55 protein-coding genes are annotated in these 57,086 nt (G+C 68.2%); 34 read left to right on the top strand and 21 right to left on the bottom strand.

The features are described from left to right. Window positions 1-45 precede the first annotated feature (45 nt). The 3 genes from M1M07_RS14490 to M1M07_RS14480 are packed head-to-tail and all read right to left on the bottom strand — an operon-like array spanning window position 46 to window position 4,933. Entirely contained in the window at window positions 46-2,748 is a 2,703-nt protein-coding gene (locus M1M07_RS14490) for a molybdopterin-dependent oxidoreductase (protein WP_248674713.1), read from the bottom strand. Then, window positions 2,745-3,554, bottom strand: coding sequence for a xanthine dehydrogenase family protein subunit M (locus tag M1M07_RS14485; protein ID WP_248674728.1), 810 nt, complete (start codon window positions 3,552-3,554; stop codon window positions 2,745-2,747). Before M1M07_RS14485 ends, M1M07_RS14490 begins: the two co-directional genes overlap by 4 nt. A gap of 5 nt (window positions 3,555-3,559) precedes the next feature. Continuing rightward, window positions 3,560-4,933 carry an 8-oxoguanine deaminase gene (locus tag M1M07_RS14480; protein ID WP_248674712.1) on the bottom strand — a complete coding sequence of 458 codons (1,374 nt, stop codon included), beginning with the start codon at window positions 4,931-4,933 and terminating at the stop codon, window positions 3,560-3,562. A gap of 164 nt (window positions 4,934-5,097) precedes the next feature. Between M1M07_RS14480 and M1M07_RS14475 the strand changes: the two genes are divergently transcribed. Next, complete coding sequence (locus tag M1M07_RS14475; RefSeq protein ID WP_248674711.1) at window positions 5,098-6,591, top strand: PucR family transcriptional regulator; 1,494 nt, start codon at window positions 5,098-5,100, stop codon at window positions 6,589-6,591. Between the two features lie 21 nt (window positions 6,592-6,612). On the opposite strand, the gene pucL is transcribed toward M1M07_RS14475, so the two are convergent. The 4 genes from pucL to M1M07_RS14455 all read right to left on the bottom strand — a co-directional run bounded on the left by pucL (window position 6,613) and on the right by M1M07_RS14455 (window position 9,454). Then, on the bottom strand, window positions 6,613-7,521 hold the full coding sequence (gene pucL, locus M1M07_RS14470; protein WP_248674710.1) for a factor-independent urate hydroxylase: 909 nt from the start codon (window positions 7,519-7,521) through the stop codon (window positions 6,613-6,615). A 3-nt stretch (window positions 7,522-7,524) separates the two neighbouring features. Continuing rightward, entirely contained in the window at window positions 7,525-7,848 is a 324-nt protein-coding gene (gene uraH / locus M1M07_RS14465; RefSeq protein WP_248674709.1) for a hydroxyisourate hydrolase, read from the bottom strand. Continuing rightward, on the bottom strand, window positions 7,845-8,387 hold the full coding sequence (gene uraD, locus M1M07_RS14460; RefSeq protein WP_248674708.1) for a 2-oxo-4-hydroxy-4-carboxy-5-ureidoimidazoline decarboxylase: 543 nt from the start codon (window positions 8,385-8,387) through the stop codon (window positions 7,845-7,847). The genes uraH and uraD overlap by 4 nt, the downstream gene beginning before the upstream one ends. A 140-nt stretch (window positions 8,388-8,527) precedes the next feature. Next, complete coding sequence (locus M1M07_RS14455) at window positions 8,528-9,454, bottom strand: LysR family transcriptional regulator (RefSeq protein ID WP_248674707.1); 927 nt, start codon at window positions 9,452-9,454, stop codon at window positions 8,528-8,530. A gap of 251 nt (window positions 9,455-9,705) precedes the next feature. On the opposite strand from M1M07_RS14455, the gene M1M07_RS14450 reads away from it, so the two are divergent. The 9 genes from M1M07_RS14450 (at window position 9,706) to M1M07_RS14410 (ending at window position 18,922) form a co-directional block, all read left to right on the top strand. Next, complete coding sequence (locus tag M1M07_RS14450; RefSeq protein WP_197252712.1) at window positions 9,706-11,811, top strand: ATP-binding protein; 2,106 nt, start codon at window positions 9,706-9,708, stop codon at window positions 11,809-11,811. A 72-nt stretch (window positions 11,812-11,883) separates the two neighbouring features. Beyond that, window positions 11,884-12,780, top strand: a complete 897-nt coding sequence (locus M1M07_RS14445; RefSeq protein WP_231610717.1) for an amidohydrolase family protein — start codon at window positions 11,884-11,886, stop codon at window positions 12,778-12,780. 194 nt (window positions 12,781-12,974) lie between these two features. Further along, window positions 12,975-13,472: a cysteine dioxygenase family protein gene (locus tag M1M07_RS14440; protein WP_248674706.1), complete on the top strand. Its 498-nt coding sequence runs from the start codon at window positions 12,975-12,977 to the stop codon at window positions 13,470-13,472. Window positions 13,473-13,540: 68 nt separating this feature from the next. After that, window positions 13,541-14,449: an ABC transporter substrate-binding protein gene (locus M1M07_RS14435; RefSeq protein ID WP_248674705.1), complete on the top strand. Its 909-nt coding sequence runs from the start codon at window positions 13,541-13,543 to the stop codon at window positions 14,447-14,449. A 9-nt stretch (window positions 14,450-14,458) separates the two neighbouring features. After that, window positions 14,459-15,550, top strand: a complete 1,092-nt coding sequence (locus M1M07_RS14430) for an ABC transporter ATP-binding protein (protein ID WP_248674704.1) — start codon at window positions 14,459-14,461, stop codon at window positions 15,548-15,550. Beyond that, window positions 15,547-16,227 carry an ABC transporter permease gene (locus M1M07_RS14425; RefSeq protein WP_248674703.1) on the top strand — a complete coding sequence of 227 codons (681 nt, stop codon included), beginning with the start codon at window positions 15,547-15,549 and terminating at the stop codon, window positions 16,225-16,227. The genes M1M07_RS14430 and M1M07_RS14425 overlap by 4 nt, the downstream gene beginning before the upstream one ends. A 65-nt stretch (window positions 16,228-16,292) precedes the next feature. Beyond that, window positions 16,293-16,955: an ABC transporter permease gene (locus M1M07_RS14420; protein WP_248674702.1), complete on the top strand. Its 663-nt coding sequence runs from the start codon at window positions 16,293-16,295 to the stop codon at window positions 16,953-16,955. A 174-nt stretch (window positions 16,956-17,129) separates the two neighbouring features. Further along, window positions 17,130-17,501, top strand: a complete 372-nt coding sequence (locus M1M07_RS14415) for a hypothetical protein (protein ID WP_248674701.1) — start codon at window positions 17,130-17,132, stop codon at window positions 17,499-17,501. Between the two features lie 263 nt (window positions 17,502-17,764). Next, window positions 17,765-18,922: an FAD-binding oxidoreductase gene (locus tag M1M07_RS14410; RefSeq protein WP_248674727.1), complete on the top strand. Its 1,158-nt coding sequence runs from the start codon at window positions 17,765-17,767 to the stop codon at window positions 18,920-18,922. Between the two features lie 7 nt (window positions 18,923-18,929). On the opposite strand, the gene M1M07_RS14405 is transcribed toward M1M07_RS14410, so the two are convergent. After that, the gene (locus M1M07_RS14405; RefSeq protein WP_248674700.1) at window positions 18,930-19,340 is read right to left on the bottom strand and encodes a hypothetical protein; all 411 of its coding nucleotides are present in this window, start codon (window positions 19,338-19,340) and stop codon (window positions 18,930-18,932) included. A gap of 79 nt (window positions 19,341-19,419) precedes the next feature. Further along, complete coding sequence (locus tag M1M07_RS14400; RefSeq protein WP_248674698.1) at window positions 19,420-19,869, bottom strand: DoxX family protein; 450 nt, start codon at window positions 19,867-19,869, stop codon at window positions 19,420-19,422. Window positions 19,870-20,043: 174 nt separating this feature from the next. Here M1M07_RS14400 and M1M07_RS14395 point away from each other — a divergent pair, with 174 nt between their 5' ends. From M1M07_RS14395 to dmpG, 3 genes are read left to right on the top strand one after another with little or no spacing between them, the layout of a single operon-like run. Next, the gene (locus tag M1M07_RS14395; RefSeq protein WP_197252704.1) at window positions 20,044-20,856 is read left to right on the top strand and encodes a 2-keto-4-pentenoate hydratase; all 813 of its coding nucleotides are present in this window, start codon (window positions 20,044-20,046) and stop codon (window positions 20,854-20,856) included. Continuing rightward, entirely contained in the window at window positions 20,853-21,827 is a 975-nt protein-coding gene (locus M1M07_RS14390) for an acetaldehyde dehydrogenase (acetylating) (RefSeq protein WP_197252703.1), read from the top strand. Before M1M07_RS14395 ends, M1M07_RS14390 begins: the two co-directional genes overlap by 4 nt. Beyond that, window positions 21,824-22,858 carry a 4-hydroxy-2-oxovalerate aldolase gene (dmpG, locus tag M1M07_RS14385; protein WP_197252702.1) on the top strand — a complete coding sequence of 345 codons (1,035 nt, stop codon included), beginning with the start codon at window positions 21,824-21,826 and terminating at the stop codon, window positions 22,856-22,858. The genes M1M07_RS14390 and dmpG overlap by 4 nt, the downstream gene beginning before the upstream one ends. A 78-nt stretch (window positions 22,859-22,936) precedes the next feature. On the opposite strand, the gene M1M07_RS14380 is transcribed toward dmpG, so the two are convergent. Both M1M07_RS14380 and M1M07_RS14375 read right to left on the bottom strand, forming a co-directional pair. Continuing rightward, window positions 22,937-23,995: an alpha/beta fold hydrolase gene (locus M1M07_RS14380; protein WP_248674696.1), complete on the bottom strand. Its 1,059-nt coding sequence runs from the start codon at window positions 23,993-23,995 to the stop codon at window positions 22,937-22,939. Between the two features lie 65 nt (window positions 23,996-24,060). Next, window positions 24,061-24,414, bottom strand: a complete 354-nt coding sequence (locus M1M07_RS14375; RefSeq protein WP_197252701.1) for a hypothetical protein — start codon at window positions 24,412-24,414, stop codon at window positions 24,061-24,063. Window positions 24,415-24,480: 66 nt separating this feature from the next. Between M1M07_RS14375 and M1M07_RS14370 the strand changes: the two genes are divergently transcribed. From M1M07_RS14370 to M1M07_RS14320, 11 genes are all read left to right on the top strand, one after another. Beyond that, window positions 24,481-25,047 carry a helix-turn-helix domain-containing protein gene (locus M1M07_RS14370; protein WP_197252700.1) on the top strand — a complete coding sequence of 189 codons (567 nt, stop codon included), beginning with the start codon at window positions 24,481-24,483 and terminating at the stop codon, window positions 25,045-25,047. A gap of 103 nt (window positions 25,048-25,150) precedes the next feature. After that, window positions 25,151-26,230, top strand: a complete 1,080-nt coding sequence (locus M1M07_RS14365; protein WP_248674694.1) for an NAD-dependent epimerase/dehydratase family protein — start codon at window positions 25,151-25,153, stop codon at window positions 26,228-26,230. Window positions 26,231-26,264: 34 nt separating this feature from the next. Continuing rightward, window positions 26,265-26,732 carry an SRPBCC family protein gene (locus M1M07_RS14360; RefSeq protein WP_248674693.1) on the top strand — a complete coding sequence of 156 codons (468 nt, stop codon included), beginning with the start codon at window positions 26,265-26,267 and terminating at the stop codon, window positions 26,730-26,732. Further along, window positions 26,729-28,324, top strand: coding sequence for an NAD(P)/FAD-dependent oxidoreductase (locus tag M1M07_RS14355; protein WP_248674691.1), 1,596 nt, complete (start codon window positions 26,729-26,731; stop codon window positions 28,322-28,324). The genes M1M07_RS14360 and M1M07_RS14355 overlap by 4 nt, the downstream gene beginning before the upstream one ends. Window positions 28,325-28,408: 84 nt before the next feature. After that, window positions 28,409-28,696 carry a hypothetical protein gene (locus M1M07_RS14350; RefSeq protein WP_248674689.1) on the top strand — a complete coding sequence of 96 codons (288 nt, stop codon included), beginning with the start codon at window positions 28,409-28,411 and terminating at the stop codon, window positions 28,694-28,696. Window positions 28,697-28,940: 244 nt separating this feature from the next. Then, window positions 28,941-29,039: a K(+)-transporting ATPase subunit F gene (kdpF, locus tag M1M07_RS14345; protein ID WP_248674688.1), complete on the top strand. Its 99-nt coding sequence runs from the start codon at window positions 28,941-28,943 to the stop codon at window positions 29,037-29,039. A 7-nt stretch (window positions 29,040-29,046) separates the two neighbouring features. Next, entirely contained in the window at window positions 29,047-30,747 is a 1,701-nt protein-coding gene (kdpA, locus tag M1M07_RS14340; RefSeq protein ID WP_248674687.1) for a potassium-transporting ATPase subunit KdpA, read from the top strand. A 50-nt stretch (window positions 30,748-30,797) separates the two neighbouring features. Further along, window positions 30,798-32,843, top strand: coding sequence for a potassium-transporting ATPase subunit KdpB (gene kdpB, locus M1M07_RS14335; RefSeq protein ID WP_248674726.1), 2,046 nt, complete (start codon window positions 30,798-30,800; stop codon window positions 32,841-32,843). 6 nt (window positions 32,844-32,849) lie between these two features. After that, window positions 32,850-33,506 carry a potassium-transporting ATPase subunit C gene (locus M1M07_RS14330; protein ID WP_248674686.1) on the top strand — a complete coding sequence of 219 codons (657 nt, stop codon included), beginning with the start codon at window positions 32,850-32,852 and terminating at the stop codon, window positions 33,504-33,506. An 8-nt stretch (window positions 33,507-33,514) separates the two neighbouring features. After that, window positions 33,515-36,040: a sensor histidine kinase KdpD gene (locus M1M07_RS14325; RefSeq protein WP_248674684.1), complete on the top strand. Its 2,526-nt coding sequence runs from the start codon at window positions 33,515-33,517 to the stop codon at window positions 36,038-36,040. Then, window positions 36,037-36,717: a response regulator gene (locus tag M1M07_RS14320; RefSeq protein WP_248674682.1), complete on the top strand. Its 681-nt coding sequence runs from the start codon at window positions 36,037-36,039 to the stop codon at window positions 36,715-36,717. Before M1M07_RS14325 ends, M1M07_RS14320 begins: the two co-directional genes overlap by 4 nt. Before the next feature lie 27 nt (window positions 36,718-36,744). On the opposite strand, the gene M1M07_RS14315 is transcribed toward M1M07_RS14320, so the two are convergent. After that, window positions 36,745-37,386 carry a (2Fe-2S)-binding protein gene (locus M1M07_RS14315; RefSeq protein ID WP_248674681.1) on the bottom strand — a complete coding sequence of 214 codons (642 nt, stop codon included), beginning with the start codon at window positions 37,384-37,386 and terminating at the stop codon, window positions 36,745-36,747. Between the two features lie 73 nt (window positions 37,387-37,459). After that, window positions 37,460-37,642 carry a hypothetical protein gene (locus tag M1M07_RS14310; protein ID WP_197252695.1) on the bottom strand — a complete coding sequence of 61 codons (183 nt, stop codon included), beginning with the start codon at window positions 37,640-37,642 and terminating at the stop codon, window positions 37,460-37,462. Between the two features lie 174 nt (window positions 37,643-37,816). Here M1M07_RS14310 and M1M07_RS14305 point away from each other — a divergent pair, with 174 nt between their 5' ends. Then, entirely contained in the window at window positions 37,817-38,323 is a 507-nt protein-coding gene (locus M1M07_RS14305) for a hypothetical protein (protein ID WP_197252694.1), read from the top strand. 9 nt (window positions 38,324-38,332) lie between these two features. Here the strand turns inward: M1M07_RS14305 and M1M07_RS14300 are convergent, their stop codons facing one another. Both M1M07_RS14300 and M1M07_RS14295 read right to left on the bottom strand, forming a co-directional pair. Beyond that, window positions 38,333-39,901, bottom strand: coding sequence for a YfcC family protein (locus M1M07_RS14300; protein ID WP_248674679.1), 1,569 nt, complete (start codon window positions 39,899-39,901; stop codon window positions 38,333-38,335). Further along, on the bottom strand, window positions 39,898-41,271 hold the full coding sequence (locus M1M07_RS14295) for a M20/M25/M40 family metallo-hydrolase (RefSeq protein ID WP_248674676.1): 1,374 nt from the start codon (window positions 41,269-41,271) through the stop codon (window positions 39,898-39,900). Before M1M07_RS14295 ends, M1M07_RS14300 begins: the two co-directional genes overlap by 4 nt. A gap of 169 nt (window positions 41,272-41,440) precedes the next feature. On the opposite strand from M1M07_RS14295, the gene M1M07_RS14290 reads away from it, so the two are divergent. Both M1M07_RS14290 and M1M07_RS14285 read left to right on the top strand, forming a co-directional pair. Next, a complete protein-coding gene (locus M1M07_RS14290) occupies window positions 41,441-42,052 on the top strand; it encodes a maleylpyruvate isomerase family mycothiol-dependent enzyme (protein WP_248674674.1) in 612 nt (203 codons plus the stop codon). A gap of 68 nt (window positions 42,053-42,120) precedes the next feature. Further along, the gene (locus tag M1M07_RS14285; protein ID WP_248674672.1) at window positions 42,121-43,659 is read left to right on the top strand and encodes an acyl-CoA carboxylase subunit beta; all 1,539 of its coding nucleotides are present in this window, start codon (window positions 42,121-42,123) and stop codon (window positions 43,657-43,659) included. 63 nt (window positions 43,660-43,722) lie between these two features. On the opposite strand, the gene M1M07_RS14280 is transcribed toward M1M07_RS14285, so the two are convergent. Continuing rightward, window positions 43,723-44,949: an oxygenase MpaB family protein gene (locus M1M07_RS14280; RefSeq protein WP_197252690.1), complete on the bottom strand. Its 1,227-nt coding sequence runs from the start codon at window positions 44,947-44,949 to the stop codon at window positions 43,723-43,725. 176 nt (window positions 44,950-45,125) lie between these two features. On the opposite strand from M1M07_RS14280, the gene M1M07_RS14275 reads away from it, so the two are divergent. The 4 genes from M1M07_RS14275 (at window position 45,126) to M1M07_RS14260 (ending at window position 48,774) form a co-directional block, all read left to right on the top strand. After that, entirely contained in the window at window positions 45,126-45,779 is a 654-nt protein-coding gene (locus tag M1M07_RS14275; RefSeq protein WP_248674670.1) for a TetR/AcrR family transcriptional regulator, read from the top strand. Between the two features lie 54 nt (window positions 45,780-45,833). Continuing rightward, entirely contained in the window at window positions 45,834-46,871 is a 1,038-nt protein-coding gene (locus M1M07_RS14270; RefSeq protein WP_248674669.1) for a TIGR03857 family LLM class F420-dependent oxidoreductase, read from the top strand. 82 nt (window positions 46,872-46,953) lie between these two features. Next, complete coding sequence (locus M1M07_RS14265; protein WP_248674668.1) at window positions 46,954-47,712, top strand: cutinase family protein; 759 nt, start codon at window positions 46,954-46,956, stop codon at window positions 47,710-47,712. A gap of 105 nt (window positions 47,713-47,817) precedes the next feature. Continuing rightward, window positions 47,818-48,774, top strand: coding sequence for a DUF808 domain-containing protein (locus M1M07_RS14260; protein WP_248674666.1), 957 nt, complete (start codon window positions 47,818-47,820; stop codon window positions 48,772-48,774). 65 nt (window positions 48,775-48,839) lie between these two features. Here M1M07_RS14260 and M1M07_RS14255 read toward each other — a convergent pair whose 3' ends face one another. Continuing rightward, window positions 48,840-49,451 (bottom strand): phosphoribosylanthranilate isomerase, encoded by a 612-nt coding sequence (locus M1M07_RS14255; protein ID WP_248674664.1) that lies wholly within the window; start codon window positions 49,449-49,451, stop codon window positions 48,840-48,842. Window positions 49,452-49,630: 179 nt separating this feature from the next. On the opposite strand from M1M07_RS14255, the gene M1M07_RS14250 reads away from it, so the two are divergent. Next, window positions 49,631-50,104 carry a hypothetical protein gene (locus tag M1M07_RS14250; protein ID WP_248674663.1) on the top strand — a complete coding sequence of 158 codons (474 nt, stop codon included), beginning with the start codon at window positions 49,631-49,633 and terminating at the stop codon, window positions 50,102-50,104. Window positions 50,105-50,149: 45 nt separating this feature from the next. On the opposite strand, the gene M1M07_RS14245 is transcribed toward M1M07_RS14250, so the two are convergent. Then, a complete protein-coding gene (locus M1M07_RS14245; RefSeq protein WP_197252684.1) occupies window positions 50,150-50,599 on the bottom strand; it encodes an iron chaperone in 450 nt (149 codons plus the stop codon). Between the two features lie 286 nt (window positions 50,600-50,885). Here M1M07_RS14245 and M1M07_RS14240 point away from each other — a divergent pair, with 286 nt between their 5' ends. Both M1M07_RS14240 and M1M07_RS14235 read left to right on the top strand, forming a co-directional pair. Then, a complete protein-coding gene (locus M1M07_RS14240; RefSeq protein WP_248674662.1) occupies window positions 50,886-51,551 on the top strand; it encodes a PadR family transcriptional regulator in 666 nt (221 codons plus the stop codon). 84 nt (window positions 51,552-51,635) lie between these two features. Beyond that, window positions 51,636-53,120 carry a DHA2 family efflux MFS transporter permease subunit gene (locus M1M07_RS14235; protein WP_248674661.1) on the top strand — a complete coding sequence of 495 codons (1,485 nt, stop codon included), beginning with the start codon at window positions 51,636-51,638 and terminating at the stop codon, window positions 53,118-53,120. Window positions 53,121-53,149: 29 nt separating this feature from the next. Here the strand turns inward: M1M07_RS14235 and M1M07_RS14230 are convergent, their stop codons facing one another. The 3 genes from M1M07_RS14230 to M1M07_RS14220 form a co-directional block, all read right to left on the bottom strand. Next, window positions 53,150-53,635: a hypothetical protein gene (locus M1M07_RS14230; protein WP_248674660.1), complete on the bottom strand. Its 486-nt coding sequence runs from the start codon at window positions 53,633-53,635 to the stop codon at window positions 53,150-53,152. Window positions 53,636-53,828: 193 nt separating this feature from the next. Further along, complete coding sequence (locus tag M1M07_RS14225; protein WP_197252680.1) at window positions 53,829-54,584, bottom strand: alpha/beta hydrolase; 756 nt, start codon at window positions 54,582-54,584, stop codon at window positions 53,829-53,831. Between the two features lie 311 nt (window positions 54,585-54,895). Next, window positions 54,896-56,374, bottom strand: a complete 1,479-nt coding sequence (locus M1M07_RS14220; protein WP_197252679.1) for a glyceraldehyde-3-phosphate dehydrogenase — start codon at window positions 56,372-56,374, stop codon at window positions 54,896-54,898. Between the last annotated feature and the right edge of the window lie 712 nt (window positions 56,375-57,086).

Genomic DNA, 57,086 nt, shown 5'->3' with positions numbered 1-57,086 from the left:
GTGCCTTTGTGGCGGTCCCAGCCGCCACAAAGGCACACGGGCGCGTCAGCGCCCGAGCGCCCTCCAGACCCGGTCGCGGGAGATCGGCAGTTCGTACGGCCGCACCCCGATCGCGCGACGCACCGCGTTCGCCAGTGCGGGCGCGACGGGGTTGTACGGTGCCTCGCTCATCGACTTCGCGCCCATCGGACCGATGGTGTCGAACGTTTCGACGAAGTGCACCTCCGTGCGCGGCACGTCCGCGTACTGCGGAATGTGGTAGTTGCGCAGCACATTCGTCGTCACCCGGCCGAGGTTGTCGGTGATCAGTTCCTCGTAGAGGGCCGTGCCGATGGCCTGTGCGACGCCGCCTTCCACCTGGCCACGGCACTGTTCGGGGTTGACGACCGTGCCGGCGTCGGCGGCCTGCACCGACTGCAGAATCCGGACCTCACCGGTCCGCACGTCCACCGCGACCCGGAAGCCGTGCACGTTGAACGACAGCGACCGTGGCAGACCGCCGTGGTTGCCCTCGGCGCGCAGCGGCTCACCGGCCGCCTCGAGCAGTTCCGCGGGGGTGACCAGCACATCCCCGGCCCGGGCACCGTCCGGTTCGAGGACGACCGCGTCGGCGTCGGTGCCGGTCAGTTCGGCGGCGAGTTTGCGGATGCGGCCGTGCAGTTCCCGCGCCGCCGCCAGCAGGGCCTTGGCCGCGACCACCGTGCCGGAGGATCCGTAGGCACCGGTGTCGTGGGTGGTGACGTCGGTGTCGGATTGCCGGACCTGGATCCGGTCGGGGCTGGTGCCCAGTTCGGTCGCGGCGATCTGGGTGTGCACCGTGGTGGTGCCGTTCCCGAACTCGGCGGTGCCGACCCGGGCGAGATACGTTCCGTCGGGCTGCAATTCGATCGACGTGTCGGCGTAGTGGCCGCCGGGCGGGTTGGACGCGATCATCGACAGCGCCATGCCCTCGCCGATCCGCCACTGCTCCCCCACCGGCGCCACCACATCGTTGCCCCGCGACAGGGCCTCCTGCACGACGTCGAGACACTGGTCCAGCCCGTAACTGCCGAACACCAGGTCCGCGCCCTCCGGGTGCGCTCCGATCAGATCGTCGCCCGGCACCACCACGTTGCGCCGACGCAGCTCGAAGGGGTCGATCCCGAGTTCCAAAGCCAGCTCGTCCATCGCGGATTCGACGGCGAAGATCACCTGCCCGAGGCCGTAGCCGCGGAACGCCCCGGACGGCCGGTTGTTCGTGTACACCGACTGGGCGTCGACGCGCTTGTTCGGGCAGCGGTACACCTCGATCGATTCGCCGCATCCGTGGAACATGACGCTCGCCGAATGGTTTCCGTACGCGCCACCGTCGTTGAGCACGTCGATCGCCAGCGTGGTGAGGATCCCGTCGGCGTCCGCGGCGACGGTGACGTCGACCCGCATCGGATGCCGGCACGGTGCGACCGTCAACTGGTCGCTGCGGGTGAACTCCCACTGCACCGGACGTCCGGTCCGCAGCACGGCCGCGGCGACGACGTCCTCGACCAGCATCTCCTGCTTCCCGCCGAACCCGCCGCCGAGCCGCGCCGTGAACACCCGCACCCGGTCGCACTCGAGCCCGAACACGTGGCACAGTTCGTCGCGGACGAGGAACGGCACCTGCGTGGAACTGCGGATCACCAGGCGTCCGTCGTCGTCGATCCAGCCGATGGCCCCGTGGGTTTCGAGGTGCGTGTGCTGCACGCGCTGGGTCTGCCACCGGCCACGCACGACGGCGGTAGCCGCGGCGATTCCGGCGTCGATGTCGCCGACCCCGCCGTGCACCTCGCCGATGATGTTGCGGGACGGATCGCCGATGCGCGACTCGGATCCCTTGCCGGCGTGCAACAGCGGCGCCCCGGGTGACCGTGCCTCGTCCGGGTCGAGGACGAACGGCAGCACCTCGTACTCGACCTCGATCAGGCGGCACCCCTCCTGCGCGATCGCCGGGGACTCGGCGACGACCGCGGCGACGCGCTGCCCGTGGAAGCGCAGCACCCGGTCGAACAGGAGGGTGTCGTCGGGATCTTCCTCCCGGTTCTCGTGGCGGGCAGTAGAATACGCGATGTCCGGGGCGTCCCGGTAGCACAGCACCGCGTGCACTCCCGGCAGCGCTTCGGCCGCCGAGGTGTCGATCGCCGTGATGCGGGCGTGCGCGTGCGGGCTGCCGAGCACCGCGATATGCAGGGCCCCTTCCACGACGGTGTCGAACGTGTACGGCTCGGTTCCGGTGACCACGCGCGGACCGGCCGGTGCGGCCTGCGACCGCCCCAACGACGGCTCGGCCCCGGCATATTCGACGTTGGTGACGCCACGCAGGGAATCGTCGATGGACCGGTACCCGGTGCACCGGCACAGGTTGCCCTTGAGCCGGTTCGGCAGGTCGTCGAGGTCGACGTCGGTGAATGTCGAGGCGGTGACGATCATTCCGGCGGTGCAGAACCCGCACTGGAATCCCGCGGCGTCGACGAACCGACGCTGCAGCGGGTGCAGGTTCTCGGGGGTGCCGAGCCCGGAGACGGTGGTGACCTCGTGGCCTTCGATTCGCTGTGCGGGGTAGATGCACGAGTGCACCGCTTCCCCGTCGACGAGGACCGAACAGGCGCCGCAGTCGCCGGCGTCGCATCCCTTCTTCACCTCGAAGTGGGTGTTCTCGCGCAGCAGGGTGCGCAGGCACTGCCCGGGCCGTGCCGGGGTGTCGATCTCGCGGCCGTTCACGGTGAACTTCACGACAGCTCCTCACAGATCTCCCCGGCGAGCACGGCGGTGACCGCGCGCCGCCAGTCCGCGGCCCCGTGGGCATCGGTGTAGTAGGCGGAATCGGGAATACGCTCTGCCAGAGCTTCTTCCAGCTCGCGCGAATCCGGGGCCCAGTCGAAGGTCAGCACGTACGGCCGGTCGGTGGCTGCGGTCACGGACAGCGCGACCGCCCCGTCCGGGTCCCGCCGTCCGATCACGACCGCACCCGAGCGACCGAGCGGGGACAATGCGATCTTCCGGAACGCGGTGCGCGCCTGCAACATCGGTGCAGGGATGTGGATACTTCGCACCACGTCTCCGGCGCCGAGGACATTGGTGGCGATTCCGGTCACGAAGTCCACCACCGGGATCCGTCGATCGGAGCCGTCCGCCGACCAGATCAGCACCGTCCCGTCCAGGGCGGAGACGAGGGAGATCATCGCGCCCGCGGGGAACGACAGGCACAGGTTGCCGCCGACGGTCGCGCGTTTCCAGATCTTCCACGACGCCAGCAGCGCGGAGGCGCACTGCCGGAACAGTGGTGCAGCAGGCCATGTTTCGGATCCGGACAGGTTCGCGATCCGTTCCACCGTGCAGGTCGCGGCGATCTCGAGGCCGTCCTCGGTGACGGTGAGCGCCGGCCATTCCAGTCCGGTGAGGTCCACCAGCCGGTTCAGGTGCGGCTGCGGCTCGGAGAACAACCACGTGCCGCCGCCGACGTAGGCGGTGGCCGGTCCTGCCGCGAGATCGTGGCGATCGCGGGCCACCCGGTAGTCGGTGACGGTGTGCAGATCCACGGTACTCACCCCGCCTTCGCGACGAGCGCCCGGTGGGCGGCGGCAACCTCACACGCGACGGTGTCCTCGTCCACGGTGAGGACCTCGTCGCGGCGCACCACCTCACGGCCGTTGACGAGCAACAGTTCGAGAGGCGGCTGCGAGCCGAGCACGATCGCCGCGACCGGATCGGTGATCCCGGAATGGGCGAGGGTGTCGATCCGCCACAGCGCGAGATCGGCGAGCTTGCCGATCTCGACGGACCCGATCTCGTCCTCGCGACCCAGCACCCGGGCACCGCCGATCGTGGCGAGTTCGAGGCTCTGGCGCACCGTCATCGCGCGGGGACCGCTGCGGGCCCGCGCGAACAGGGCCGCGTGGTGGGCTTCCTCGAGCATGCAGCACGATTCGTTGCTCGCGGCCCCGTCGACCCCGAGGCCGAGCGGAACCCCGGCGGCATACAGGTCGGCGGCGCGCGCGATGCCCGCGCCGAGCCGGCCGTTCGACGTCGGGCAGTGCGCGGCGCCGGTGCCGGACGCGGCGAGCACCCCGATGTCGCGGTCGTCGAGGTGCACCGCGTGCGCGTACCAGACGTCCGGGCCGGTCCAGCCGAGCGACTCCATGTACTGCACGGGATTGCATCCGAATCGCTCGAGGCAGAAGTCCTGCTCGTCGAGGGTCTCGGCGAGGTGCGTGTGCAGCCGCACCCCGAGGTCGCGGGCGAGCACCGCGGACTGCCGCAGCAGCTCGGTGGTGACGGAGAACGGAGAGCACGGCGCCAGCGCGATCCTCAGCATCGAATCGAACGACGGATCGTGCCACTGCTCGACCGCGCGCCGGCTGCCCTCGAGGATCGCATCGAGATCCTCGACGATGTGATCCGGCGGAAGCCCACCGGCGCTGGTGCCCAGGTCCATCGAGCCGCGGCACGGATGGAACCGGATGCCCACCTCGGCGGCCGCGGCGATCTCCGCCCCGAACACGTCACCGCCCTCGCGCGGCACGACGTAGTGGTGGTCGGTGCTGGTGGTGCACCCGGTCTTCGCAAGATGCGCGAGCGCGCCCTTCGCGGCGACGTGCACGGCGTCGGCGTCGATCCCCGCCCACACGGGATAGAGCGTGGTGAGCCATTCGAACAGGGTGTGGTCCACGGCGAGCCCGCGGGTGATCCACTGGTACAGGTGGTGGTGGGTGTTGATCAGCCCCGGCGTCAGCACGCATCCGCTGCCGTCGACGATCGTGGCGTGGTCGTATCCGGCCGGTTCACCCGCACCGATCCGGGTGATGCGGTTGCCTTCCACGACGACATAGCCGCGCGGGTGCTCGGTGCGGGCGGAATCCATCGTGACCAGGTAGGCATCGCGGATCACGATCGGTGCCGTCGGCTGTTGCGGATCCATGGGCGCTGCTCCTCACCTCGTGAACAGTTCCAGTGAACTCCCGATTCGTCGCAATATCCCGGGCACCATCGACGAAACCGAATCGAAACGGCGGTTTCCTATTGTGCGATCGTCCAAACCCGTGGATCCGGCGGCGGTGACCCGCCGGACCTCGCCCGGAAGGGGTGACGATCGTGCTGCTGCAGGACGTCCTCGACACACCCGGACTCGGCATCCGGCTGCTGCACGGCGACGCGGCCGCGCTCGCCCGCCCGGTGCACCGCGCGTGCACCACCGACATGCCCGACCCGACGCGCTACGTCAGCGCCGGATCGCTGGTGTTCACGGGTCTGGTGTGGCGCCGCGCGCCGGAGGACTCGGAGGTGTTCGTCGCGCACCTCGCGCGCGCCGGGGTCGCGGCCGTCGCCGCCGGCGAGGCCCTGCTCGGCGAGGTGCCCGCGGATGTCGTCGACGCCTGCGCCCGGCACGGGCTGCCGCTGCTCGCGGTGCCCGACGACGTGCCGTTCAGCACCGTCCTCGAGCACCTCACCCGGCAGTGGTCCAGCGCCCGCATGGACCGGCTGCAGACCGGCCTGGCCCGCCAGCGTCGGTTGCTCGCCGCGTTCGCCGACGGTCACGCGCTCGGTGAGCTGCTCGCCCGTGTGTGCCGCGAATTCGACGTTCCGGCATGGGTGTTCAGTGCTACCGGCACGCTCGTCGCCGGCAACGACGAGCTCGGGGAATCGGTGATCGACGCGTGCTGCGACGTCGCGCTGTCGGCGCCGCGTTTCCCCGCCGAGATCCCGAACGGATACACGGTGCTGCCGGTCGGCTCGGCGCTGCGCGACCGCACGACCGCCTGGTTCCTCGTGCTCGGATCGGCCGCCGCCCGCAGCGAGGACTGCCTCGACGCGTTCACCGAACTCGCCACGGTCGCCGCGCTCGAGCGGGTGCGGCGCGAGGACCGGCTGCGCGCGGCGTGGGACACGGCCGACGCGCGCGGCGTCGCGGACGCCGCGGGTGCGGCCCACCCGGCCGGCACACCGCTCGTCGCGGTCGTCGTCGAGCGGACACCTGCCGCGACGCCCGAGCAGCACGTCGCCCTGCGCGCGGTGGTGAGCGACGCGCTGCCGTCGTGCGTGACCGGTATCGACGCGGCCGGGCGCACGGTCGCGGTGGTGGCGGGCACCGAATCCGACGTCGTCGCCGTGCTGCAGCGCCGGCTCGGGCGTCTCGCACCGGTACTGGCCGGTACCCGGATCGCGGTGGGGGTCTCCGGCACGTGTGCCGGAGAGTCGATCGACGGCGGCATCCGCTCGGCCGAGTCGGCGGCGGCCATCGCCCGTGGGGACACGGGTCCGGTGTCGGTGCGCGCCGCGGACCTGGATTCGGCGGTGGGCCTGCTGTCCGCGGTGCCGGACCGGGTGCGCCGCGCCTTCGCCGACCGCACCCTGGGGCAGGTCCTCGACTACGACCGACGGACCCGGGCGGGCCTGATGACGACGCTGGAGGCGTTCCTGGACTGCGACGGCTCCTGGCGTCGCACCGCCGATCGGTTGCACCTGCATCCCAACACCGTGCGCTACCGGATCGGGCGGGTCGAGGCACTCACCGGCCGCAACCTCGCGCATATCGGCGACCGTCTCGACGTGTTCCTGGCGGTGCGGGCTCTGGCCTGACCGACTGTCCCGGCCGAGGATTCACGCACGTCCGGTGTACTCGTCCCAGGCGCTGCCGGCGTCGGGGGCGTCCTCGCGCTGCACGGTCACGTGCATGAGTCCGTAGGGGCGGTCGTCGGCGTGGAACACCTCGCCGCGGTTCGCGATGCCGAAGCGGTCGAGGTCGTACAGGAAATGGTGCTTGTTCGGTGCCTGCAGACGGATCTCCGCGAGATAGGGGAACGCCTCGAGCACCGCGCGGCCCATCTCGAACAGCGTCTGCTGCAGGGCTTTCGACTGCAGGTTCGCGAACCGGTCGAGCATCACCGCGCGCACACCCGCGTAGGTCCGATCCCAGTCGACTGCGAGGTCCGTGTATCGCCACCGCGCGACGAGGCTGGTCGCAAGAACCCGGTCGTCGGTGGGCTCGAGCACCGTGAACGAATCTTCGAGGAAACCGGCGAACTCGGAACCGGTGGACTTGAGGACCACCAGATCCTTCAGCCCCGCGACGACCCATTCCCGGCGGGTGTCGCCGGAACCGGTGACGGTGATCGCGGCGGTGCGTACCTCCGAGCCCTTCCGGGTCCACGTGTGCGGATGATCGCCCACCCGCTCCCACGGGAAGTTCTCGATCTCGATGCGCGCGGAGGACACCGGGCCGATGTCGTCGACGAAGTGCCGGGCCAGCGCCAGCCCGTAGTCCTCCACGGACCCGTTCGAGTGCGTGGCGGCGTAGGCGAAGATCGTCTGCTTCTGACTGTCGGTGGGCAGGACGTTGTGCTGGTCGCCCGTCACGTGAGCCGCATCGAAGTCGCCGCGCAGACTCGACGTGACGTTCAGGTCACGGATCTTGTGCCGGACGGTGTCGCGAAAGATGCGCACGACCCGGTTCTCGGCCTTGCCGTAGCGATTGGAACCGAGGACGATCCGGCCGGTGAGCGGGTCCATGGGTCAGCTCCCTCGGTAGGTGGAGTACGCGTACGGCGACAGCAGCAGCGGCACGTGGAAGTGCCTGTCGCCGTCCGGAATGCGGAAGGTCACGACGACCTCCGGATAGAACGACTCGACACCGCGCGCGTCGAAGTACTCGCCGGTGGCGAACGTCAGCGTGTAGGTGCTGGGCTCGAGCGGTCCGTCGCCGAACGATCCGATGCGGCCGTCGGCGTCGGTGACCCCGGACGCGAGCGGGGTGCCGTCGGCCGAAAGGGTCACCGCCACTCCGGTTGCGGGGGCGCCGGAGGTGGCGTCGAGGATGTGCGTGCTCACAGTGTTCACTCGGTATCTCCTGTGTCCTGAGTGACGACTCCGCCGTCGGTGCCAGGGACGGCGACTGCATCGTCGATCAGCAGTTCCAGCCGGAGGCGGTTGATGTCGGCGAGCGCGGCACGAACTTCGCCGCGTTCGATCGCCGCGTCGTTGCCGAGCCGCCGGTTCAGGATCTCGAGCAGCTCATCGGCCGAACGGCCCGCTGCCCGCACGAGATACACGTGCCCGAACTTCTCCTCGTAGGCCCGGTTTCCGGCGGCGAGCGCCGCGCGCACCCCGTCGGCCGCGGTCGCCACCGACGACTGCTCCCGCTGCGACGCCGCGCTTTCGCTGCGCTCCCCGATCCGCGGATGCCCGGCGAGGGCATCGTCGAGTTCGTCGTCGCTCAGCGCCAGCGCCTGTTCAGTTGCGTTCCGCAACAGAGCGTCTCGATTGCCGTACGGACGGGCGGCGGCCACCCGGCGTGCCCACGCCGGACTGCTGCAGCAGGTCAGCAGCAGCGCGACGGCGTCGGCCTCGGGCAGCGCATCGAATGTCGCACAGTCCACGATTCCTCCGATCTGTTCCGTCTCCACCTTGACGGATCGGCGCTCGCGGCGCCGGGAACATCGCGACAACGTTCACCGGCTGCGCACGGCAGGCTTTGGAGGATCGACCAACACCGCGAGGATCGATCGAGCTCGGGAGATCAGCCGACACGGGCCACGCGAGCGGACATCTCCATGATCTGCCCGCGCAGCCAGGTGTGTGCGGGGTCGGACTCGTGCACCTCGTGCCATACCGCGTACTGCCGCACCGGGGCCAGCGGAAACGTCGGTTCGAGGATTCGGATGTCCGCACTGCCGACGAGGCGGGACGCCAACCGCTCCGGGATCAGGGTGACCAGGTGGGTTTCCTCCAGGGCGTACGGCATCACCGCGACGTTCGCGGTGGTCGCGCCGACCCGGGCGTATACACCGACGCGCGCGAGCGACCGGTCGATCTGGCTGCTGCCGTCGTGGGCGGCATACGACAACAGCGGGTACCGGGCCAGCACCTCCGGGGTGAGCTCGGTTCCCCGGTGCGGATGCGCGGTCCACACCGCACCGACGAACCGGTCGGTGAGCACGAGCGCGCGGCCGCAACGGTCGAACTGCGGTTGTTCGAGCAGATGGTCGGGCAGGATGGCCAGATCCACGTCGTGCCGGTGGAACGCGGCGAGGCTCCGCCCGGTGACCGGCCGCAGGTCGAACTGCACCGCGGTCGTGCGGTACCGGTCCGACTTCATAAGGACGCGGAGCAACGCGACTTCGGCGTAATCCCCTGCCAGCACGGTGAACACCCGCGAGTCCCGGGCCGGGTCGAAGTCCGGGGGGCTGAGAATCGAGCGTTCGACGGTGGCCAGCACGCTGCGCAGCGGCTCGACCAACGCCAGCGCGCGCGGCGTCGGGCGCAGGGAGCGACCGTCCTTCACGAGGATCGGGTCTTCGAGTTGCTTGCGCAGCCGCGCCAAGGCGGTGCTCGTGGCCGGTTGGGACATGTGCAGTCGCTGCGCGGCCCGGGTCACGTTGCACTCGGCGAGCAACGCGTCGAGTACAACGAGCAAATTGAGATCGACCCGCCGCAAATCCACCATGCCTCCCCCGCACGCCCCACTGTGAAATTCCACCGGATCCTAACCCGCGCTCGGTCCGACCCCACTCGTACTCATACGCCCAGCGATATAGGTGCTATTCGAATGTGCCCGCGACCTTGTGCACGGCCTGCACCGTTCTTACTCTGACAGCCTGAATCCCCCCGAAAACTGTTTCGACATCGCCATTTTCGTGTATACCGCCGATTCGGCCGGCTCGGCGGTGCCAGAAGCTCGAAAGGAACGGTCCTTCCATGAGCCGCGCATCGCGACCGTTCCCGTCCTATTCACCGCAGAACTGGCGCCTGTGGCGCAAAGTCACGGTGGTGCTGTGCCTGCCGGTGATCGCGGCAAGCCTGTTCGGCGCGTCCCGCGTCAACCGGCTGGTGGAGGAGTCCTCGCACTACTCGACGCAGTCCGAGCAGGTGGCCGTCCTCCCCGCCCTGACCGAGTACGGCACCGCCATCGCGGGTGCCGGGGCCGCGACGATCCTGGGCCTGCCACCGGAGAACGGCGCACAGATCGCCGACGAGGCCGACGACGCGATCATCGAGTTGCTGCGCAGCGGCGACCTCGATCCCGCGATCGCGGCACCGCTGGCGCGGGTCCTCGAAGACGGTAAACAGCTGCTGGGCAGCGCAATGTCGCGGCAGATGGCTCCGCTCGAGGCGAGTGAACGCGTCCGTGAATTCGTCTCCCGAATGACCCACGCGTACCGCACGATCATCAACTCGTCGGCGAACCCCACGGTGCTGACCGAAGGCGACATCCTCCTCGACAGCTGGACGATCCAGTGGGTGCTGCTCGATCAGGTCGTGGCGTTCTCGTCGATGCGCGACGAACCCGGCTCGGCGCTGCTCATGTGGAACAACGCGATGGGCACGGAGCTCGCCCAGCTGCGGGTGCTCGCCGACACGGTTCCCGACCGCGCACCCGTCGACGCGCTGATCGCCGAGGTCGAGAACCGGCGTGCACTCACCGCGAACCTCGACGACGAGACCGCCGATGTCGGCGCGCTGCGCAACTCCCTGTTCGGTGCACTGATGTCGTACAACGAGTTCGTCGACTCCTCCGCCCAGAAGATCGTCACCACGCTCGACGAGCTCGCGTCGAGCACCCGCACCGAATCGTGGCGTGACGGCATCGCCGTCGGGACGGTGCTCGTCCTCGCTGTCGTCCTCGCCATCGCCATGTCGATCTCACTGGTCCGGCCGCTGCGGCGTCTGCGCGACGACACGCTCCGCGCTGCCGAACACGATCTCCCCGAAGCGATCGCCGGCATCCGCGACGGAGCCGATATCGAGACCGTCGACCTGCCGCCCGTCGGGGTGCACACCCGCGAAGAGGTCGGTCAGGTGGCCCGCGCCGTCGACTCCATGAAGTCCGAGGCCCTGCGCCTCGCCGGCGAGCAGGCGCAGCTGCGGCGGCAGGTCAACGAGATGCTCGAAACTCTCGCTCGCCGCAACAAGACGCTCGTCGAACAACAGCTTTCGCTGATCGAGTCTCTCGAGTTCGAGGAGAAGGACCCGAATCGGTTGCACAGCCTGTTCACCCTGGACCACCTCGCCGCACGCATGCGGCGCACGGGTGATTCCCTGCTCGTGCTCGCCGGAACCCGGCAGCGTCTCGGGCGCATGCCCGACACCCCGCTCGGCGATGTGCTGCGCGGCGCCGCCTCCCAGGTCGAGAACTACGAGCGCGTGCACATCGGGTCGGTGCCGGCCGGGAATCTCGTCGGCAGCGCCGTCGCCGACGTCGTCCATCTCGTCGCCGAGCTGCTCGACAACGCGCTGCGCGCCTCCCCGCCGAACAGCACGGTCAGGTTCGCGTTCTCCGGCGCCGTCGACGGCGGGATGCTGCTCGAGATCGCCGACCAGGGCATCGGGATTCCGCCGGACGACCTCGCGGAGATCAACGCACGACTCGCCTCCAGCAGTGAGCACGCCACCGGCGCGACCCGGCGCATGGGTCTGTTCGTGGTGGGCCGGCTCGCCGAGCGCCACGGCATCACCGTCCGGCTGCGCCCGACCTTCGATTCGGCAACGAACGGTGGCATCACGGCCAGCGTGTACCTGCCGACGAAGATCCTCAGCGGCACAAGCCATTTCGTCGACCCCTATCACGTCGAGCCGCGGAGGCTGCCGGGCGAGGGCTACGACCCCGAGTCCTACGCCGGTGCTGTCGAGCCTTACCAGGGGGTGATGCAGGAGCCGGACGTGGATTCGTCGGCGACCACGCAGCAGTGGCAGACCGTCGGTGCGGCAACCGGTGCGCAGTACCGCGCTCCGTCCGACCAGTGGCCGGCGGAGCCGTGGCAGGCGCAAGGTCCCGACACCCAGCCGTGGACACCGCCGCGGTGACACTGCCTCGGTGACACTGCCTCGCAGGCCTCGGTGACACCGTCTCGTTGACACGTCTGCGACCGTGGAACCATGAGCGCCCCGCGGATCGATGTCCACCAGCACGTGTGGCCGGAACCGTTCCTGGCCGCCCTGCGGGCCCGTGAGGCCGCGCCGCGGCTCGACGGCTGGACCCTGCACACCATCGGGGAGCCGCCCTACCGGGTGCAGCCCGGCGACCATTCCGTCTCGGCGCGTGCCGAACTCGCCGCAGCCGACGGAATCGATCTTGCGCTCGTGTCGTTGTCGAGTCCGCTCGGTATCGAGTCGCTGCGCGCGGATCAGGCCCGCCCGCTGCTCGACGCCTATCACGAAGGGGTGCTGGCGCTGCCCCGCCCGTTCGGGGCGTGGGCGGCAGCCGGACTCGACGACCCCGACCCGACGACGCTGCGTGACGTCCTCGGCGCCGGGTGTGTGGGTCTGCAACTTCCCGCGAATGCGATCGCCGACGAGGCCGGGTACGACCGGTGCGGCCCGCTGCTGGCCGAACTCGAACGGCAGGACAAGCCGCTGTTCGTGCACCCGGGTCCGGTGGCCCCGGGCGGGCCTGCGTGGTGGGCTGCGATCGTCGGGTACGTCGGGCAGATGCACGCGGCCTGGTTCGCGTGGCACGAGTACGGCGCGCCCCGGTATCCGCGGCTGCGGGTGGTGTTCGCGATGCTCGCCGGGCTCGCGCCGTTGCACACCGACCGGATCGCCGCGCGTGGCGGGCCGGACGGACACCCCGGGACCGGCGTGTTCGTGGAGACGTCGTCGTACGGGTCCGGGACCGTCGACGCGGTGGCCGCGCAGCTCGGTGCCGACCGGATCGTGCTCGGCTCGGACCGCCCCTACGCGCCGCCGCTGAGCGTCGGCGCCGGGGACCGGCGGCTGCGGATCGACAATCCTGCGAGGCTGCTGTGGCCGAGATCCCTCACACAAAACCCTTGACAAAGCGAACGATCACAGATGACATGGTCGGCATGCATCCTTCGGCGACCCCGCGACTCCGCGGGCATCATGTGGACCTCGTCCACGTCGCCGGTGGTTCCTGTGGCTGTTGTTGCTGTTGTTGTCACGACTGACCCAGCAACCCTGCCTGTCTTTCGGGTGCGAACGCGCCCGCAGTTCTTCGAGGAACCACGATGCCCGCCTCCGTTCTCTCCCGTACGTCCGTCGATCTCGCCGCCGTCGCCCGCTCCATCGCCGACGACCCGGACCGGTGGCTGCCGATCGTCCGGTACGACGCGCAGGAACGCTGGTACACGCGGCTCACGTTCACCGACGAGTACGAGGTGTGGTTGCTCAGCTGGCTGCCCGGGCAACGAACCGGCGTCCACGACCACGGCGGTAGCGCCGGGGTGTTCGCGGTCGCGGACGGCTCGCTGCGCGAGATCGTCGTCGAAAATCCACGCGACGGCCTGCTCGAAGGGTTGGAGCCGACCCTGTCCACCGCGGAGTACGACGCGGGACAGGCCCGCGAGTTCGACAGACATCACGTCCACGAGATCGTCAACGCCGGCGACCGTCCCGCCGTGTCCGTGCACGTCTATGCCCCGGCCCTGAGCAGCATGCACCGCTACCGGATCGAGGACGGGATCCTGCGTCTGACGAGTTCCGAACGCGCCGGGGCCGATTGGTGACAAATCCGGCACGAGTCGGGGTGTCGGGTTAGAGTCGGTCGGTCGCCGACTGCATTGGAGATCCCTCGATGAAGAGTCTCGTGCGTACGTTCGCCGCCGTGGCCGCCGCAGCCGTGGTCCTCACCGCGTGTTCCGGCGGGGACACCGACGATCCGCTGGCATCCGGAGACGGGAACGGCAGCGTCGTCGTCGGATCCGCCAACTTCCCCGAGAACGTCCTGCTCGCCGAGATCTACGCGCAGGCCCTCGAGAGCACCGGCGCCGACGTCACACGCCGGTTCAACATCGGAAGCCGCGAGATCTACTACGACCAGGTCGTTTCCGGCGGCATCACCGTGCTGCCCGAGTACAACGGTGCGCTGCTCGCCCGCGTGAACCCGGACAGCACCGCGACCACCACCGACGACGTGAATGCCGCACTGCGCGAGTCCCTTCCGGACGGCGTGGAGATCCTGGACTCGGCGAGCGCCGAAAACAAGGACGCGGTGGTCGTCACGCGGGAGACGGCGGACCGCTACAACCTGGAGAGCATCGCCGATCTGGCGCCGGTCGCCGGCGAACTCGCGATCGGCGCGGCCCCGGAATTCGAGACGCGGCAGCAGGGTCTGGTCGGGCTGAAGGACGTGTACGGCGTCGAGTTCCGGCAGTTCGTCCCCACCGACACCGGCGGGCCGATCACGATCGCCGCGCTCGAGGACGGCACCGTCCAGGCCGCGAACATCTACACCACGGATCCGTCGCTGTCGACGAAACCGTTTGTCGCGCTCGATGATCCGCAGACCCTCTTCGGAGCACAGAACGTCACTCCGCTCGTGCACCGCGCCGACCTGTCCGACGAGGCCGTCGAGACCCTGAACAAGGTGTCCGCGCAGTTGAGCACCGAGGATCTGATCGTCCTGGTCGGGCAGGTCGTGACCGAGGGCGGCGACATCGACGTGGTTGCCGCGGAATGGTTGCAGTCCGCCGGCATCGGGTAGGACACGACGGTGATCACGTTCGACAACGTCGAGAAGCGCTATCCGGACGGCACGGTCGCGGTCGACGGACTGAGCCTGGAGGTGCCGACCGGCACCCTCACGGTCCTCGTCGGACCGTCCGGCTGCGGGAAGACGACGTCGCTGCGCATGATCAACCGGATGGTCGATCCGACCGCCGGGCGGGTGCTGCTCGACGGCAAGGACGTTCGCGAACAGGACCCGCAGACGCTGCGGCGCGGCATCGGATACGTCATCCAGCACGCCGGCCTGTTCCCGCACCGCACCGTCGTCGACAACGTGGCGACGGTGCCGCGGCTGCTCGGGGCGACCCGCAGGCAGGCCCGGGCGACCGCCCTCGAGGTGCTCGAACGGGTCGGGCTCGGAGCCGAGTTCGCGCGGCGCTATCCGGCCCAGCTGTCCGGCGGCCAGCAGCAGCGCGTCGGCGTGGCCCGTGCGCTCGCCGCCGATCCCCCGGTGCTGCTGATGGACGAGCCGTTCTCGGCCGTCGACCCGGTGGTGCGCAAGGAACTTCAGCAGGAACTGTTGCGCCTGCAGTCGGTACTCGCCAAGACGATCGTGCTCGTAACCCACGACATCGACGAGGCGATCACCCTCGGCGACCGGGTCGCGGTGATGCGGCCGGGCGGGACCCTCGCGCACTACGGACCGCCGGAGGATCTGCTGACCGCACCGGCCGACGACTTCGTCGCCGACTTCCTCGGCACGGACCGCGGCGTCCGGCTGCTGTCGTTCTTCCCGTCCGACGACCTGCCGCTGCGCACCGACCCGGTCGTCACCGCCGGAGACGACCGCATCCCCGGCGGCGAACAGTGGCTGCTGGTCGTCGACGACGATCGGCGTCCGGTCGGCTGGCGCGACGCCACCGGTGGACCGGTCCCCGCGAGCCGCGGATTCGTCCCCGGCCGGGATTCGGTGCGGGTCGCGCTGGACGCGGCGGTGCTCTCCCCCTCCGGGCACGCCGTGGCCGTCGATTCGGACGGCCGAGTGCTCGGGGTGATCAGCCAGGAGGAACTGGCCGCGACGATCCGCGCGCACCATGCCGCCCGCTCCGTCGACGTCACCGAACGGACCGACGCGTGAACCTCGGAATACCGTCCTATCTGGGCAGTTTCACGGAACTGCTCGTCGACCACCTGGCGATGGCGCTGGGGGCGTCGCTGCTGGGGCTGGTCGTCGCGCTGCCGCTGGGGTTGCTGTGTGTGCGCCGTCCGCGGTGGTATCCCCCGGTGCTGGCGGGCGCGAGCGTGCTGTATTCGATTCCGTCCCTTGCGTTCTTCGTGCTGCTCATCGCGTTCACCGGGATCAGCCGCACGACCGTGGTGATCCCCCTCGCCGTCTACACGCTCGCCGTGCTGATCCCCAACGTGGTCGACGGTCTGCGGGCGGTGCCCGAGAGCGTGCGCCAGTCGGCCACCGCGATGGGCTACTCGGAGACCCGCCGGCTGCTGACGGTGGATCTGCCGATCGCGTTGCCCACGGTGCTGGCGGGCCTGCGGGTCGCGACGGTCGCGAACATCAGCATGGTCAGCGTCGGCGCGCTCATCGGGATGGGGGCGTTCGGGTCGCTGTTCACGGCCGCGGTCCAGCTCGACCGGCTGGGTCTGGCGATCACCGGCATCGTGGTCACCGTGGTCATGGCGCTCGTCGTGGACGCCGCGCTGCTGGGGGTGCAGTGGCTCGCGACGCCGTGGCTGCGGCGAACACGGACACAGGGGCGAACACGGACACGGGGGCGGACGCGCAGGAGTGCCCGATGAACACACGGAGCGGTGCGCCATGAACACACGGAGCGGTGCGCCATGAATACACGGAGCGGTGCGCCATGAACACACTGCTGCACTACCTGGGCGAGTACTTCGGCACGTCCGCGAACTGGACCGGACCGGGCGGCATCCCGACCCGGCTGCGCGAGCACTTCGGGTACACGCTGCTCGCGCTGGGTCTCGCGTTCGGGATCGCGTTCCCCCTCGGCCTGTGGACGGGACACACCGGCCGGGGCGGTGCCGTGGTCACGCTGATCGCGAACTCGGCGCGCGCCCTGCCCACCTACGGTCTGCTCGTGCTGCTCGTCGTGCTGTCCGGGATCGGTCTGGTGCCGGTGCTGATCCCGCTGCTCGCGCTCGCGATCCCGCCGATCCTGCTCAACACGTACGAGGGGATCCGCGGTGTCGATCCCGCCCTCACCGACGCCGCGCGCGGGATGGGGATGACGCGACGGCAGGTGCTGTTCGGGGCGCAGCTGCCCGTCGCACTGCCGCTGATCCTGGTGGGAACGCGGACCGCGGCGGTGCAGATCGTCGCGACCGCGACCATCGCCGCGGCCGTCAGCTTCGGCGGGGTGGGCCGCCCGATCGTCGACGGGCTCGCCCGCAACGACTACACGCTCGTCGTGGGTGGGGCGGCGCTGGCCGCGGTGTGCTCGCTCGTGGTACTTGCGATCTTCGCGGGGCTGCGGCGGCTGCTGGTGTCCCCGGGCCTGCGCTGAGCCGGCAAACGTGTCGTACCCCCGGTTCACACTGGTGTTCGAAGAGATGGTTCGACACCTGATGGTTCGACACCTGATGGTTCGACACGGGAGGCGAGCGCCATGAACACCGGGCGCGGGACGTACTTCAGTTGGACATCGCGACGGGTGATGCTTCCGCGGACACTGACGGCGGTGGTCACGGACCCCGCGTCGCAGTCGGGGCTGACGATGGACCGGCGGGTGGTCACGGAGACGGTGCGGGGACGTCTGGTCGCGTACCACGACGCCGAAGAGGATCACGACTACGTGGCCCTGATGGTCGGGGACGTGGAGGGCGGCGAGGACGTGCCGGTCCGCGCGGTCGGCGAGGAACGCCTGCTGCTGGAAGGTGGGCGCAGCGGACTGCCCGCGGAGATCCTCGTCGGCACCGGCGACCTCGACGAGGCCGCCGAGCAGCGCGAACTGGACCGGCAGCTGTGCTGCGACGGGCCGTTGCGGTGCCTGCTGTGTTTTTCCGGCGCGCGGTCGGTCACCGTCGACTGGTGTTCGGTGGCCGCCGCGTGACCCGCCGCGGCGCGGACCACGCGCGAGACGTTCGTCACGATCGGGAGGCGTCGACGTCGGTGGCGCCGACGTCGAACGATGGCCGGGAGGCCCCATCGGCCCGGGACCTCGGACCTGTATCCATGGTCCTGGAACAGGTTGCAGCCGAGCCGTTTCCGAAAGCCGGAGGTCGTCGCCGCATCACGCGTGACGCCTAGAGTCGAATCCCGGTCGTCCCCCCCGTACCGATCGGGAGAGGACACGCGACGGAGGTGACGAACGCAGTGGATTCGAGGCAGTGCTCGCTGATCCGGACCAACTTCGAGTCGCTGACCGACAGCCCCGACCGGACACACGCCCTGTCCAACTCGTTCTACTCGATCCTCTTCGCGCGCCATCCCGAGACACGCGAGTTCTTTCCCGCGACGATGGCCGGCCAGCGTGATCGGATCGTGCGCGGCCTGGCACACATCGTCGACGGGCTGGACCGGCCGGAATCGGTCCTGCCGCTCGTCCGGCAGCTCGGGCGCGAGCACCGCAAGCACGGTCTCGACCCCTCCCGATTCGCCTGTCTCACCGAGGCACTCGCACTTGCGGTCGAACAGGCGAACGGCGAGAACTGGACGCGGGATCTCGCCGAATCATGGTGTACTGCACTCGATCTCATTACCACCGCGATGTCGGAGGCGGCCGAGGCCGACGAGGGACCGGCCGCGTGGGTCGGCACCGTCATCGAGCATCGCCTGGTCACCGACGACATCGCCGTGATCCGATTGCAGCTCGACAAACCCATGGATTACGCCGCCGGGCAGTACGTCAGTGTCCAGGTGCCGGGGCGGCTGCGTATGTGGCGGTACCTGTCCCCGGCGATACCGGCCGACCGTACGGGGCTGATCGAGTTCCACGTCCGGCGCGTGTCCGGCGGCTGGGTCAGCCCGTCCATCGTCCGGCACACCCAGGTCGGGGAAACGTGGGTGCTCGGTTCACCCCTGGGCTCCCTCGGCGCTCGCGACGACGGCGACCGCGCGGGCCGCCCCCGCCTGATGATCGCGTCCGGCACCGGTATCGCACCGATCCGCGCGCAACTCATGGCGATGGCGCAACGGACCGACAACCTGCCCACGCACGTGTTCTACTCCGGGCGTTTCCCCTACGACCTCTACGACCTGCCGACGCTCGAGTCCCTGGCCCGGATCTCCCCGTGGCTCACGGTGGTCCCGGTCGTCGAGAACACGGAGACCCCGCTCTGGCACACCGGTTCGTCCGGCCCCGGCACTGCTGTGCGCGAGGGCGTCGTGGGGCAGGTCGTCGCGGAGCACGGCACGTGGACCGACCACGACGTGCAGATCTGCGGATCACCGTCGATGGTGCGGGCCACCACGTTCCGCCTGCGCGCCGCGGGCGTGCCGGTCGCGCGCATCCACCACGACCCGCAGCCCTGACGCCCGCTCAGATGCCGGGGATGAATCCCGGGTAGACGTAGTGTCCGGGACCGCCACCCGGCAGCGTCGACCCGGTGACGGCCGGGAAGTTGAACGGCAACCTCACGAGCTTGTGCGGGTTGCCGTCCCGATCGGCCTGCCAGCAGTCCATCAGCACGCCGTGGAAGGCGGTGCACACGATGCGGGTGCTGTTGCCGAACGGCGACGTCAGCCGATCCCGGGCGACGAGCGGGTTCCAGAAGTCGGGGTTGTCCGGGGTGAGGAATCCGCTCGTCTCGTACGGACCGATGGCGCTGGGTCCGTCGGGCACCGGCGGCCATTCGTCGGCGGCAGCGATGCCCGCACCACCGACGCCGACGAGGCCGGCGCCCACCACGATCGCGACGAGACGGGCAGCACGTCGAGCAACTCTGCGCATGTTCGTGCCCACTTTTCTCCCCGACCTCGGATTGCGAACTGTCGCATCACCTTAACGGTGACGAGCGGACTCGTGCGATCTATCGGGTGAGTGCGGGCTCCGATTCGGTGGCGAGCCAGGGCAGCTTGCCGGCGAGCAGTGCGTCGACGCTGAACTTGCCGGCACCGACGACCGCGAGCAGCAGCGCACCCGCGCCGAGCGCGAGGACCAGTTCGTATCCGCCGTCGGACACCCACAGGCCGTTGCCGATGTGGGTGATGAACAGCGCGCCGATCATGTTGAGGAACAGGAGGCCGCCGACGATCGGGGTGAGCACGCCGACGATCAGCGCGAGGCCGCCGAGGACCTCGATCCAGGTCGCGAGGAAGGCGGACACCGCGGGCACCGGGGCGCCCATGGCTTCGAATCCGGCCTTGGTGCCTGCGAAGCCCCAGGAGTTGACCTTCTGCAGGCCGTGCGCGAGGAAGATGACGCCCAGCGCGATGCGGGCGAGGAGGATTCCGGTGTCGCGGACAGCGGGATTGTTCATTGCGAACCCTTCGAGACGGACGGACGCCGGCGCTCGCGCAGACACCCTGATGGTTGATGCTTCAACTAGAAGGTACGGAGCTGAAGTTGACGTGTCAACCAAGTTCACCGGACCGTTCCACTCAGCGGTACGCCGCGCTGTTCCCCAGCCCGTACACCCCTCAGGCTGAGAGACATGTCGCAGAAAATCGATACCGACACCGCCGCGATCGGCGAGGCCGCGGAGCGCCTGCTCACCGCCGCGGCCAGCGGAGTGCCGTGCGCACCCATCCGTGACCTCATCGGAGCGACCGACATCGCGGTCGCCTACGAAGTGCAGAAACACCTCACCGAGGCGAAGCTCGCCGCGGGCGCGACGATCGTCGGCCGCAAGATCGGCCTGACGTCGCCCGCAGTACAGGCACAGCTGGGTGTCGACCGCCCCGACTTCGGTGTGCTGTTCGACGACATGGTCTACGACGAGGACACCGTCATTCCGATCTCGCGGCTGCTGCAGCCGAAGGCCGAGGCCGAGGTCGCGTTCGTGCTCGCCGAGGATCTGGCCGACGGTCCCCTCGACGTCGAGCAGGTCCGCGGCGCGGTCGCCTACGCGGTCGCCGCCCTCGAGATCGTCGACAGCCGCGTCGCCGACTGGGACATCAAGTTCGCCGACACCGTCGCCGACAACGCGTCGAGCGGCGTGTACGTTCTCGGCGGCCGACAGGTCACACTCGACGAGTTCGAACCCATCGCCGCCGAGATGACCATGTCGATCAACGGCGAGACCGTGTCCACCGGCAACGGCGCGGCATGCCTCGGCGACCCCCTCAACGCCCTGTCCTGGCTCGCGCGCACCGCACGCGAGTTCGGCGAACCCCTGCGCGCCGGACAGGTCGTCCTCTCCGGTGCTCTCGGCCCGATGGCGCCGCTCACCGGAGGCGACGTCGTCCGCGCCGACATCACCGGCCTCGGCTCGGTGACCGCGACGTTCTCGAAGGAGGAACAGTGACAGACACGACTCCGGCACCCGCCGGCAAGAAGACCAAGGTCGCCATCATCGGCTCGGGCAACATCGGCACCGACCTGATGATCAAGGTGATCCGCCTGAGCAACGTCCTGGAGATGGGCGCGATGGTCGGCATCGACCCCGAATCCGACGGCCTCGCCCGCGCGAAGCGCCTCGGCGTGCCCACCACCCACGAGGGCGTCGACGGCCTCATCGCCATGGACAACTTCGACGAGATCGACATCGTCTTCGACGCCACGAGCGCCAAGGCACACATCGCGAACGCCGAGAAGCTCGCTCCGCTCGGCAAGCTCCTCGTCGACCTGACCCCCGCCGCCATCGGCCCGTTCGTGGTGCCCGCGGTGAACCTCGACGAGCACCTGTCGGCGCACAACGTCAACATGGTCACGTGCGGCGGCCAGGCCACCATCCCGATCGTCTCCGCGGTTTCGAGTGTCACCCCGGTCCCGTACGCCGAGATCGTCGCGTCGATCTCGTCGAAGTCGGCCGGCCCGGGCACGCGCGCGAACATCGACGAGTTCACCGAGACCACGTCCCACGCGATCGAGAAGGTCGGCGGCGCCGGACGCGGCAAGGCGATCATCATCCTCAACCCGGCCGAGCCGCCGCTGATCATGCGCGACACCGTGTTCTGCCTCATCGGCGATCCGTCCGAGGAGACGCACGAGCGCATCCGCGCCTCCGTGAAGGACATGGTCGCCGAGGTCGCGACCTACGTCCCGGGCTACCGCCTCAAGCAGGAAGTGCAGATCACCCCGGTTCCCGAGGACCGGCCGGTGCACACCCTCGTCGGCGATGCCGCTGTGACGCACCAGGTTTCGGTGTTCCTGGAGGTCGAGGGCGCGGCCCACTACCTGCCCGCGTACGCAGGCAATCTCGACATCATGACGTCGGCGGCACTGCGCGCCGCCGAGCGCATGGCAATCCGTACCACCTCGGAGGTGTCCGCATGACCAAGATCTTCGTCCAGGACGTCACCCTCCGTGACGGTATGCACGCCATCCGTCACCGCATCTCCCCCGAGGATGTCGGACGGATCGTCGCCGCCCTCGATGCGGCCGGTGTCGACGCCATCGAGGTCGCCCACGGCGACGGTCTCGCCGGCGGTTCGGTGAACTACGGCCCGGGCAGCAACACCGACTGGGAGTGGATCGAGGCCGCGGCAGCGCACATCGAGAACGCGCGCCTGACGACCCTGCTGCTGCCGGGCGTCGGCACGATCGCCGAACTGCGGAAGGCCTACGACCTGGGTGTCCGGTCCGTCCGTATCGCGACGCACTGCACCGAGGCCGACGTCTCCGCCCAGCACATCGCGACCGCGCGTGAACTGGGCATGGACGTCTCCGGCTTCCTCATGATGAGCCACCTCGCCGAGCCGGCGAAGCTCGCGGAGCAGGCCAAGCTCATGGAATCCTATGGCGCACACTGTGTCTACGTCACCGACTCGGGCGGCCGGCTCACCATGAACGGTGTCCGCGACCGCATCCGCGCCTACAAGGACGTTCTCGACGAGGGCACCGAGATCGGCATCCACGCCCACGAGAACCTGTCGCTGTCGGTGGCCAACTCGGTCGTCGCCGTCGAGGAGGGCGTCTACCGCGTGGACGCGTCCCTCGCGGGACACGGTGCGGGAGCAGGCAACTGCCCGATCGAACCGTTCATCGCGGTCGCGAACATCAACGGCTGGGAGCACGGCGCCGACCTGTTCGCGCTGCAGGACGCCGCCGACGACATCGTCCGTCCGCTGCAGGACCGCCCGGTCCGCGTGGACCGCGAGACGCTCACGCTCGGCTACGCCGGTGTGTACTCGAGCTTCCTGCGTCACGCCGAGGCCGCGTCCAAGCAGTACGGCGTGGACGTCCGCACGATTCTGCTCGAGGTCGGCCGCCGCCAGCTCGTCGGCGGTCAGGAGGACATGATCGTCGACATCGCGCTCGACATCGTCGCCGCCGGCAAGGCAGAGACGGTCGGCGCCGCGAGCTGAGCGCTCGATCGCGTCGAAACACGGGTGATCCCCGGCCGGATGTCCGGCCGGGGATCACCCGTTTCTGTCGGGGGTCGGTCAGCGACCGCGCGCGGCGGCCCATCCGTCCATCGCGGCGACGAACTCCCCGGAGACGGGCAGGAGCGCCACCAGATCCGCCGGACCGGGCGGCAGCGGGCCGAGTTCCTCGAGACCGTGGTTCGCGGTGGCGAAGTGCTCGAACTGCAGGTCGGTGTGCGCGAGAGCCGACCGGAGCGGCTCGACCTGCGCGCAGCTGACGTTCGTGTCCTTGTCCGAGCAGGTGAGCAGCACCGGGGTGCCGGTGGCGAGTTGCGCTGCGAGTACGGGCGGATCGAATGCGTCCGCCTCGGCGAGGAACTTGGCGTTGGCCGGGTTGAGGCCGAGCTGAGCCAGGAGCGGGTGCTGGTCGGCGGGGACGGTCCCTGTGGTCCGCAGCGATTCGACGGTGCGGGGGAGGCCGGCGCGGACCGCGTCACCGTCGGCACCGAGCTGTCCGGAGTCGGCGACGGCGGTGATCTGCGCGGTCAGCAGGTCCAGGTAGCGCATCGGCAGGGGCTGCAGCAGAGCGAAACCGTTGCCGATGCCGCGGTCGGCGAGGGCGAGGGCCGTCAGCGCACCTTCGCTGTGCCCGACCACGAGGATCTCGTCGGTGGGGATCCCGGTGCGATCCGCGAGCGCGCGGGCCGCCGCCTCGGCGTGATCGACCTGTTCGGTGAAGCCGTACTCGCCGACGGTTTCGAGAGTGTAGGCCCCGAGACCTGTCTCCCCACTACCGATCTTGTCGAATCGGTAGCTGGTGATGCCATGGGCGGCAAGGACATCCGCGGTGCGGGTCAGCGTGCCGGACGCGGCGCCGGGCTGGTTGCCGTTGCGATCGGTGGGGCCGCTTCCGGGCAGTAGCAGCGCGGCCCCGGCGGTCGCGCCGTCAGGAGTGCGGAGACTGCCGTGGAAGACGGTCCCGTCGGCCTCGAAGGTCAGCGGGCTGTCGATGCCGGCAGCTTCGACAACCGACCCTGTGACCGGCAGTGCCGTCGCCGTTCCGGCGAGGAGTACTCCTCCGCCGAGCACCATCACGGGCACAGCTGCGGCGCCGATCCACCGTCGCGCGTTTCTCATGAGCCGAGCCAAGGGAAGACTCCGTTCGTGTCACTCGTGTCCGGACAGAAACAGTGCCCGGTCGGTCAGGAACGCTCCACGGTACCCAGTCGCTGCGCCCATTGCTCGGCGTCGTCCACGCCGAGGACGAGGGCATCGCGCTTGTGACCTGCGAGTTCGATGCGCACGGCGGGCTGATCCCGCCGGACGGAGACGAGCGTGTTGCGCCCGGGAGCCCGCCAGGTACCGATCTTGCGCATTCCCGGCAGTCCGAGTCCGGGGGCGCGAACTCCCCGGGCCGCGGCGAGACCGTCGGCGTGGACCTCGACGTTGCGGATCGCGCTCAGTGGCACGTCGACGTCGCCGATGAGACCGGCGATCTTCTCGAGGGTCGTGAAGCGCACCTGCAGGGTTCCGTTTGCGATCGTCATTGTTGTCATACCCGGTATTATTCTCATTGTTGAGAACAATGTCAACCGTGAGAAGATCGTCGCCGGAGGGAATACATGAGCACCGCAGAACTGCTGTTGCATCCGATACGGCTGCGGATCGTCCAGGCGCTGCTCGACGGCCGCACCGCGACCACCGCCCAGCTGCGCACCCTTCTCGACGACGTCTCCCCCGCAACCCTGTACCGGCAGATCTCGACACTCGCCGACGCGGGAGTGCTCGAGGTCGTGTCCGAGCGTCGCGTCCGGGGAACGGTCGAACGCACTTTCCGTCTCGTCGTCGAACGCGCGCAGGTGACCCGGGACGAAGCCGAGGCGATGAGCAGCGACGACCACCGGCGCGCATTCCTCGTCTTCGTCGCGCAACTGCTCGCGGACTTCGATGCCTACCTCGACGACCCTCACCGCCGAGGACTGGCCGAGGACGTCGTCGGCTACCGGCAGGTGGCTCTCGACCTGACCGACGACGAGGCGTTGTCCCTTGTCACGGAGATGGCGCAACTGCTGACGCGCTATCAGGAACTCGGTCCCGGGGAAGGGCGTCGCCGTCGACTGTTCAGCCGGATCATCATGCCGGTCGGTGGGCTCGAAGGCGGAGACGCCGATTCGGCAGCGGGAGAATAGATTTCCTGACGACCTTCCCGCTCTTGATGATTGCGGACGAGTTCCCACCGGTCCGGATACGAAATCGGGTGTGGGCCGACGCCGTCACGGGTACCTCTGTGCAATGCCACCGCTCCGAATCGTCGTCACCGGCGCCACCGGCAACGTCGGGACCGCCCTCCTCGCACGCCTGTCGGCGCAGTCGGACGCGTACGAGGTCGTCGCCGTTGCGCGTCGGGTCCCGCCCGCGATCGGGCCGTATCGACACGCGTGCTGGCACGCGATCGACGTCGGCGACCCGGATGCGGAGGAAATGTTGTGCCGAGCCTTCGACGGCGCCGACGCCGTCGTCCACCTCGCGTGGTCATTCCAGCCCTCGCATCGTCCGGACCTCTTGCGGCGCACTGCGGTCGACGGCACCCGCGCGGTCATGGCAGCCGCGGCCAGGGCAAGTGTCGCCCAGGTGGTGCACATGTCGTCCGCTGCCGCCTATGCCCCCGGCGCATACGGCCGGACGGTCGACGAATCATGGCCGGCGACAGGCATTCCCACATCGCAGTACAGCACCGACAAGGTCGAAGCGGAAAAGATCGTCGCCGAAGCCGCACGAAAGACGGGGGCACCCGAGGTCACGGTGCTGAGGCCGGGGCTGATCGGTCAGGCCGCTGCCGGAGCGGCGCTGCGCCGGTACGCGATGCCCGCTTGGATGCCGGCAGTGGCCATGCGCGCACTCCCGGTCCTGCCGCTCGACCCGTCCGTCGCACTCCCCGCCGTGCACGCGGCGGACGTGGCCGCGGCCGTCGAACTCGCCCTCGCCGCGCCCGGCGCCGGAGTGGTGAACCTGTCCGCCGCCGACCCGGTCCGCACGGAGGACGTCGTCGAATCTCTCGGGGTCCGGCCGTGGCGAGTCTCGCGTCGGACCCTGCGCACCCTCGCACAGGTCACCTGGCGGGCACATCTGCAACCGGTGCACGGCGGCTGGATCGATCTCGCATACGACACTCCCCTGCTCGACTGCAGCCGCGCGCAACGCGTGCTCGGCTGGTCCCCGGCCGTCTCCGGCCGGGAGGTGTGGCGGGAGACGATCGCGGGTATGCGCTCGGGTGCGAGCGGAACGGGACCGGTCCTCGGGGCCCGAAGCCCACGAGAGATGGTCGCCGACCTGGTCGCCGGCGGTACGGTCGGCATACGACGGGTGCCGTGACCAGGGCAGAGCAATCGTCGGAAGAGGTGGGACGGTGGCACGAGCAGCGGTGTGGAAGACCCGGGCGGACTGTGACCGGGTGTGGGAGGTGCTCTCCGACGGGTGGACCTTCCCCGGTTGGGTGGTGGGCGCCGCGCGGGTGCGGGCGGTCGACGCCGACTGGCCGGACCCGGGTACACGCATCCACCATTCGGTGGGGTTGTGGCCGGGGCTCCTGCACGACTCGACCGAAGTCGTCCGATCCGTCCCGCGGTCCGAACTGGTCCTGCACGCGCGTGCCTGGCCGTTCGGTGTCGCCGAGATCCTGCTGCGCCTCACCGAACGCGACGGTGGATGCGAGATCGAGATGCGCGAGCACGCGATCACCCCGCCGTGGAAGTGGCTTCCCGACCTCGTCCAGGATTGGTCCGTATACCCGCGTAACCGGGAATGCCTGCGCCGACTGTCGTTGATCGCCGAGCACGCGACCGATCCGACGGCGGGTACGGCAGGTGAGGTGTGAGTGCGATCGCCGAACAGGTCGACGCGGTCGTCGTCGGAGCAGGCCCGAACGGACTGACCGCCGCCGCGCTGCTCGCCGACGCGGGATGGGACGTGCTGATCCTCGAAGCCCAGCCCGAGCCCGGCGGAGCGGTCCGTACCGCCGAACTGCACCCGGGCTACCGCGCCGACCTCTTCAGCGCGTTCTACCCGCTGGCTGCCGTCTCCCCCGTCTTCACCGAACTCGACCTGCCCGCCCACGGACTGGCGTGGTCCAGGGCGCCCGCGGCGTTCGGACATCCGCGTGCGCCGGAAGACGAGGACGCGGTGACGCTACGGCCCACGGCGCAGGAAACGGCGGAGGACCTCGAGCGGCGGTGCGCCGGTGACGGGGACGCGTGGATGCGCCTGTACGAGCAGTGGACGATGGTCCGCGAGCCCTTCCTGCGCACCCTGCTCGGTCCGTTCCCGCCGATCCGGAGCCCACTCACGGCCCTGCGCCGCCTCGGCGCCGGCGAGACGCTCCGCTTCGCCCGAATGCTGGCGTTGCCGGTGCGCCGGATGGCACAGGAGCTATTCGAGGGCGAGAGTGCGGGGCTGCTCTTCCACGGCAATGCCGCGCACGCGGACATTCCCGTCGACGCCGCCGGCAGCGGCCTGATGGGCTATCTGCTCACCATGATCGGCCAGGACGTCGGGTATCCCGTTCCGCGAGGCGGCGCGGGCGAACTGACAACCGCACTCGTACGACGCGCGACGAGCGCCGGAGCCCAATTACGTTGCGCCCGTGAGGTGGAGCGTATCGAACCGACGGGCGATGCGACGATCGTGCACACCACCGGCGGCGAGCGCATCACCGCGCGGCGGGCCGTGCTGGCCGACGTCTCGGCGACCTCGCTGTACGGGAAGCTGCTGCCGCAGGAATCTCTTCCGGACCGCGTACGGCACGACGTGCTGCGGTTCGAATGGGACACCCCCGTGGTGAAGGTGAACTACGCAATGTCCCAACCTATTCCGTGGCGGTCGCCGAGTCTGCGCAGCGCCGGCACCGTGCACATCGGCGCCGACAGCAACGGGCTGGTCCGCTGGGGTGCGGATCTCAGCACGGGCACGGTGCCGCGCTCACCGTTCGTGATCATCGGTCAGATGACCACCGCAGATCCCACCAGATCACCCGTGGGCACCGAAAGCGCTTGGGCGTACAGTCATCTCCCGCGTGGAATGTCGGACGACGAGGCCGGCACCCTACTCGCGCAGCGCATGGACGAGACACTCGAGGAGTACGCCCCCGGCGCGCTCGCCAACGTCGTCCATCGCAGTGTGCAGCTACCCTGCGACCTCGAACTCGCCGACGCCAATCTCGTCGGTGGCGCGGTCAACGGGGGCACGGCACAGCTGCACCAGCAGCTGGTGTTCCGGCCGATCCCCGGTCTGGCCGGGCCCCGCACGACGGTCGACCGGGTCTATCTCGCCGGCGCGGCCGCGCACCCCGGTGGCGGTGTGCACGGCATGTGCGGCGCGCATGCCGCCGCGGCAGCGCTGGCCGACCACGGCATCACGGGACGTCTGCGCGGACGGGTTCGGGGCATGATCGCGCACGCGCTCGCCGACTAGCGGGTTCGAGCGCTCGGGCGACATCACCACCGCAGCAGGGCACCATGGACGGATACGCGTATCCGTCCGCACCCGGGAGCCCCGATGCCACCGAAGCATCCCCCGCAGTCGTCGTACCGCAACGGCGTCGGCAGCGTCGCCCTGGTCACGGGCATCGTCGCGCTCGTGTTCGCGTTCGTGCCGATCGTCGGGGATCTCGTGACGATTCCCACGGGGATCGTGGCGGTGATATGCGGTTGGTTCGGGTTCACCCGCGTCGAGAAGGGGCTGGCGTCGAACCACCGCGAGGCGCTGACCGGTATCGCCCTGGGCACCGCGGCGCTGTTCGTCGTCTTCCTCGTCTTCGTCGCGACGCACAGTCCCGGCGGGTGACCGGCGGATCCGCACGCGCAAGGAATCCGTAAAGACCTCGGTCCCGGGCGTCAAGATTTCGCATGGATCGAGGGTCCGTGCCCTGAACGGTGCCACCGTGTGGTGACGGTGTCGACCGGCGCCGTTTCGTTTCTACGGCAAGGGAATACGAGATGGCGGACACCGCATTCGTGTTGCTGATCCTCGCGGGGTTCGGACTGTGCATGCTGACCTTGCGCGCGCTGCACTCCGGAGGTGAACAGCGATGACGTGGGCCGGGGGTACGAGCGTCGCGCTCGTGGTGATCGCAGTCGGGCTGGTGGCGTACCTGCTGGTCGCCCTGCTCGATCCGGAGAGGTTCTGAGGGTCGAATGAATCCTGCTGTTGCCGCAGGTCTGCAGATCGTTCTGGTCGTTGCGGTCCTCGCGTTGACATACGTACCACTCGGCGACTACATGGCGCGGGTGTACACCAACGACTCGGACACGCGGTGGAAGGATCTGCGGCTCGAGTCGCTGATCTACCGGGTGTGCCGGATCGATCCCCTGGCCGAGCAGACCTGGTTCGGGTACGCCGCGAGTGTGCTCGGCTTCTCGCTGGCCGGCGCGCTGTTCCTGTACGGGCTGCAACGCATCCAGGGTGTGCTCCCCCTCGGCAACGGCCTCGGAGCGGTCAGCCCGGCGGTCGCGTTCAACACCGCGATCTCGTTCGTCTCCAACACCGACTGGCAGTCCTACATCCCGGAGACGACGATGGGCCACCTCACCCAGTCGGCGGGGCTTGCGGTGCAGAACTTCGCGTCCGCCGCGGTCGGCATGGCGGTGGCGGTGGCCCTGATCCGCGGCCTGGTGCGGATCGGCCGGGGTGGAGAACTCGGCAACTTCTGGGTCGATCTCATCCGCGGCACACTGCGCATCCTGCTTCCCCTGGCCTTCCTCATCGCGCTGATCCTGCTCAGCCAGGGCGTGATCCAGTCGTACCACAGCGGCTTCACCGCCACCGGGCTCGACGGGCACGTCTTCACGACGGCGCTGGCTCCGGTCGCGTCGCAGGAGGCGATCAAGGAACTCGGTACCAACGGTGGCGGCATCCTCGCCGCGAACTCCGCGCACCCGTTCGAGAACCCCACCCCGATCAGCAACATCGTCGAGGTCATCGCGATCCTGCTCATCCCGGTCGCGCTCACCCGCACGTTCGGCACCATGATCGGGAACCGCAGGCAGGGCCTGACTGTTCTTGCCGTGATGACCTTCCTCTTCGGCACCGTGCTGGCGGTGACGCTGGCCGCCGAGTCGAGAACCCGGGGCGTCGCGGCGACCGCCGCCGGCGCGATGATGGAAGGCAAGGAGGTCCGGTTCGGGATCCCGGGTTCGGCCCTGTTCGCCGTCGCGACCACGGGCACGAGCACCGGCGCTGTGAACGCCGCACACGACAGCATGTCCCCGCTGGGCGGCGGCGCCGTCCTGCTGAACATGCTGCTCGGCGAGATCGCGCCGGGCGGGGTGGGTACCGGCCTGTACGGGATGCTCGTGCTCGCGATGATCGCGGTGTTCGTCGGCGGTCTCCTCGTCGGACGTACCCCCGAGTTCCTGGGCAAGAAGCTCCGCAGACGGGAGATCACCCTCGCGGCCCTCACCGTGTTGGTGATGCCTGCGCTCGTGTTGATCGGTACCGCGATCACGGTGATCCTGCCGTCGATCACCACATATCTGGGTAGTTCCGGCGATCCGGGAACGCCGGAAGCGATCCACGGCTTCACCGAGATGCTGTATGCGTTCGCGTCGGCATCCAACAACAACGGCAGCGCATTCGGCGGGCTGACCGCCACCGGCAACTGGTTCCAGGCGTCGCTCGGCATCTGCATGCTCCTGGGCCGCTTCCTGCCCATCGTGTTCGTCCTGGCGCTCGCCGGGTCGCTCGCCACCCAACGCCGCACCCCGACCGGTGCGGGAACACTGCCCACCACGGGATTCGCGTTCGCCGGTCTGCTGATCGGCACCACCGTTCTCGTGGCGGCACTGACCTTCTTCCCGGCACTGGCGCTGGGACCGATCGCGGAGGCACTGCAGTGACCCTCGAACTTCGACGCGACCGCGAGGTCACGCCCACCCGTCTCGAGCGGATCCAGGGAGGAGCGTTCGGCACTCGCCAGCTCGTGGGCGCGCTGCCCGACGCGCTCCGCAAACTCGACCCGCGGCACGTGGCGCGGAACCCGGTGATGTTCGTCGTGCTCGTCGGGTCGGTGATCGCCACCGTCGCGGCGATCGTCGAACCCACCCTCTTCGCCTGGTCGATCGCGGTGTGGCTGTGGTTCACGGTGTTGTTCGCCAATCTCGCCGAATCCGTCGCCGAAGGTCGAGGCAAGGCGCAGGCGGCGAGCCTGCGGCAGGCCAAGCAAGACGCTGTCGCCCGCCGAACGACCGAGTCCGGGTTCGAAAATCTGGTTCCGGCAACGGAACTGCGGGTCGGTGATCTCGTGGTCGTCGAGGCCGGGCAGATCGTTCCCGGCGACGGCGACGTGGTCGACGGAGTCGCGACGATCGACGAATCCGCCATCACCGGCGAATCCGCGCCCGTGATCCGCGAATCGGGCGGCGATCGTTGCGCGGTGACCGGCGGCACCACAGTGCTCTCCGACCGGATCATCGTGCGCATCACCGCGCCACCCGGAAAGACGTTCGTGGACAGGATGATCGCACTCGTCGAAGGCGCGGCCCGCCGCAAGACCCCCAACGAGATAGCCTTGAACATCCTGCTCGCCGCGCTCACGATCGTCTTCGTGCTCGCGGTGGTCGCGATCGCGCCCATGAGCGCGTACGCCGGTGCCGAACAGCGTCCGGTGGAACTGATCGCGCTGCTGGTGTGCCTGATCCCCACGACGATCGGCGCTCTGCTGTCGGCGATCGGCATCGCCGGCATGGACCGCCTGGTTCAACGCAATGTGCTGGCGAAGTCCGGGCGGGCCGTCGAAGCCGCAGGTGACATCGACACCCTGCTGCTCGACAAGACCGGCACCATCACGTTCGGGAATCGTCGTGCCACCGCCCTGCATCCGGCCCCGGGCATCGCCGACGACGAACTCGCGGCGTCCGCACGCCTGTCGAGTCTCGCCGACCACACCCCTGAGGGTCGCAGCATCGTCGACCTGTGCGCCGAGCACCATCACCTCGATCCGGTGCCGTCCGACGACGAGCGTGGCGCCGAGTTCGTCGCGTTCACGGCACACACCAGGATGAGCGGCCTCGACACCACCAATCCCGCCGACGGCACACCGATCCGGATCCGCAAGGGTGCCGGCGATGCGGTGGCCCGCTGGATGCACGAGCACGACGCCGAGATTCCCTTCGCCGTAACCGATCTCGTCACCGATATCGCCCAGCGCGGCGGGACTCCCCTCGTGGTCGCTCGCAGTGCGGGCGGTGCCATGACCGTTCTCGGTGTCGTGGAACTCTCCGATGTCGTCAAACCCGGCATGGCAGAACGGTTCGCGCAGCTGCGGGCGATGGGCATCCGTACGGTGATGATCACCGGTGACAACCCGCTGACAGCGAAGGCGATCGCAGGCGAGGCCGGGGTGGACGACTTCCTCGCCGAGGCCACCCCGGAGGACAAGCTGGCGCTGATCCGCTCCGAACAGCAGGGCGGGCGACTGGTCGCGATGACCGGCGACGGCACCAACGACGCGCCCGCGCTCGCGCAGGCCGACGTCGGCGTGGCGATGAACACCGGCACCTCCGCGGCGAAGGAGGCCGGCAACATGGTCGACCTCGATTCCGACCCGACGAAGCTGATCGAGATCGTCGAGATCGGCAAACAACTGCTGATCACTCGCGGTGCACTGACCACGTTCTCGCTCGCGAACGACCTGGCCAAGTACTTCGCGATCCTGCCTGCCCTCTTCAGCGGCATCTATCCGCAACTCGCGAGGCTGAACATCATGGGGCTGGCGACCCCGCAGTCCGCGATCCTGTCGGCGGTGATCTTCAACGCCCTGGTGATCGTGGCGCTGATCCCGTTGTCGCTGAAGGGTGTCCGCTACCGCCCGTCCGGTGCGTCGGCGCTGCTGGGACGCAACCTGCTCGTGTACGGACTCGGCGGTGTCGTCACGCCATTCGTCGGCATCTGGCTGATCGACCTCGTCGTCCGGATCGTTCCTGGAATGGGGTGACACACAATGTATTCGATGCACTTCCTCCGCCAGTTCCGTGCGGGAGCCCTGGTGCTGATCGCGCTCACCATCGCCGTCGGCGGTGTGTATCCGGCGGCGGTGTGGGCGGTGAGCCGGGTCGTCACCCCGAGCGCCGAGGGTTCGGTGCTCTCGGACGCACACGGTTGCGTCGTCGGCAGCCGCTGGATCGGGGTGGACCCCCAGGTCGCGCCGGGGCAGCCCGATCCCTACTTCCATCCGCGCGTGGTGGGGTCCGTCGCCGACGGCGACCCGTTCACACCGGGTGATCCGGCGGCGGCTGTGCCGTCCAACCTGGGGCCGAGCAGCGACGTGCTCGCCGGATTCGTCGATGCGCGCCGGGCGGCGATCGCATCCCGCGAGCAGGTCCCACCGGACCGGGTACCCGCCGATGCCGTCACCGGCTCCGGCTCGGGGATCGATCCGCAGATCTCCCCCGCCTACGCGGAGTTGCAGGTGCCGCGGGTCGCACGCGAAACCGGGCTGAGCGAGTACCGGGTTCGGGAACTGGTTGCCGAGCACACCGAGGGACGGCAGCTCGGTTTCCTCGGCGCTGCGCGAGTGGACGTGCCGGAACTGAATGTGGCACTAGGCTTGACAGCACCCGGTTGCTCGGGCGACGCAGCCGGGCCGACCGGCTCGTGAGGAGACAGATGGGCGCCACCGGCTCGCCGTCCCGGCGCGGAACGCTGCGGATCTACCTCGGTGCCGCCCCCGGCGCCGGAAAGACCTACGCGATGCTCGGAGAAGCCCACCGGCGCATCGCACGCGGCGCCGACGTCGTGGTCGCGATCGTCGACACACACGGGCGCGCACGAACTGCTCAGCAACTGGAAGGACTGGAAATCGTTCCGCCGCAACGGATCGAATACCACGGTACGGTGTTCGAGGAACTGGATCCCGAGGCGGTGCTGGAGCGTCGGCCGGCGGTGGCACTGGTCGACGAACTCGCTCACACCAATGTTCCGGGCAGCCGGCACGAGAAGCGGTGGCAGGACGTCGAGGACCTGCTCGACGCCGGTATCGATGTGCTCACCACCGTCAACATCCAGCACCTGGAGTCGCTCAACGACGTCGTCGAACAGATCACCGGGATCGTGCAACGCGAAACCATCCCGGACGAGGTGGTGCGCCGCGCCGAACAGGTCGAACTCGTCGACATCACTCCACAGGCCCTGCAGCGTCGCCTCGCGCACGGCAACGTCTACGCCCTCGACAAGGTCGACGCCGCGCTGCGCAACTACTTCCGGGAAGGGAACCTGACCGCGCTGCGGGAGATCGCTCTGCTGTGGCTCGCCGACCAGGTCGACGTGGCGCTGGCCAAGTATCGCGGCGAGCATGCGATCACCGCGACGTGGGAGGCCCGCGAACGGGTGGTGGTCGCGGTGACCGGCGGTCCGGAATCGGAAACCCTGGTGCGGCGGGCGAGCCGGATCGCGTCCAAGGCCAGCGCGGAACTGATGGTGGTGCACGTGGTGCGCGGTGACGGGCTCGCCGGAGTGGCCGCGCCGCGAATGGGAGCGGTGCGAAGGCTGGCAACGAGCCTGGGGGCGAGCGTGCACAGCGTGGTCGGCGACGACGTGCCGGGCGCGCTGCTCGACTTCGCACGCGAGGTCAACGCGACACAACTGGTGATCGGCACGTCCCGGCACTCGCGATGGGCGCGCATCGTCGACGAGGGAATCGGTGCGGCGGTGGTGCGCCGATCCGGGAAGATCGACGTGCACATGGTCACCCACGAGCACACCGCCCCCATCGCGCGGGTGGCGTTCACCGGCCGCCGCGGCCGGCGGTTGCAATCCTGGATCGCTGCATTCGCCATCCCCCTGGGCGTCACCGGACTGCTGGCCGGTGTCGACCGGTTCACCGGCATCGCCGGGCAGAACGCCCTGTACTTCATCGTCGTCCTGGCCGTCGCGCTGTTCGGCGGCATCGGCCCGGCGATCGTCGCGGCGCTGTTGTCCGGACTGCTGCTCAACTTCTTCTTCACCGAGCCCCTCTACAGCTTCACCATCGCCGAACCCGACAACTTCGTCACCACCGTCGTGCTGCTCGTCGTCGCCGTGGCGGTTGCCGCGCTCGTCGATGCCGCCGCCGCGCGCACCCGCGAAGCGCGGCTGGCCTCCCAGGAAGCCGAACTGCTCGCGGTGTTCGCCGGCGCGGTCCTCCGCGGCGCCGATGTGCCCCGTCTGCTCGAGAAGGTCCGGGAGACGTACGCGCAGCACGGGGTGAGCCTGATCCGCACGGACAGCGATCCGCCACCGGTACTCGGATCGGCCGGATCGACACCCCCGGCGACGGTCGAGACCGCGGACACCGTCTGCGTGGTGGAGGACAGTCCCTACGCGCTTCTCCTCGGCGGACCTCGGCTGCGCGCGCGGGACCGCCGGATCCTCACGGCGGTGGCCGGGCAGGCCGCTGCCCTGATCCGGCAGCAGGAACTCGCCGCCGAAGCCGCACGGGCGTCGGCGCTGGCGGAGACCGACCGCATGCGGCGGCTGCTGCTCTCCGCCGTCAGCCACGACCTGCGTACCCCGCTCGCCGCGGTCAAGGCCGCCGTGTCGAGCCTGCGGAGCACCGACGTCGAGTTCTCCCCGGAGGACACCGCCGAGCTGCTCGCCACGATCGAGGAATCCACCGATCAGCTCACCCGCCTGGTGACGAACCTGCTCGACTCCTCCCGGCTCGCCGCCGGCGTCGTCTCCCCGATCCTCGCGCCGGTCTACCTCGACGAGGTGGTGCACGGTGCGGTGACGACGCTGACCGGCGGCGGGCCGGACACCGGCGTCCGGGAGCGAATCGACATCGACATCGACGACACCGTCGTCGAGGCCGACGCTGCGCTGCTCGAACGAGTCCTCGCGAATCTGCTCGACAATGCCTTGCGCTACGCCCCCTCCGGACCGGTCCGCGTCGGCGCCGGCCCATCCGGTGACCGGATCACGATCACTGTCGCCGACCATGGACCGGGACTCACCCTCCGCGACGGATCCGGCGACGTCTTCACCCGGTTTCCGCGGGCAGGCGACCAGCACAGCAGGGGCGGGGCGGGTCTCGGGTTGACCGTCGCCCGCGGATTCGTCGAGGCGATGGGCGGTAGCATCACCACCACCGATACTCCCGGCGGCGGGACCACCGTGATCGTCGAACTCGCCGCGCCCGCGAAGGAACACCCGTGACCCGCATTCTCGTCGTCGACGATGAACCCCAGATCCTGCGGGCGTTGCGTATCAACCTCACCGCCCGCGGTTACGAGGTCGTCACCGCCGCCGACGGCGCCGGGGCACTACGCGCGGCCGCGCAACGGCATCCCGATGTCATTGTGCTCGATCTGGGACTGCCGGACCTCGACGGTATCGAGGTACTCGCCGGGTTGAGGGGATGGTGCACCGCGCCGGTGATCGTGCTGTCCGCTCGCACCGACTCGGCCGACAAGGTCGCCGCTCTCGACACCGGCGCCGACGACTACGTGACGAAGCCGTTCGGGATGGAGGAGTTCCTCGCCCGTATCCGCGCCGCGGCACGCCGCGGGGCCGCGGCTCCGGACGCGAACGAACCGACCGTCGAGACAGGGGATTTCACCGTCGATCTTGCAGCCAAGAAGGTGACACGCGACGGTGTACAGGTGCATCTGACGCCTACGGAGTGGGGCATGCTCGAGATGCTCGTGCGCAATCGCGGCAAGCTGGTCGGTCAGCGCGAGTTGCTCACCGAGTTGTGGGGTCCGACCTATCTTGATCAAACACATTACCTCCGTGTGTATCTCGCTCAGCTACGCCACAAACTCGAACCCGATCCCGCGCACCCTCGACACTTGATCACCGAATCGGGACGCGGGTACCGGTTCGAGGCCTAGCGTCGAAGTTCGGACCGGGGCGCATTCCTACGCGAGAGGGGATGCGGGAAAAGGACAATCGCCGCATACCCCACCGGACGGGGTGCGGTAGAACAGGCAGCAACTGCGGCGGCGACCCGATTCCGGATCCAGCGCGGCCCCGAGCCGCGGATCGCAGAACAGCGGGGCGGTGATCGCATCGGCTTCCGCATCGAGAACCTCACCGGTGCCGCGCAGAGCGGATGCGGCATTGCCCCACAACAGTCCCGGGGCGACGATGTCTCTCCACGCGTCGATCAACGGCGCGAGCTGACCGTCGAGGACCTCCAACTCTGCCGGTCCGCCGAAACGCGGTTGCCGGATATGCAGGCGGAAGGATCCGGATTCGTTGCACCACAACAGTTCCTGGTCGCCGAGGCTCACGCAGCGACCTGCGACGACGACCGAGCCGACCGCGACCGACCAGAGCCGTGCCGCATATCCGAAGAACACGGTCGACGCGGCGACACGAGTTTCGGTCACGCCCATCCGTTCGGCGGTGGACGCGACGAGGTCGTCGCGGACGGCAGGGTCACGCAGCGTCGCCGTCGGCTGCCAGGTTCCGTCGGGCACCGGTCCGGTACCCACTGTGAAGTAGGAACCGTGGTCGGCGAGCCTGTCGAGTGTCGTGGTTGCGTCCAGGTCAGGCATGTCCGATCTCCGCGTCGATGTCGGACGCCATTCTGCCGGACGCCCTGAAGGCGGTGGACGCGGCGACCGTGTGTCACACGTCGAAGAGACGGAACTGCGCTTGCTGGGCGCGTGCATCCGTGTCCTCGCGGTATCGCTCGGCCATGGCCTGCGCGAGCGATACGTCGCAACCGAGTTCCTCGGCCACCGCGGTCCAGTCGTGCCCTGCCTGACTGAGCTGCCACGCCAGCTCGTGCAACTGTTCGTCCATCTCCATCTCGCTGCCCCTCGCAGGTCCGGATGTGTGGTGCGCTTCCGGTACGGTAGCCCGCGCGGAACCGTTCCGGGCGGTAACATGCCGACGCAAGCTCACCGAAGTGCGTCCGAGGCTGTGCGCCTGCGGGTTACGATGCTGACACCCATCCACTCTTCCGAGGTGATCGGAGCCGGCATGAGCAAGCTCGAGAACTCACTGTCCGAGGACGAATACGTTCTGGTTCGGGAAACCAAGAAGTCGCAGATGGCGGATCTCGACGAGGACGCCCTGATCGACCTGCACAGCCGGGTTCGCCGGGCTCGCAACAAGTACGTGAAGTTGTACCGCCGGGCCGGAGCCGAGAAGGTGGACAAGAAGAAGTCCCGGGCGACGGGCCGGTCGGCGAACCAGCGCAACGCCGATAAGGCTGAGGTGTTCGAGGACGCGCTGGCCCGGGTGAGCCGACGGCTCGGCGCGGTGGCCCGGCAGTCCGCCGAAGCACTCAAGCAGGAGCGGCTGGCCCTCTCCCGGGTCGACTCCCCGGTCGCCGGCGACGGCGTCGCGGGCCAGGGCAAGGTGAAGTCCTCGGGGAAGATTCGTGTCGATTCGACGCGGGAGTCGTCCGGCCGCAAGAAGTACGAGGCATCGAGCATCGCTGCCGGTGCCCGTCGGCAGGCCAAGAAGGACAAGAAGAAGAGCTGACGGTTCCGGCTACTCGAACGCCGCGGCGAAACCGATGATCACACAGACGATCACGAAGTCGATCGCCAGCAGTGGCCAGAGGAAGCGGAGATAGCGGTCGTACCCGACCTTCGCCATCGCGAGTCCACCGACGACGACGACATTGGTCGGAGCGACCAACAGCATCAGGCCGTGACCCATCTGGAAAGCGGTGATGACCAGATCCCTTCCGACACCGGCGAAATCACCGAGCGGGGCGAGCAGCGGCATCGCCAGCGTCGCATGCCCCGACGAGGACGGGATCAGGAACGCCAGCGGAACGTTCACGACCGTCACGAGAATCGCGAACACGGCCGAGGACGCGCCACTGACCAACTGCTCCATTGCATTCAGGACGGTGTCCAGGGTTTCGGTGTTGTTCAGGATCACCGAGACCCCGCGGGCGAGCATGATGACGATCGCGGGTCCGACCATGTCTCCGGCGCCCTGGGTGATCAGAGAGACGGTCTTCTTCTCCCCCATGCGGGCGACGAGACCGACGAGCAGCGCTGCGAACACGAACAGCATCGCCAGTTCCGGGAACCACCAGTTCAGTTCGAACCAGTAGGGATCCGTTGCGGTTTCGTGGTACTGCTCGTATTCGGCGGGCCCGGGATCCGCGCCGAAGATCGCCGACCACGGGATCACCGCGAAGATCATCAACCCGAACGTGAAGACGGTGATCGCGAGCACCGATTTCTGTACGCCCGAAAGCTTCTCGTCGGGTGGCGGTTCGTTCTCTGCGGCACCGGGATCGATGTCGGTGACGGAGTCTGTTTCGGAGTCGAATCCGACGAGCGAGCGGGACGGATCACGCTGGACGCGGCGCGCGTAGCGCACGACGAACACGACGGCCACGGCGGTGAGCACGACCCACAGCAGCACGCGCAGGACGATGCCGTCACCGATCGACACTCCCGCCTCCCCGGACGCGACACCGATCGAGAACGGATTGACCGTCGAGGCCATCGTTCCGGTCAGGGCACCCACGATGATCGTTGCGGCAGCGACCATCCGGTCGTATCCGAGGGCCAGCATCAACGGCACGATGAGGGCATAGAAGCCGAAGGTCTCGACGGAGAACCCCATCGTGGAACCCAGCAACGAGAACAACGTCATGATGACGGCGATGAGCAGCCATCCCCGATCCCCGAGTCGCGCACCGAGTCCACTCACCGCGACCTCGAGGCTGCGCGTGGCGAAGCTGACCGAGATGAACGCGCCGAGCGCCATGATGAACAGCACCACCCCGACCGAACCGAAGAGCCGGCCGAGGTTGTCGGGATCGACGAATCCGCTTATCGGATCCTGTATTCCGTAGAGCCCGTTGATGGGGGAGAGGATCAGCTCGCGCACCCGCTCGCCGAACGTCAATGGCGAGTCGATCTGCTCGAACGAACCGGGTATCGGTGCGCCGTCTTCGTCCGTCGCGAAGCGGCCGGACGGGATCACCAGGGCGGCCAGCCACACCACGACGGTGACGAGCGCGAGCACCGTGATCGAGCCCGGGAACTCGAACTTCTTCTTCGCGGGTGCGGCGGATTCGGTGTCGGTGCTCATGGCTGCTCCCGGTAGCGGCGGGCGAACTCCTCGAAGAACAAGGCCTTCGCGACGACGGCTTTTTCGAGTTCGTCGATCAGAACGCGTTCGTTGGGACCGTGGATGTTGGCGTAGCCGTCGGTCGCTCCGAAGAGGAGTTTCTCGGCGCGCGGCACGGCTTCGTGCAGGGCCATGACGAGGGGGATAGAACCTCCGCCGGCCAGCAGTCCCGCGGAGGTTCCCCAGGCCTTCTCCAGGGCGCTGATCGACGCGTCGAACGCGGGTCCACCGGTTCCGGCCGCGAAGCCGTTGCCGGTCTCCCCGGCGGTGACCACGAGTCTCTGTCCGAGTGGGCGCAGCGCTTCGAGATGCCGGATCAGTGCGTCCTGCGCCTCCTCCGCGTCCTGCTCGGGGTGCACACGGAGGTTCAACGATGCGCGTGCCGATCCGGCCACCGCGTTGACGGCGCCGTCGACCGAGGGCGCGTCGAATCCGGTGACGGTGATCGCGGGGCCCGACCAGATCCGTTCGCCGAGTCCGCCCGTACCGAGAAGGGGACGGCCCTCGAGTACCTCGGCGAGATCGCGGAACTCCTCGTCCGTGTACGACACGCCCGTCCACTCCTCGCGCCGGAGACCGTCGACCGCGACGTTGCCGTCCTCGTCGTGCAGCGTGGCGAGTGCGTGGATCAGCGCGAGGCGCGCGTCGGGTGCGGCGCCGCCATACAGGCCGCTGTGCTTGTCGGCGGCGAGGGTCTCGATCGCGACGGTCACGGACGCAGATCCGCGCAGTGCCACGGTCAGCGTCGGGGATCCGGGGCGGACGCTGCCGACGTCGGCGATCACCATGGCGTCGGATTCGAACACTTCCGGCGCCTGCACGGGATAGAAGTCGAACGGGCTGCCCACCTCCTCCTGACCTTCGAGGACGATGCGCAGTGTCACCGGCGGCTTGCCGTCGTAGATGCGGAGTGCGCCGATGATTCCGATGATGTTGGCCTTCGAGTCTGCGGTACCGCGACCGTAGATCGCGCCGTCCCGCTCCTCCGGCTCGAACGGCGGGCTCTCCCACAGATCGGTGTCGTCGGCGGGAACGACGTCGTAGTGCGTGTACAGCAGGACCGTCGGTGCGCCTTCCGGGCCGGGGACGGTCGCGACGATCACCGGCGCCGTCTTGCCCTCGATCACCAGGTCGTCGATCTGTTCGACGCCTGCGTCCCGCAACAGCCGAACGACCAGATCGTGCGCCTCGAAGAGCGGTTCCGGTGGATAACCGGCGGCGGAGATCGACGGAATCCGTACCAGCCGGCACAGATCGGAGACCAGTTCGGGCATGAGTCTCGCCGCAGCATCCTCGACGGGCTCGGATATCCGATTGCGTGAATCAGACATGCCTACCTCGATCCGTGTAGGAAATGTGCGACCCACCGGAGTATGGCACCGAACCCGTTGCCGATCCGGCATTTTGGGCGCGGTGGCCACCACCAGCCTCTAGATTCACCCTTTGTGAAATGTCATAGGACCGAACGCAATCGCGGTGCGCTCGAGGTGTGGTGGATCTGTGAACACCCGTGAGCACATTATCGCCGAACGTGCCGAACTCGTGGATCTGCTCCGCTCGCTGACACCGGAACAGTGGGCGACGCCGTCGCTCTGCGAGGGGTGGTCCGTGCGGGACGTCGCCGGCCACCTGTCGATCGACGGTGTGCCGTTCCACCGTTATTTCCTCGCCGGCCTGCGCAATCCGTCCGCCGACCGCCTCAACCGACACTACGTCGAGGCAGCACGCAACGTACCCGTCGATCGCCTCGTCGACGGGTTGGCGACGTCGATCTCCGGAAGCTGGTTTCCCCGTTGGTTCCCGCGGCTGACCCTCGCCGATCATCTTGTGCACCAACAGGACATCCGGCGCCCCCTGGGGATTCCCCGGGCCATCGACGCCGATCGTCTTCGCCTGGTCCTCGACCGTCCGGATCCGTTCGCCCGCCCCTCCCGCTATATCCGCGGGCTGCGTCTCGTCGCCACCGACATTGCGTGGGAGCGGGGCGATGGCCCGATCGTGCGAGCCACCGGCGAAGCACTCGCGTTGGCGATGGTCGGCCGGCCCGCCGTGCTGGACGAACTCGAGGGTCCCGGCCTGGACTTGTTGCGTTCGCGCATAGAACGAGCCTGACCTGCGCCGACAGCGCCTGTGACGATCGCGGGTGCGGGCGGCCGGCACACGGTTTCTATTGTGTCGGCATGACGATTCGCCCCGATCTCCTGGACGTACTCGCACGCCGAGCCCTCACCGAGGACTCGGCGCGGCCCGACGCCGTCGAGAAACTGCACGCTCGCGGCGGGACCACCGCCCGAGAACACATCGCGCGCATCGTCGATCCGGGCAGCTTCGTCGAGTACGGCCGCTTCGTCACCGCGGCGCAGGAAGCGCGCCGCAGCATGGACGAACTGCTCGACCGCACGGTCGCGGACGGCATCGTCGGGGGAGTGGCCACGATCGACGGACGGCCGTGCGCGGTCCTGTCCTACGACTATCTCGTCATGGCGGGAACCCAGGGGATGCGCGGGCACCGCAAGACCGATCGCCTCATCGAGGTCATCGGCCGACTCCGCCTGCCCACCGTGTTCGTCGCCTCCGGCGGTGGCGGGCGCCCCGGCGATACGGATCTGCCGCTGGTGTCGGCTCTGGACGTGACCACGTTCGCCGAGTGGGCGGCGCTGTCGGGTCGGGTACCGCGGATCGCCGTCGTCGACGACAACTGCTTCGCCGGGAACGCCGTCATCGCCGGTTGCGCCGACCTCATAGTCGCAACACCGCGTGCGTCGCTGGGCATGGGCGGTCCGGCGATGATCTCCGGCGGTGGGCTGGGCGACGTCGCCGCCGCCGACATCGGGCCGCTCGACGTGATGATCGAGAACGGGGTCGTCGACGTCGCGGTGGACGACTCCGAGGACGCGGCGGAAATGGCGTGCCACCTGCTCGGCTACTTCCTCGGAAGGTCCGAGACATGGTCCGCAGCAGATCAATCCGTTCTCCGGGATCTCGTCCCCGAGCACGAACGCACGACCTTCGACGTCGCGCCCGTCGTCGAGACCCTGTGCGACGAGGAGTCCGTCACCGTGCTGCGGCCCGGCTTCGCACCCGAGCTGTACACCGCCCTGGGACGGATCGAGGGCCGCACGGTCGGGATCCTCGCGAACGATTCCCGCCACACGGCCGGGGCGATCACCTCCGACGGCAGCGACAAGGCCGCCCGGTTCCTGCAGTTGTGCGACGCATACGGATTCCCGGTGATCTCGCTCGTCGACACCCCGGGCATCATGGTCGGCCCGGACGCGGAACGGACCGGGCTGGTTCGGCACGCGTCACGGCTGCTCGTCGCCGCGGCCCGGATCCAGGTGCCATTCATCGGTGTGATCCTCAGGCGCGCTTACGGACTCGGTGCCCAGGCGATGCTGGCGGGCAGCACCCACTCGCCGTTGATGACGATCGCGTGGCCCGGAGCAACGATGGGCGCGATGGGACTCGAAGGCGCCGTGCGACTGTCGATGCGCGCCGAACTCGAGGCGATCACCGACGACGACGAACGCGAGGAACGGGTCCGGCAACTGACCGAGATGCTGCGAGCCAACTCCACCGGCCTGAACGCGGCCCGGTACTTCGAGATCGACGACGTGATCGACCCTGCCGAAACCCGCTCTCTCATAGCTCATCTGGTGGAGGCTGCGGCCGCCGGCGGGGAGATCTCGGGAAGCGGTGGTGCCGTAGATACCTGGTGAACCCCGGTGTGCCTTTGTGGCGGCCCTGACCGCCACAAAGGCACACCGGCGGCGAAGCCGCACCTACGGGTAGTTGGGGTTGTTGAACGTCGGGATCTCGATGCTGATCGTCTGCAACTCCGACATGTACAACAACACGAACTGGCGCAGCAGTTCGTCGAACGCCCAGTAGGCGTCCGGTGCGAGCGGCAACGGCAGCAGGCCTTCGCGCACCGCGATGAACGGCCGCCACCCGACGTTCAGCAGCGTGCCCCAGACCGGCTCGGGAGGGATCTTCAGCCAGTCGGCGATCCGGTCGCCGAGCACGTAGCGGGTCAGTGCCCCCAGGATCGGCCGGGTCAGCAACGTGAAGTCCAGTCCCGCACCGAGATCGAGGAGCATGTCGGCGAGCTTCAGCCCCTCCGGGGTCGGCGCCAGGATCGGATCGAGCACCTGCGTCGCCTGGGCTTCGGCGTCTGCCCACGTCGCGGGAATGTACTGGTCCTGGACACCGAGCATGTGCGCGCTGACCTGCCACGAATGCAGGAACGCCTCGCTCTCGTCCGCGGCGACCGGCACCTGCCAGTTCTTCAGCACGCGCATCACCGAGGTCGGGAGGCTGTGCCAGGTGACCATGATGTCGTGCTGACTGATGGGATATTCCTCGGGCGCCACGTCGATCCAGTGCGACGACTGCGGCAGCAGGTGCCGCACCCCGGCGTGCGCGAGACGTGTTTTCAGGCCCGTCACGATCATCTCGCCGTCGGGCAGATAGGCGTTGCGCGAACCGATGTCGTAGCCGAGTTTCGCCGTCCGCGAGATGCGGCGCTTCATGTTGGCGCCGCCCTTGGAGTAGTAGACGGCGACCGATTCCTTCGGGATGACGGTGCTCATCATGCCGCTCGCGAAGCCGTAGAGGACACCGAGATAGAGCCCGCGCTTGTCGTTGAATTTCACTGCAGTGGCGAGCTTTCCGACATCCGCCCATTCCGGGAGCTGTCGATGCCGCTCGAGAAAGGCGTGCAGGTCGGCAGGCAGCCCGGCGGGGAGCGGCTGCCCGTTCTTCTTCCACCCGCGCAACAGGTCGTTGACCAAGGGGACCTCACCGCGCTCGAACAGCGACGCGACCAGCGTGTCCGCCTCCTCATCCCACACCAGGTGAGGATCCGCTCCGTCGCCGGTACCGGGTATCGACCCGGCCGGCGACCATCTCCACGGACGAGCCTGCGCCGGGGTCGCCGCCGCGACCGCCCCGAGCGCCGCGAGCGCCCCTCCGGCTTTCAGAACGTTCCGTCTGCTCAAATCGGACATCCGCAGCCCCCATTGGCTTCGATGTGGCAATGTAACAGCAGCAGTTACCCTGTATCAGGAGAGCACATCGCCACGATCCTCACGGAAGATTCCCGGAATCCGTCCCGAAGCGTCACCCTGTAACAGGGTCATCACAGGAGGTAGCCGTGGAATCAAGATCGTCGACCAGGTCGGGATTGTTCAGATCGACGTCGCTTCTCGAACGCGCGTACAGCGACGCCGTCGAGCCGGCGGACGACCCCGACACGACCCGAACCCGTCTGCTCGATGCGGCATACGACCAGTTCTGCCGGATGGGCATTCAGCGGTCGACGATGGAGGATGTCGCCAAGCGCGCCAACCTTTCCCGCATCACGATCTACCGCAAGTTCGACACCAAGGAGGCCCTGGTCGACCAGGTGATCCTGCGGGAGTTCAGCCGGTATTTCACCCGGTTCATCGAAGAGGTCGCCGGCGCCCCCACGGTCGCCGACCGTGTGATCCTCGGCTTCGTGAGCTCACTGCGGACGATCCGCACCAATCCGCTCGTCACCGCGCTGATCGAAACCGACCCCACCTCGTTCGCCGGATCCATCATCGGTGCGAACGGCGAAATGCTCTCGGCAGTACAGATATTCGTTGCCGGGCAGCTTCGACGCGAGCAGGCGTCCGGCACCGTCGCCGCGGAACTCGACGTCGACCTGGTCGCGGAGATGATGGTCCGGATCACCGGCTCGTTCCTCGCTTTTCCCAGTCGCATCGTCGATCTCGACGACGACGCCGAACTGACGGCGATCGCACGCCGATTCCTGGTGCCCATGCTGCAGGTGCCGCAACAGGAAGCCGGCTGAGTCACCCACCGAAGCAAGGATGTTCCCACCCCGCCGTCGTCGGAAGGCCCAACCGTGCACCACACGCTCGACGAACTGGGTTACTACCTGCTGGCCGGGGCGGGCGGCGACGGGCCGAGAACTCTGGTCGAGGAGGCCCGCCGCGGGGAGAAACTCGGCTTCGGCACCGCGTTCATCTCCGAACGGTGGAACATCAAGGAGGCCTCGTCGCTGACCGGGGCGGCGTGCGCGGTCACCGAGCGCATGCGCATCGCCACCGCGGCGACCAACCACAACACCCGGCACCCGCTCATCACCGCCTCGTGGGCCACCACGATGCACCGCCTCTCCGGTGGCCGGTTCACCCTCGGGATCGGCCGCGGCATCGCCGCTCTGTACTCCGCGTTCGGTGTGCCCGAGGTGACCACCGCGCAGATGGAGGACTTCGCGCAGGTCATGCGCAGGCTGTGGCGCGGCGAGGTCGTCGTCGGACATTCCGGTCCGATCGGTGAATACCCGCTGCTGTTCCTCGATCCCGATTTCGACGAGGACATCCGCCTCGCCCTGGTGGCGTTCGGGCCACGCTCACTCGCGCTGGGAGGACGGGCGTTCGACGACGTCGTCCTGCACACCTACTTCACACCCGAGACCCTGCAACGGTCGGTGGCAATCGTGAAGAAGGCCGCCGAAGAGGCGGGCCGCGACCCCGACGACGTCCGGGTGTGGTCGTGCCTCGCGACCGTCGGCGACCACCTGCCCGAGGAACTGCGGTTGAAGAAGTCGGTGGCGCGGCTCGCGACGTACCTGCAGGGTTACGGCGATCTGCTGGTGCGGACGAACAACTGGGATCCCGCTGTGCTGCAACGCTTCCGAAGCGACCCGGTGCTTCTCTCGATTCCGGGTGGGATCGACCACAAGGCGTCGGCCGACCAGATCGAGCACATCGCGACGCTGCTTCCCGACGAATGGCTCGAACCCGCGGCCACCGGATCCGCCGGGCAGTGCGCACAGCGGATCCGACGCGAGTTCGACTACGGCGCCGACGCGGTGATCCTGCACGGTTGCACACCCGACGAACTGGAGCCGATCGTCACCGCCTATCGCGCGAGGTGATCCGGGCACGGTCGTCCGAACGCACGACGACGCCGACCACCGACCCCTGATACCGTCCACGCGGATCAGGGGAGGAGCACACATGCACCGGCGGCCGCGAGCGACACGGTTCGGTACGATCGCCGTTGCCGCGGTCGCGATCGCCGGGCTCGCGACCGGTCCCGCCGCTGCGTCCCCGCCGGAACAAGGTACGTGTCCGCACACGATCGTCTTCGGTGTCGACGGCACCCTCAAGGTCGGCAAGCCCACATCGACGGTCCATCCGATCCTCGAGGGCCTGGCCGAACGCGGGGCACGCACCGTGCGGATCGACTATCCGGGGGAGATCAGTCCGCTCGGGAGCCACACGTACGACCGGTCCAAGGAGATCGGAGTCCGTGAACTGCACCGGCAGATCACCCTCGCCCACGCCGAGTGCCCCGGGGCGGCGTATCGCGTCGTCGGCTTCTCCCAGGGTGCCGCGATCGCCGGTGACGTCCTCGCCGATCTCACGCAGGACCTGGACCGCCCGGCCGATCTCGCCGGGGTGGTGATCGCCGACCCGCGTACCCCCGGCACCGGCGCGGAGGTCGTCGCGCCCGGTGCTCTTCCGGGGATCTCGTTCACGGGTGAGCGTGCTGGGTTCGGGACCGTTCCGGTCGCCACGGTTTGCGCCCTGGGCGACGCCGTCTGCGACATGGTCGACCCGCGCGCGGACTCCAGTGAAGCCGCGCGCCGCGTCGAGCGCTACTTCGCGATTCATCAGCACTATGTGGAACTGACCGTCGGCGACCGTCCGTTCGTCGACGCGATGATCGATCTTGTCGAGCATCCGCGGACCGCAGTGGTCCGGATCGGCTGACCGCGGCTCGTTGGTGTCCGTCACCGCGAATTCGGTACCGTTCGAGAGGACTCGCAACAGTGTGTGTCGCGTTCGGCTCGGCACAGCCGAAAGAGGGAGGTTCCCGTGGCTGGTGGTCTCGTCGCCCTGCTGGACGACGTCGCGCTGATTGCGAAGGCAGCTGCAGCATCCATCGACGACATAGGTGCAGCCGCCGGTAAGGCCAGCGTGAAGGCGGCGGGTGTGGTCGTCGACGACACGGCCGTCACCCCGCGCTACGTGCACGGGTTCACCCCCGACCGCGAGCTGCCGATCATCCGCAAGATCGCGATCGGATCGATCCGGAACAAACTGCTGATCATCCTGCCGGTCGCGATGATCCTCAGTGAGTTCCTGCCGCAGGCGCTGCCGTACCTGCTGATCGCCGGCGGCCTGTTCCTCTGCTACGAGGGCGCCGAGAAGGTCTACGAAGCGCTCACCGGCGGGCACCACGAGGAAGAGGGCGCCACCGCGGCCGAGAAGGGGCCCGCGTTCGAGAAGACGATGGTCAGCGGTGCGATCCGCACCGACCTGATCCTGTCCGCCGAGATCATGGTGATCTCCCTGTCGTCGGTCGAGAACGAACCGTTCCTCACCCGGCTGCTGGTGCTCATCGTCGTCGCCATCCTCATCACCGCCCTGGTGTACGGCGTGGTCGCGTTGATCGTGAAGATGGACGACGTGGGCCTGGCGCTCGCCGGACGCGAATCGAAGTTCAGCCAGAAGATCGGCCGCGGTCTCGTCGCCGCGATGCCCAAGGTGATGTCGGTGCTGACCGTCGTCGGTATCGCCGCGATGCTGTGGGTCGGTGGCCACATCCTGATTGTCAATGTCGGCGAGGCCGGGTTCCATTGGCCGGCCGATCGGCTCCACGATCTCGAGCACTGGTTCGGTGAGCTCGTGCACGGCGGGTTCGGTGGTGTCCTGTCGTGGACCGCGGGCACGGTGGCATCGGCCCTCGTCGGCCTCGTCCTCGGCGCGCTGGTCGTGCTGATCATGCACCTGATTCCGAAGCGCAAGAAGCACGCGCACGAGGTCCACTGAGGCGGTAGACAGCCGCGCGCTGCCGTCCGCGCGCCGCTGTCTTCTCGCTCGGCGGATCCGGTTCGCTACGCCCCTGCCCGGCCGATCCCGCGCACCGCGTCGGCGAACGCTCTCATCAGTTCCGGGTCCTTGACGCCGCGGCTCGACTCGATGCCGCTGGACACATCCACACCCCACGCACCCGACGTCTCGACCGCGCGGGCCACATTGCCCGGGTTCAGCCCGCCGGCGAGAATCCACCGGCCCTGCGGCAGTCCGCTGCGATCCTGCCAGTCCCACGTGACCCCGGCACCGGCGACCGCACCGTCGACCAGCAGGAGGTCGGCGCCGAAGTCCTCGTCGAGTGCCTCGGCACCGCCGGTGTTCACGGCGCGGATCACCGTCAGCCCGGCGTCGTGCAGCATCCGCACGTCGTCCGCGGACCGCAGGTCGTGCACCTGAACATGATCGATGTTCGCGGCTTTCGCGGTCGCGACGACCTCGTCGAGCGGCATCTTCACGTACACCCCGACCGCGAGGACTCCCGCGGGAACCCGCGATCGCAGTTGCGCCGCCTGCTCGACGGACACGCGGCGCGGGCTCTCGGCGAAAACGAAGCCGACTGCGTCGACCCCGAGTCCGACGGCCAGCTCCACCGTCGCCTCGTCGCGCAACCCACACATCTTGATGAACGTCACCGCATGCCTCTCGTCCTCGCGTGCCTTCTCATCGACGATATTGCAGGTGCCGGTCTCCGGCGAACACGATCCGCTTCGGGAGGAACCACCCCCCGCGTGGGGGGTATCGGGACCACGCCCGGGGGCGCACGCTGAATCACACCAGCACCGAAGCGCCGAGCGACCGGGAGGAAATCCTTATGCATCGAATCATCCACGCCGATGCACTGTTCCGGCTCGGACCCGAACAGACCTGGGACCTCGTCTTCGGCAACCGGCTACAGCGGTTCGTGGAGTTGTCCCCCTCCATCGTCGCGGTCGAAGACTACGAGATGCGCGCGAACGGGACGCCGAGGTACACGATCGCGTTCCGCGTCGGTCCCATCACGATCCGCAGGATCTCCGACTATTCCGTCTACGATCGACCGAACAGAACCGTCAACGCCGTGCTGGGCGGTCCCTTCGGGGGCACATACGAGACGGTCTTCGGTCCCGAAGGACCGGACACCCGACTGTCGTACCGCTGGCGAATCGAACCCAACACACCTGCGGCGCGAGTTCTGCTGCCGGTGCTCGCACCGTTGCTCGCCCGCGCGCTCCGCAGGGACCTCCGCGCAATCGCGAGCGCCGCCCGGGGTACACCGAGGGGCGAGAAACGCTCCACTGCTCGATGACCGAACTGCACGTCACCGCGGCGACCTTCTGAAGGATGGAGTGCCCTATCCCGCGGCCTTGCGCACGAGTTCCCGCAGACGATGCTCGATCTCGTCGTTCACCTCGAGCACCGCGAAAGCCGTGGGCCAGAACGATCCGTCGTCGAGGAGAGCATCCTCGTTGAAACCGACCGTTCCGTACCGGGTGTCGAACTTCGATGCAGGTTGATAGAAGACGACGACCTTGCCGTCGCGGGCATAGGAGGGGAAGCCGTACCAGGTCTTCGGGTCGAGGTGGGGAGCCTCCTCGGTCACGATCGCGTGGAGACGCTCGGCGATCTGCTTGTCGGCGCCGGTCAGCGCGGCGATCGCGTCGAGGCACGCCTGCGCCTCACGCTCCCGTTTCGCGGCGCCCTTGCCGCTCCGTCCCTGCTCGCGGAGTTCGGCAGCGCGCTGCTTCATCGCGGCGCGCTCTGCGTCGGTGAAGCCCGTTTCGTCACCGGTATTCGACGCCATCGGTTCCATCCCTTCGTAGGTCCGTAAGGCGGAAATTATCAGCAACGACCCGCAATCGATCCGCTTCTCGAGTATCTGCGGGTACAACGTACGCCCGCTTGCGCCGAGCGGCTGCGATCCTCTGTCGAACACGGCCGGAGCGACCCATTGCCTCCCCGAATTCCGCGCCGTATATTCGGCGTGGAATATTCGCTGCGGAAGCGTTGCCGGACCATATGGAGTGCGTGCGGCAGAGCCGAGGGGAGGCCACACGATGTGCGCGCAGGCGGATCCCACGTTGACGCCGATGGCCATCGCGGTCCTGGCGCTGCTGGAGGAACGTCCGATGCATCCCTATGAGATGTATGTATTGCTGCTCCAACGTCGCGAAGAGAACCTGGTCAAACTCCGAGCAGGCTCGCTCTATCACACGGTGTCCCGCCTTGCGGAGCGAAACCTGGTGCAGGAATTAGGAATCGAGCGGGCAGGGAACAGGCCCGAGCGAACCACGTACCGGATCACCCCGGCGGGTGCGGAGGCAATGCGGACCCGCATCGCCGAGATTCTCCGACTGCCCGTTCGCGAGTACCCGATCTTCCCTCTCGGTCTGGGCGAAGCGCACAACCTGCCCGCCGACGAGGTGATCGCCCTACTCGGTGAGCGCATCACCCGGCTCCGCGACAACCTCGAGGAACTCGACGTGATCCGCGAATGGGTGACCTGCAACGGGGTACCCCGTCGCTACTGGATCTCCCTCGAGTATCTCCGCAGCCAGGCCGCTCACGATCTCGAGTGGCTGGAGGGACTCGTCCGGGACCTGCGCGACGGTTCGCTGCAATGGGAGGATGCCGGCGAGGCGGGGCATCGGCGTTCCGGCGGAGCCTGCGGTCTCGGTCACGACTGGGGAGCGGCACTGACCGACGAGGCCCTCGACGCACTGAGGAAGGGCGAGGCCGTCGATCACAACGGCTGACGAATGCGGAATCCGCAACGCTGCAACAAAACTCGCGTTGTTTCATCGATGGAGCGATCGTTCTTCGGACGAGGAATGGAAACCATGACACACCAACGAAATCCGTGGCTTGCGCTGACCGCGCTGGTGGTCGGGTTCTTCATGATCCTGCTGGACATGACCATCGTGGCAGTGGCCAATCCCGCGATCATGACGGACCTGCACACCGATATCAACAAGGTCATCTGGGTCACCAGCGCCTATCTGCTGACCTATGCGGTGCCACTACTGTTCACCGGCCGCCTCGGCGATCAGTTCGGCCCCAAGCGCGTCTACCTGGCCGGCCTGGTGGTGTTCACCCTCGCATCACTGTGGTGCGCAACGTCGAGCACGATCGAAATGCTGATCGCCGCCCGGGCCGTCCAAGGGTTCGGTGCCGCCCTGATGACGCCGCAGACCATGGCAGTCATCACCCGCACCTTCCCGCCGGACAGGCGTGGTGCGGCCATGGGACTGTGGGGCGGTGTCGCCGGTCTCGCCACGCTGGTCGGACCGATCCTCGGTGGCGTGCTCGTGGACTGGCAGGGCTGGAACTGGATCTTCTACATCAACGTCCCGATCGGCATCGTGGCCTTCGCTCTCGCTGCCTGGCTGGTGCCGGATCTCGAAACCCATCGACACAAGTTCGACGTTGCCGGCATTGCACTGAGCGGCATCGGAATCTTCCTGCTGGTCTTCGGAATTCAAGAGGGCAACACCCGCGATTGGGATGCCTGGACCTGGGTGATGATCGTCGTCGGGCTCGCCGTGCTGGTCCTGTTCGTGGTCAACCAAGCACGTAGCACGCGCGAACCGCTGTTGCCGCTGATCCTGTTCCGCGACCGCAACTTCTCGATGTCGAGCATCGCCATCGCAGCGATGGGTGCCGCCGTGACCTCACTCATGGTGCCCGCGTACTTCTATCTGGAAGCGGTGCGCGAATTCACGCCGACGCGAGCCGCCCTGGTCTTCGCGCCGATGGCGATCGTGACCGGCCTGACCGCACCGTTGATCGGAAAGATCTCCGACCGCATGCCGCCGCGGGTACTCCCCACCATCGGATTCGCGGTCTTCGCGATGACTGTGTTCGCCTTCTCCGCGTTGATGAAGCCCGACAGTCCGATCGTGCTCTTCCTGATCGTGGCCGGCATTGCAGGCCTGTCCAACTCGTGCATCTGGGCGCCGCTCGCATCGACGGCGACCCACAACCTGCCGATCCACCTGGCGGGTGCCGGTGCGGGTGTCTACAACACCACCCGCCAGGTCGGTTCGGTCCTGGGCAGTGCCGCGATCAGCGCGCTGATCGCATCGCGCATGGCCGCGCAGGGACTGGGCAACGCCCAGGTCGCTGAGGGCGGCGGAAGCGCGATGGGCAAGATCCCGGAACAGATTGCCGACAACTTCAGTGCGGCACTGGCACAGTCGATGCTCCTACCCGGCGCGATCCTTCTCGTCGGTGTCGTCGCGTCCGCGCTGTTCGTCGGACGCGGTTCGCAAGACCAGGATTCGGAGCCGGAGTCCGAAGCCACCGAAGCCGAGGTCGCGGGCTGAGCCGGCTTCACCGAGTACCGCGCTCCGGTTCATACATCACCCCCCGTGCCCTGTGCGCCCGGTCCGCTCGCACCGTGGTTGCGAGCTTCGATGGCCTCCACGGACTTCTTGAATTGCTTTCCCAGAACGCGTGATCCGACGACGCCGAGCACGCCCGCGAGAACCTTGCCCTTGAGGTTCTTGCCGTCACGGACCACGACCACGTCCACGTCGGTCTTACCGCTCGGCTGCGGCGTCAGGGTGTAGGTGTGGCTCGAGGCCCCGCCCCACAGATTGGAATCGGTGGTCGTCAGCACGACGTGGTGAGGGTCGCTCCAGTCGTAGTGCAGGCGTTCCCAGATTCCACTCGAGCCCTCGGTGACGTCGGCGTCGTGGGGGCCTCGGTTGTGCACCTCGAGATAGTTGTCCGCGCTGTTACCGAAGAGTTCCTTGCGACCGGGCCCGAAGTCGGTGAGACCGGCAATGAATTGCTCGGGTGTCGCGGTGGTCGTCTGGTGAAGGTGGATCGTGGTCATGGCGTGTTCCTCGATGATTGAGTGATCCGCTCCCGTCCCGGAGGCCGGGTGATGACCTGTCCAGCACACCACTGCTGAACACATCGCGAAAGAGGGTCCGAATCGCAACGCCTCGTGCCGCTCCCGACCAGGACGATCGGGAGACGGCAGGTATCGGCGTCCGGCACGGAACCGGACGCCGATACGGGTCACGTCATCTCGAAGCTGCGTCGGCAGCGCGGCCGAGATGGTGAGCGAAGAACCGCGCCGAGCTGTCGCGCTCGTAATCCGGGATGCGTCTACCGGGATAGGCGTGCAGCGCCTTCTCCTTCGAGGCGAAGGCGTCGAACAACGCGACTCCGGATGCGTTGTCGAATTCCTTCTCGTCCCACGGAATTCGGCACTCGACCGGAACGGTGACCTTCCTTGCCGCCTCGATCAGATCATCGTTCACGAAGACTTCGCCGAAGCTGAGGACAGCGATCCGGGGTTCGACCGCCGCCCACATCACCCCGGTTGCCACGCCCAGGTTCATGCCGCCGTAGCCGATCGGCGCTTCGACACCGATCTCGGGTAGTGCCTGTAGCGCGTCGAGGGTCGCCTGCCATTCCGGCACCGCACGCTCCGCCAGCGACATGTTGTACTCGGCGACGATCGGAGCGATCGGCTCGCCTTCCGTGCGCGCCCGATGGATGGCCTCGACCCACCGTTGATCCTGAGCGTTTCGTAGTCGGTCACCGTGGCCTGGCGCGTCGATGGCAGCGACGGTGAATCCATGAGCGGTCACGCCGTGGAGTGCGCCGGCCACCAGTCCCGGCGCCTTCTTGTGCATGCCGCCGGAGTGCCCGGACAGCAGCAGCGGTGCGCCTGAGGTTCCGGACGTGGGCGTCCAGAGCACACCGGTGATCTCATCCAGGGTGAATCGACGTTCGATGACACCGTTCGACGATGTCTCGGAGGTGAAGTGCATGATGCAGCCTTTCGGGGTTGCCTTGTTCAGGCGCTCCCGGCGATACCTGCATCGATCACCCGACCGCGAACACGAGTGGGAGCACCCACATGGTTGTTGCGTTCATGGGTCTCACCTCCTCGCGTGAAGTCACGGTCGGGCGCACGCTATCAATCCGAGCCGAAGCCCGTCCATTCAATTTTCTGCCCGCACACAAGGCTGAGCAGTTCCGGTCAATGAATACACCGAAGTGGTGATCGGTGCACGGATATTTCCGTACACCAACCACCACTTCAGGAGTAGATCGGCGGAGGCGCTCCGCCGGAGCGATGTCAGTGCGTAGCGACAGGCTGGTCGGCCTGCTCCACGGCAGCACCGTCCGTCAACGGGTAGACCGGGTACTCCACGCCCGAGAGGTACTGCACGGTACGCACCACCTGGCAGGAGTAGCCGAACTCGTTGTCGTACCAGACGTAGAGGATGGCGGTGTCGCCGTCGACGATCGCAGCGTTCGCGTCGACGATGCACGCCGCGCGCGATCCGATGAAGTCGCTGGACACGGCGTCGGTGGCAGCCGTGTAGTCGAGGTTCCGGCTCAGCGCACCGGTGAGCGACTCCTGGCGGAGGTGCTCGAGCACCTCTTCCTTGGTGGTCTCACGGTTCAGCTGCAGGTGCAGGATGGCGACGGACACATCCGGCGTGGGGACGCGGATCGAGTTGCCGGTGATCTTGGCCTTCAGGTCGGGCAGGGCCTTCGCAACCGCCGAAGCGGCACCGGTCTCGGTGAGCACCAGGTTGAACGGTGCGGAGCGACCGCGGCGGTCGGCCTTGTGATAGTTGTCCAGCAGGTTCTGGTCGTTGGTGAACGAGTGCACGGTCTCGACGTGGCCGCGCAGAACGCCGAACTTGTCGTCCATGGTCTTCAGCGGCGGGACGATGGCGTTGGTGGTGCAGGACGCGCACGAGACGATCTTCTCGGCCGGATCGATGCTGCGGTGGTTGACACCGTGCACGATGTTGGGCAGGTCGCCCTTGCCCGGTGCGGTGAGCACCACCTTGGCGATACCGGGGCGGAGGTGCTTCGACAGTCCGTCACGGTCGCGCCAGATCCCGGTGTTGTCGATCAGGATGGCGTTGTCGATGCCGTACTCGGTGTAGTCGACGGTCGCCGGATCGTTGCTGTAGATGAACTTGATGACGTTGCCGTTGGCGATCAGGGTGTTGTTCTCGGTGTCGACCTTGATCGTGCCGTTGAACTGCCCGTGGACCGAGTCGCGGCGCAGCAGCGAGGCGCGTTTGGTCAGGTCGTCACCGCCACCCTTGCGAACCACGACGGCGCGCAGGTTCAGGCCGTTACCCGAGCCGGCCTTCTCGATGAGCAGACGGGCGACGAGGCGACCGATTCGCCCGAACCCGTACAGGACCACGTCCTGCGGCTTCGGAGTGTGCGTCTGGCCGCCACCGACCAGGTCGGCGAGGCTCTCGGCGACGAACTCGGGGATCGATCGTCCGGCGCCCTCGGCGTGGTACGCCGTCACCAGGAGGCCGAGGTCGATCTTCGACGGCCGCAGGTCGAGGTCGGTCAGCGCCTCGAGGAACGGGAAGGTCTCCTCGACGGACAGCTCGTCGCCGCGGATCTGCCGCGCGAAACGATGGGTCCGCAGAATGTCGATGACCGACTTGTTCACGAGGGAGCGGCTGTGAAGCAAGATCGTGACCGAGTGCCGGCGGTGCAGGCCGCCGATGATCGGGATCATCGCTTCCGCAAGCGCCTCTTCGGAGTTCCAATGTGCCAATTCCGGGGTGCTCACTGCGCTCCTCTGTCCTTCCGGCTCGACTGACCCGTCCGCAGGTTGGGTGCCACCCGGACGAGACGCACGTCACTCGCCGGTCAGCGTTCTGGATCGGTGGAACAGTTCGCGACCGACGCCGATTTCGACGTGTGCAGCGCCATCATATGAGAGCGCTCTTACAGGTCGACGCCCGGTAGCCGGAAACCGACCCTCGTGGGCCTGGTCGTCTCACGGGATGACCGGGAATCTCTCCCCGGGCGTGTCCCGGAAAGCACCCTCATGCCGATCCGGGCGGCACCGGAACCTTCCCGGAAGAAGGAAACCGGTCGGTACGGAGCAGGGTCCGAAACGGGTACCCCACCCCGCCGGTCGACCGTTTCCGAACTCCCGCGCGCACGCGATCCTCGAAGAACCCGAAACGCTCCACTCACCGTGAGGCACACATGTCCGACCCACCGGCCACGCTCTCACCCGCTGCGGTGATCGAACACGCGACCCCCGCCGGCGCTCAGTCATGGGCTCCCGCGGACCGAAGACCGGTCGCCTCCGCCGTCGAAAGGACCCCTGCGGCGGCGCAGCACGGACCACCGTCCCTGTTTGATTTTCGGCACCGAGTGTCGTAACCCTGAAGAACGGTGCGCAGCTGTCTCCGTCCACTCGGACGACCTCGCTCCCACGAATCGCCCCCTGCCGGCAGTTCGTGGAACCAGGGTCGACAACTCGCCCCACC

Origin of the sequence: Rhodococcus sp. HM1 (genome assembly GCF_023218075.1) — a bacterium.
Lineage (GTDB): Bacteria > Actinomycetota > Actinomycetes > Mycobacteriales > Mycobacteriaceae > Rhodococcus.
Note: the sequence above shows the minus strand (reverse complement) of the source record. Positions and strands in the feature narration are given on the sequence as shown.

What these genes read in the sequence shown, in the direction of transcription:
- M1M07_RS14480 (WP_248674712.1), bottom strand. Translation starts at nt 4,933, where the DNA reads ATGGATCCGCAACAGCCGACGGCACCGATCGTGATCCGCGATGCCTAC.
- pucL (WP_248674710.1), bottom strand. Translation starts at nt 7,521, where the DNA reads ATGGACCCGCTCACCGGCCGGATCGTCCTCGGTTCCAATCGCTACGGC.
- M1M07_RS14455 (WP_248674707.1), bottom strand. Translation starts at nt 9,454, where the DNA reads ATGGTGGATTTGCGGCGGGTCGATCTCAATTTGCTCGTTGTACTCGAC.
- M1M07_RS14450 (WP_197252712.1), top strand. Translation starts at nt 9,706, where the DNA reads ATGAGCCGCGCATCGCGACCGTTCCCGTCCTATTCACCGCAGAACTGG.
- M1M07_RS14445 (WP_231610717.1), top strand. Translation starts at nt 11,884, where the DNA reads ATGAGCGCCCCGCGGATCGATGTCCACCAGCACGTGTGGCCGGAACCG.
- M1M07_RS14440 (WP_248674706.1), top strand. Translation starts at nt 12,975, where the DNA reads ATGCCCGCCTCCGTTCTCTCCCGTACGTCCGTCGATCTCGCCGCCGTC.
- M1M07_RS14435 (WP_248674705.1), top strand. Translation starts at nt 13,541, where the DNA reads ATGAAGAGTCTCGTGCGTACGTTCGCCGCCGTGGCCGCCGCAGCCGTG.
- M1M07_RS14420 (WP_248674702.1), top strand. Translation starts at nt 16,293, where the DNA reads ATGAACACACTGCTGCACTACCTGGGCGAGTACTTCGGCACGTCCGCG.
- M1M07_RS14405 (WP_248674700.1), bottom strand. Translation starts at nt 19,340, where the DNA reads ATGCGCAGAGTTGCTCGACGTGCTGCCCGTCTCGTCGCGATCGTGGTG.
- M1M07_RS14400 (WP_248674698.1), bottom strand. Translation starts at nt 19,869, where the DNA reads ATGAACAATCCCGCTGTCCGCGACACCGGAATCCTCCTCGCCCGCATC.
- M1M07_RS14395 (WP_197252704.1), top strand. Translation starts at nt 20,044, where the DNA reads ATGTCGCAGAAAATCGATACCGACACCGCCGCGATCGGCGAGGCCGCG.
- dmpG (WP_197252702.1), top strand. Translation starts at nt 21,824, where the DNA reads ATGACCAAGATCTTCGTCCAGGACGTCACCCTCCGTGACGGTATGCAC.
- M1M07_RS14380 (WP_248674696.1), bottom strand. Translation starts at nt 23,995, where the DNA reads ATGAGAAACGCGCGACGGTGGATCGGCGCCGCAGCTGTGCCCGTGATG.
- M1M07_RS14375 (WP_197252701.1), bottom strand. Translation starts at nt 24,414, where the DNA reads ATGACAACAATGACGATCGCAAACGGAACCCTGCAGGTGCGCTTCACG.
- M1M07_RS14370 (WP_197252700.1), top strand. Translation starts at nt 24,481, where the DNA reads ATGAGCACCGCAGAACTGCTGTTGCATCCGATACGGCTGCGGATCGTC.
- M1M07_RS14365 (WP_248674694.1), top strand. Translation starts at nt 25,151, where the DNA reads ATGCCACCGCTCCGAATCGTCGTCACCGGCGCCACCGGCAACGTCGGG.
- M1M07_RS14350 (WP_248674689.1), top strand. Translation starts at nt 28,409, where the DNA reads ATGCCACCGAAGCATCCCCCGCAGTCGTCGTACCGCAACGGCGTCGGC.
- kdpF (WP_248674688.1), top strand. Translation starts at nt 28,941, where the DNA reads ATGACGTGGGCCGGGGGTACGAGCGTCGCGCTCGTGGTGATCGCAGTC.
- kdpA (WP_248674687.1), top strand. Translation starts at nt 29,047, where the DNA reads ATGAATCCTGCTGTTGCCGCAGGTCTGCAGATCGTTCTGGTCGTTGCG.
- M1M07_RS14330 (WP_248674686.1), top strand. Translation starts at nt 32,850, where the DNA reads ATGTATTCGATGCACTTCCTCCGCCAGTTCCGTGCGGGAGCCCTGGTG.
- M1M07_RS14325 (WP_248674684.1), top strand. Translation starts at nt 33,515, where the DNA reads ATGGGCGCCACCGGCTCGCCGTCCCGGCGCGGAACGCTGCGGATCTAC.
- M1M07_RS14315 (WP_248674681.1), bottom strand. Translation starts at nt 37,386, where the DNA reads ATGCCTGACCTGGACGCAACCACGACACTCGACAGGCTCGCCGACCAC.
- M1M07_RS14310 (WP_197252695.1), bottom strand. Translation starts at nt 37,642, where the DNA reads ATGGAGATGGACGAACAGTTGCACGAGCTGGCGTGGCAGCTCAGTCAG.
- M1M07_RS14305 (WP_197252694.1), top strand. Translation starts at nt 37,817, where the DNA reads ATGAGCAAGCTCGAGAACTCACTGTCCGAGGACGAATACGTTCTGGTT.
- M1M07_RS14300 (WP_248674679.1), bottom strand. Translation starts at nt 39,901, where the DNA reads ATGAGCACCGACACCGAATCCGCCGCACCCGCGAAGAAGAAGTTCGAG.
- M1M07_RS14295 (WP_248674676.1), bottom strand. Translation starts at nt 41,271, where the DNA reads ATGTCTGATTCACGCAATCGGATATCCGAGCCCGTCGAGGATGCTGCG.
- M1M07_RS14285 (WP_248674672.1), top strand. Translation starts at nt 42,121, where the DNA reads ATGACGATTCGCCCCGATCTCCTGGACGTACTCGCACGCCGAGCCCTC.
- M1M07_RS14280 (WP_197252690.1), bottom strand. Translation starts at nt 44,949, where the DNA reads ATGTCCGATTTGAGCAGACGGAACGTTCTGAAAGCCGGAGGGGCGCTC.
- M1M07_RS14265 (WP_248674668.1), top strand. Translation starts at nt 46,954, where the DNA reads ATGCACCGGCGGCCGCGAGCGACACGGTTCGGTACGATCGCCGTTGCC.
- M1M07_RS14250 (WP_248674663.1), top strand. Translation starts at nt 49,631, where the DNA reads ATGCATCGAATCATCCACGCCGATGCACTGTTCCGGCTCGGACCCGAA.
- M1M07_RS14245 (WP_197252684.1), bottom strand. Translation starts at nt 50,599, where the DNA reads ATGGCGTCGAATACCGGTGACGAAACGGGCTTCACCGACGCAGAGCGC.
- M1M07_RS14240 (WP_248674662.1), top strand. Translation starts at nt 50,886, where the DNA reads ATGGCCATCGCGGTCCTGGCGCTGCTGGAGGAACGTCCGATGCATCCC.
- M1M07_RS14235 (WP_248674661.1), top strand. Translation starts at nt 51,636, where the DNA reads ATGACACACCAACGAAATCCGTGGCTTGCGCTGACCGCGCTGGTGGTC.
- M1M07_RS14230 (WP_248674660.1), bottom strand. Translation starts at nt 53,635, where the DNA reads ATGACCACGATCCACCTTCACCAGACGACCACCGCGACACCCGAGCAA.
- M1M07_RS14225 (WP_197252680.1), bottom strand. Translation starts at nt 54,584, where the DNA reads ATGCACTTCACCTCCGAGACATCGTCGAACGGTGTCATCGAACGTCGA.